The following is a 54,665-nucleotide window of genomic DNA, read 5'->3' on the forward strand; positions in this document are numbered from 1 at the left end:
AACTAGCAAGGGCCTGCCCTGCAAGACATCAGGAGAACAGATGGATATGCCAAGGATCTGTCCCGCGTCCTTTGGCATCCATGCTGCTGTCGCTCCTGTAGCGGGAATAGGAGGGACATGTTCTGGAGTGGCAATGCGTGTTTGAAAGATAGAAAAGGATAGATTTTTCATAATATCTTCAATAAAATAAGTATGATAATAAAAATAATATAGTTTTCCATAAATTTCATAATCTGGAACGATCCTGTAGCAGGGTGAGACATTCACTGCGCGACAGTGTCACTCCTCTCCTGTGAGCTAAGCCATGCCTGAGTGCCTCATCTGCAGTTTTTCGGGAACGATATCTTACGATGTTTGCGGCGATGTCCGCTGCAACGGACATACGGTAAGCGCCGGAGGCCAGCGCGGCACCTGCTGTACGACCAGGAGCCCCTTTGGTACGGCCAAACCAGCCGTACCAAACGGCCGTAGCCATCTCTGCGGCAAGGGGAAATACTGAAAGATTTCGCCCCTTCGGCCAGTCCGCGACTTGCAGGAGTGCCCGGCAGGAGAAGAGTGCCCGTAGCCGGAAGGGGCGACCATTCCTTACAGGCCGCATCATGGATGCGTGATAGTGGCCAATGTCCTGTCTTGGCGGTATCGGTATCTTTGTTCCCGGACAGGCGGCCCGGGCGGGATCCTTGTCCCTCCTGCCGCAGCCAGTCCCTTTTCTTTGAAGAGCGCCGTTCCGGGAGAGCTGTCTTCCTGCCGGAAAGGAGCAGCGTATCGCTTCGGCGCGGCGCAGCGTATCAAGGAGATCTATCATGCTGGGAGCCATCATCGGTGACATGGTGGGCAGTCCGTATGAATTCCATCCGTGGCAGGGGGCTGCGGAAGCCTTTCCCCTGTTTTCCCCCCGTTCCCGCTTCACGGACGACACGGTGATGACCGTGGCCGTGGCCCGGGGGCTGATGCAGGCCTACGGTCAGGAGCAGGCCTGCCGGGAGGCCTTCATAGACGCCATGCACGAATATGGTCGTGCCTACAGCCGGGCCGGCTACGGGCAACGCTTTTTTCGCTGGATCGTCACGGGCAGCCGCACGCCGTACAACAGTTTCGGCAACGGTTCGGCCATGCGCGTCTCGCCTGTGGGCTGGGCCTGTGACAGCCTGGAGGAAACGGAACGCTATGCGGCCCTGAGCGCCTCCGTGACGCATGACCATCCCGAGGGCATCAAGGGCGCTTGCGCTACGGCGGCAGCCATATTCCTGGCCCGGGACGGTGCCGGACGGGACTCCATCCGTGATTATATCTCCTTCCGTTATGGGTATGACCTGAGCCGATCCCTGGCCGAGATCAGGCCAGCCTATCGCCATAAGGAAAGCTGTCAGGAATCCGTCCCCGAAGCCATCATCGCCTTTCTGGAAAGCCGTTCTTTCGAGGAGGCCGTGCGCAATGCCGTCTGGCTGGGGGGCGACAGCGATACGCAGGCCGCCATCGCCGGGAGCATAGCCGAAGCCTTTTACGGTGGCGTGCCGCAGCCGATGCGTGATGCGGCTCTGGCCCTTCTCGATGACCGTCTGCGCGGTGATGTGACTGCCTGGTATGCCTGGCTGGCGGTGCACAGGGGCCTCCCGCTTGACAGGAAGGCCGTTCCTGTTCAGGAACAGGAGATATCCGTATCCGCAACAGGGAGAGACATCATGGAGACCATGCCGAAAGCCGGGATGATGGGGCTGTGGGAAACGACAGTGGAAGAAGGAATGCTGGCCGCGGCAGTGGGCAGCGGTGAAGTCCGGGTGCTGGCCACCCCTATGATGATCATGGGCATGGAGCGCGCCGCCATGGAAGCGATACGCCCCTGCCTGCCCGAAGGCATGACCAGCGTGGGCACTCGGGTGGACATCAGCCATATGGCGCCCACCCCCTGCGGCATGAAGGTGCGCTTTGAGGCGAAACTGACGGCGGTCTCGGCCAACGGACGAGGTCTGACCTTTACGGTGGCCGCCTATGACGAGGCAGGTCCCATCGGAGAGGGCAGCCACGAGCGTGTGGTGGTGGACAGGGAAAAATTCCAGAGCCGCGCCCAGGCAAAGGGCGGTCAGGAATAACAGACAGCCGGGCCGACAGAAGCGGTAGCGCAAAAACAAAGATGTACGGACAGGGAGGGGCAAAGGTTCCTCCCTGTTTTCATTTCTGGCGGAAAGTCCGTCTGCTTACGGGCTATTCCTCACGAAGAGGCATGGCTCCCGGCACTGGGGGAAGAGCCTCTTCCTGTCACGGACATAAGGAGGACCGGGGGATATGTTCCCCAGTACAGGCAGGATGCTGGTGCGGAGGCAAAGCCGAAGAACGAGAATGAGCTTGCCCGCAAGTCTGGGGAAGGGTAGGCTCAGCGTGTTCTTCCACGGAAGGAGACGCAGGATGGCACGGCTCAGGGGGCCCGGCAGCAAAGCCGGAGAAGGCCCCGGTCGCCTGTGGGACGTCAGGCCCGGCCTGCGACAATGGAGGGCATGGCTTGCCCTTTGTCGTGCCATCGCGTATTTGCCGGCAACCCCTCTCCGGCCCGGCTATGCATCCGGGCGGATGGAACGTGGTTGCATGGTGCCGCATGGCGAGCCCTCAAGGAGGAAGTTTTGTTTTTTGTCGGATCACTGACCTGCCTGAGCATCTTTCTGGCCTGGCGTCTGGCTGCGCCCTGGTGCGCGCCCTTTCTGGCCGTTTGTGTGACGGCCCTGCTGCAGGTCCTCGCGGCCATGGGGGGCGTGTACCATGAAGTCCGCCTTGCCGTGGCTGTCCTGTCTTTCCTCTCCCTGTTGCCGGTCTGTGCTTCCCTGTTCACCGCAGGGGCCCCCCGGCGTCATTATCTCCGTACGGCGGCGCCTTCCCTGCTGTTTGCGGGCCTGCTGCTCCTGTTCGCCTGGCATTATGCCGGGGCCAGGCTCGTCTATTGGGACGAATTCTTCTGGGGCGGCTTCGTCAAGCATTTGGTGGGGGAGAACGGTCTCTGGGCCTGGGGCTCCGTCCTGCCCCGGCATGATTCGGTGCTGCTCTATCCGCCCATGGTCACCATCCTGCAGGCCCTGCTCCAGCCCATGGGGATCTTTTCGGAGCCTGCCATAGCCGTGGGCGAAGCCGCTGTTCTGCTTTCCGCCACGGGTGTCGTCATCCATCTGACCCGGGAACGGGGCCTCTCGTTCTGGCCGGTCTGCTTTTGTGCCCTGCTGACGTTCGGTCTGCTGCGTTCTCTGGGAGCGCATGTGGACTATGGTTCCTATATCTTCGGTTATGGGGAAAGCCTGCAGACAGCACTCTATACGGCACTTGCCCTGCTGGTGGTCTTCTCCTGTCGGGAACGGCTGCTGCGTCTGCTCCTGCAGGGGGGCTGCGCTGTGCTCATCCTGTGCAAGCCTACCGGGATATTGCTTGTTCTGTGTGTGTTGGGAGCCTTTGCCCTGCGGCAGTTTTGGGGTGTGGCAAGGCAAAGGTTCCGGCATGTCATATGGTCGATCGTCGGCGTGGTCTGGCCGGCTGTCCTGTGCTGGGGGCTGTGGAAGATCTACCGAGCCATCTGCATCACGGGAGCGGCCGGGGCGGATTTTTCTGCCATGGCCAATAGCTGGGGGCTGGAGACCATCCTCGATGCCATTCCTGTGTATGCCTGGGCGTTCCTGATGCGGCCCCTCCTCAGTATCCCTGCCATAGGGCTGCTGACGTTCGCGACCGGTACGGCCGTGTTGCTGCTCCTGTCCTGTGGCGGGAGCTGGTACCTGCTGCGCAAGGATCCCCGGTTGCTGCCCCAGGGCAGGGGCTTTGCCGCGCTGCTTCTGGTGGCAGGCTTTTTAGCCTGGGTGGCGGCCCATGCGTATGCGACCATGGCCTATATGGATGCTCGGGAGCTGGCTTCCGCGGCCAGTTATGAACGCTACGCCGCCGTTGCCATGGGGCCCCTGCTGGTCGGGACGATCTTTCTTTTCCTGCTGCGTGCTGCAAAACAGGGGCATCTGTGGCAGGTCAGGCTCGTACGCTTTTTCAGTGTGGTACTCATGGTCGTGGCTGTGTGTTTTTCGCTGCAACGTCCTGCGGATATCCCCGGACATCTGGCAGAGATGGAGCAAGCCGCCCGAATTCTGCAGCAGTCTACGCCGGAAGGGAGTTCCTGGTGGCTCGTGGCCGGAAAGGCTTCCTACGAGTATGGCATGATCTGCCGTTATCTGGTAATGCCGGAACGCAGCGCTGACCGCGTGAGTGAAGTGCTGGAGTTCAATCCAGTAGATTCCCCGGAGGAACGGTTGCTCGGTGGTACGCTGCCTGCCGACCTGCGGGCCACGGCGCGACGGCAGAAGGTGGATTATCTGCTCCTGTGGCGTGTCCCCGCCGATTTCGTGGCGCGCTACGGCAAGGAGCTGGGGTTGTACGAAGGTGAGGCGTTCCCGCTCCTTCTGCGGCTTGATGCCTGGCGTGAAGGAGAACGGGAGTTGCCTGAAAAGATCGTGTTGCCGGCACAATCTGGCCGGTGATGAGGGGGATGCGGTGCGGCCGTATCCGATCAAGGGGAAAAACTATGGAAGATACCTGTGAACTGACTATCCTGATGCCCTGCCTGAACGAATCCGAGACGCTGGCCACCTGCATCATGAAGGCCAAGGCCTACCTGGAGCGTTCCGGCGTTGACGGTGAAGTGCTGGTAGCGGACAACGGCAGCACGGACGGATCCCAGGAGATCGCCCGCAGTCTGGGCGCCCGGGTCGTGGATGTGGCGCAAAAAGGCTACGGCGCGGCCCTGCTGGGCGGTATCGCTGCCGCGCGCGGCAAGTACACCATCATGGGCGATGCCGATGACAGCTACGACTTCTCCAGTCTGCAGGTCTTTGTGGACAAATTGCGCCAGGGCGTGGATCTGGTCATGGGCAACCGTTTCAAGGGCGGGATCGCTCCCGGGGCCATGCCGCCGCTCCATCGCTATCTGGGCAACCCGGTCCTGAGCTGGATCGGGCGCCTGTTCTTCCGCATCAGCATCGGTGACTTCCATTGCGGGTTGCGGGGCTTCAATACCGAGGCCATCCGTCGCTGCGGCCTGAAGACCACCGGCATGGAGTTCGCCTCCGAGATGGTGGTCAAGGCCTCTATGTACGGCCTCAGCATGGCCGAGGTCCCCACCACGCTGGACAAGGATGGCCGCAGCCGTCCGCCGCATCTGCGTACCTGGCGCGATGGCTGGCGCCACCTCTGCTTTTTGCTGACCTATGCGCCGCACTGGCTGTATATGTATCCGGCGCTGGCCCTGATGGGCGTGGGCCTGCTGGGCGTGCTGCTTTTGCTCTCCGGTCCCCTGTCCGTGGGCAGCGTGACCTTTGCCAACAAAAGCTTTGTGACCTTCGCCATGCTGCTCATGCTGGGCATGCAGGTCATGGGGCTGGGAGTCGTGGCGGCGGGGCTGGCCGGTACGCATCTGCCGGGCCGGGGCGTCAGCCTGCTGGCACGCCTGGCCTCCCGAGACAGACTGGCGTTCGTGGCCCTGGCCTTCCTGGTGCTGTTCGTGTGCAGCTACGGCTATTGCTTCTCGGCCTGGTCCGGTGCCGGTTACGGCAATATGGCATCGCCTTTTGTGGACAATCTGAGCATCCTCGCCATCGTTTTCGGCGCCATGGCTGTGTTTTCCTTCATGCTGGCCTTCATCATCGCCGTGTGCAAGGAATTTTCATCTAAATAGATTTTTGAATTATGATGACTAGAAAAATAATAAAATCTATTACTAAGGGACTGTTTGTATACTTACTGCTTATCTCTATTTGTTGTTCTTTATTGTTTTTGAGCTTTTCTTTGGATGGAGATATAGAGAGTAATGCTTCTATAGGGATATGTAAGATATCAAATGGAGAAATATATCCAAAAGTTCTTGAGCATTACTTGCCGATGCCATGGACATATTTTTTAAGTTCATGGGCCCATTACTTGCAGCAGGATAAATTTACTGACCGTGAAATGCTCAAAGCTGCCATAGCACCAGGAGATAATATTTTTGAGCGAGCTATGGTCCCGGAATACGGACGTTATTGGCATGGATATCTCGTCTTTTTACGTCCAGTTTTGATGTTTTTTCCTTATGAAGAAATAAAATATCTTGGATTGATTGTTCATATTCTGGGCATAAGTATAATTTATTTTTCTGTAAAGAGGATTTCGGATTTTTTAGCAAAAGGGTTAGTAGTTTCTTTTCTCCTGTATGGATGGCTTACTGCTTGGTTGTCTTTTCAATTTTATTCAGCATATTTTATTGTTTATGCTGCAGGAAGCTTAGTGACGAGGATAAAAAAGAGACATATCCTATATTTTTCTTTATAACTGGGATGGCTGTTGCATTTTTTGATTTACTGTCAGTACCATTGCTGACGTTGGGAATTCCATTGCTTATTATTTATGCAAAAGAAAAGAGAACTAATTTTACGAGTATTTTTTTGTATTGTATTTTATGGTTGATAGGCTATGGATTATTTTGGATGGCAAAGCCATTAATAGCAACATATATTCTTCAGCAGAATATTATTGCTGATTTCTATCATCAGGCAATGTATAGGATCGGAGGTTCTATTCCTCGTCCAACAGAAATGCCGATATGGCTTCAGGCCCTCACTATGAATGGTCGTGTATTGGTTGGTCTTATTCCAATCTTTCTTTTTTTCCGGAAAAAAATTTTTTGGAATATCAACAACGGGATGCCATTACTCTTTATAGGCGGGATGCCCATTTTATGGGTATGTATTTTAGCAAATCATTCTGCAATTCATTACTGGTTTACAGCACGGGTATTTATGATAAGTTGTTTTGCGTTGATTGTTTATATTTATAAAATAGATGATTACAAAAATAGTCATGAAAATATTTAATAATAAATTACAGACTTTTTTACTGTTTATTGGAGTAGCTGGCCTTTGGATGTCTTTATCGCCCGCCGTGGCCTCTCCCCTGGGGGCGGACAGCTTCTTCACGGTGGACATCCCCGAAGGCTGGACCATCGAGGCCCAGGACAAAGGCTCCGTGACCATGCTTTCCCCAGATGCCGGCATCATGGTGAGCCTGGTGACAGGTCTCAACGGGACGCGCAGTCGTGCCGACATCGTGGAGGAGTACCGCAAGATGCTGGACGCCCCGGATGTCCGCCCCCGGGCCGATGATGTCTACGAGATGCAGGGCCACGCGGGGAACATCCCCATGCGGGGCGTGCTGGCCCTGGGGGCTGACAGGCATGTGCTCGTCCTGCTGGCCGGAAAGGTGGAGGATGCCCAGGCCCAGGCCATCGTGGATTCGCTGGCCCTGAAAAAATAGCGTCAGGCTGTTCCGGCTCTGTAGCGGGCGGGACAAGAGCATAGTGCAAGACGTTTGCCCCGGAGAGGGTAGAAGAAAAGCGTTGAGGTAAAAAGACCGTCGTCCTTGGGGATGGCGGTCTTTTTTCGTGGCAGGGAGGAAGGCTTTGCACATGGCTGTCCCGGCAGATCCCGGTCCGTACTGGGAAAAGATAGTCGGGCCCGGGGACATGCCCGTGAGGCTGCCATCATGTTGCGGGTCGGACTGGGCTGATGCGCGCGGCAGGTATCGAGCAGGTCGGGAACGTGGTGCAGGGATAGAAGGTCACTCCGCAGGTACGGCTGTGGCCGGAAATGCCGCTGCCCTGCGGAAATGCGGCTCCCGGCCCCTTGTGGGGCGTGTGTAATGGGTATATGCTCCAAAGATTCCGCCTGCCTCTGGCGTGAGCAGGCGGCGCACCGTTTTTACAAGGGATGTTTTCCATGTCGAATCATAGCGAGTACCTGAACAAGGTGTTGTTGAGCCGGGTCTATGACGTGGCCGTCGAGACCCCGCTGGATGAGGCCGTGAGCCTTTCCCGCCGCCTGGGCAACCGCGTGTTGCTCAAGCGGGACGACCTGCAGCCTGTGTTTTCCTTCAAGCTGCGCGGCGCCTACAACAAGATGGCCCGTCTTTCCCCCGAAGAGCTGCGCCGCGGCGTCATCGCCGCCTCGGCCGGCAACCATGCCCAGGGCGTGGCCCTGGCCGCCCGTCGTCTGGGGTGCGAAGCCGTCATCGTCATGCCCGTGACCACGCCCGCCATCAAGGTGGATGCCGTGCGCCGTCTGGGCGGACAGGTGGTGCTGTTCGGTGAGTCCTTCAGCGATGCCTGGCGGCATACGCTGGATCTCATCAAGGAGACCGGCTACGTGTTCATCCCGCCTTTTGACGACCCCGATGTCATCGCCGGACAAGGCACCATCGGCATGGAGATCCTGCGTCAGCATCCCGACCCCATTCACGCCATTTTCGTGCCCATCGGCGGGGGCGGACTTGCCGCCGGCGTGGCCGCCTATGTGAAGAACCTGCGGCCCGAGATCCGCGTCATCGGCGTGGAGCCTGTGGACTCCGACGCCATGCGCCGTTCCATCATGGCCGGTCATCGTGTGGAGCTCAAGGACGTGGGCCTGTTCGCCGACGGTGTGGCCGTGAAGCTGGTGGGCGAGGAGACCTTCGCCCTCTGCCGTGACCTGCTGGACGACATCATCACCGTGGATACGGACGCCATCTGCGGCGCCATCAAGGACATTTTCGAGGATACCCGCGTGGTGGCCGAACCGGCCGGCGCGCTGGCCCTGGCCGGTCTGCGTGCCTACGCCCGCGCGGGCAACCTGCGCGACACCACCCTGGTGGCCGTGGTCAGCGGCGCCAACATGAACTTCGACCGCCTGAGCCATGTGGCCGAGCGGGCGCGCTTCGGCGCCAACCGCGAAGCCCTGCTGGGCGTGACCATCCCCGAAAAGGCGGGCAGCTTCCGTCAGCTGGTGCAGGCCATCAGCAGCCGCAACATCACCGAGCTGTGCACCCGCTTCGCCGATCCGGTCAACGCCCATGTGCTGGTGGGCATCGACATCAAGAACAGCGACGAGGTGGCCTCCGTGCTGGACGACCTGCGGGCCGCCGGTTTCAGCGCCTGCGACCTTACGGACAACGAACTGGCCAAGCTGCACCTGCGCCATATGGTGGGCGGCAATGCCCCCCAGGTGCACAACGAACGCCTGATCCGCTTCTTCTTCCCCGAGCGGCCCGGTGCCCTGCTCAATTTCATGGACGCCATGCGCGTGACCTACAACTTCACCCTGTTCCAGTACCGTTATCACGGGGCGGACTTCGGCCGCGTGCTGCTGGGGGTGGAAGTGCCCGAAGAGCGGCGCGAGGACTTCGAGGAATTCCTGACCCGCGTCGACCGCATGGGGTATCCGCATGTGGACGAGACCGACAACCCGGCCTACAAGATGTTCCTGGGCTGGCATCACGACGACTGATGCCGGTCTGCACGGGCAGACCGTGATGCTTTTCGGGAGGCCGCTCCTTCGGGGGCGGCCTCCTGTTGTTATGGGGCCGGGGAGTCTCGGCGGCAGTGATGGAAGAACGGGAGGGCCGGGACGGGGACGGAAGGAGCTGCTCCCCTCAGGCCGCCGGGTGTCCGCAGCACGCATGCCTCAGGCTGTGGAGGCCTTTTTCTGTTCGCCCAGGCAGCCGGGCCGTCGTCATTGACAAGCCGGGACAGTTGGCCGAACATGGACAAAACCGGTATCGTCAACTTTTTACCGTCTGGCAGGACGCTATGATTCGTATTCAGGAAATTCTCGACAAGGTGGCGGCCAACAACCATGATGCCAATCTGGAGCTGATCCAGAAGGCCTATGTGTTCGCCGCCACAGCTCACGCGGGGCAGACGCGCCTTTCGGGCGAGCCCTATCTGTCCCATCCGCTGGCCGTGGCCTATACTCTGGCCGACATGGGCTTTGACGAGCCCACGGTGGCGGCGGGCCTGCTGCACGATACGGTGGAAGACACCGGCACCACCATCGAAGAGATCGACGACAAGTTCGGCGAAGACGTGGCCGACATCGTGGACGGTGTCACCAAGATCAGCATGATCGTCTTCGAGAACAAGGAAGAGGCGCAGGCCGAGAACATCCGCAAGATGATCCTGGCCATGAGCCACGACATGCGCGTGCTGATGGTCAAACTGGCCGACCGTCTGCACAACATGAGCACCCTTGATTTCCAGAAGCCCCACAAGCAGCGCCGCATCGCCCAGGAGACCATGGACATCTACGCGCCCCTGGCCAACCGTCTGGGCCTGTATTTGCTCAAGCGCCAGCTGGAGGACCTGAGCTTCAAATATCTGCGGCCCGACATCTACAACCAGATCGACCACTGGCTGGACGCGCATCAGGTGGTGGAAAAGCAGATCATCGAAAAGGTGGTCTCCCTCATCCAGGACCTGCTGGCCTCCAACGGTCTGGAAGGCCAGGTCTACGGGCGCATCAAGCACAAGTACAGCATCTATAAAAAGATGCAGTCCCAGTCCCTGACCCTGGACGAGATGCACGACATCATGGCCTTCCGCGTGCTGGTCAAGGACATCCGCGACTGTTACGCCGTGCTCGGTCTGGTGCACTCGCAGTGGAAGCCGGTGCACGGGCGCTTCAAGGACTACATCTCCATGCCCAAGGCCAACGGTTACCAGAGCCTGCATACCACGGTCATCGGGCCCGAGGGCGAGCGCATCGAGATCCAGATCCGTACCGAAGAGATGCACCGGCAGGCCGAACACGGCGTGGCCGCGCACTGGCTGTACAAGGAAAAGGGCCGGGTCAACTCCAAGGACCTGGAACAGTTCTCCTGGCTGCGCGAGATCTTCGAGCGCCAGGGCGACGAAGCGGACTCGCGCGAGTTCATGCATTCGCTCAAGCTGGACCTGTTCAAGGACGAGGTCTACGTCTACACCCCTGCCGGTGATGTGAAGGAATTGCCCGAAGGCGCCACGCCGCTGGACTTCGCCTTCCACATCCACAGCAAGGTGGGCCATCATTGCGCCGGGGCCAAGATCAACGGCCGCCTGATGCCGCTGGGCACGCCGCTGAAGAACGGTGACATCGTGGAGATCATCACCGATCCTTCGCGCAACCCCAACCGCGACTGGCTCAAGATCGTCAAGACGGCCCGCGCCCGCAGCCGCATCCAGCGCTACCTGCGTACCGAGGAACGCGCCCATGCCCTGGCCCTGGGCCGCGACATGCTGGAAAAGGAAGGCCGCAAGGTCAACCTCAACGTGGCGCGCGCCCTGAAGGACGGTCAGCTGGCCATCGTGGCGCAGGAGATGAACTTCGAGAACGTGGACGAGCTGGTGGCTTCGGTGGGCTATGCGCACATCACGCCGCGCCGCGTGCTCAACAAGCTCTATGCCGTCCTGCATCCCGACAATGCCGCGGCCGCGGAACCGGCCACGCCCACCATCAAGGAAAGCAAGGAAGCCGCCAAGCGCAAGAGCGACGGCGTGGGCATCTCCGGCTGTGACGGCGTGCTCATGCGCTTTGCCAAGTGCTGCAATCCGGTGCCGGGGGACCCCATCATCGGTTACATCAGCCGCGGTATGGGCGTCACCGTCCATCGTGCGGACTGCCCCAACGTGGCCAATATGGAGCCGGAGCGCCTCATCTCCGTGCACTGGGACGGCGAGGTGGAAAAGCCCTACGAGGCCGGCATCTTCATCCTGGCCCAGAACCGCAGCGGCGTGCTGGCCGGCATCGCCCAGCTTTTGGCCCTGCAGGGCATCAACATTACGGCGCTTTCCTCGCGGGCGCTGGTGGACGGCCGGGCCGAACTGCGTCTGACCGTGGAAGTGTGCAACGCCACGCAACTCTATGATGTCATCGAGGCCATCCGTGGTCAGTCCGGCATCCTCGAAGTGGTGCGCGATACCGAAGAAGCCTAGGGGCCGTCAGCCCGGCTGCCGTGGAGTAGCCTTTCCCAGCAGGAAACATATGCAGGGGACACCGCAAGGTGTCCCCTTTTTCGTGGAGCAGCCCGCGACAGTTTTGGGCAACTATTTGCCAGGAACAGGTCTGTACCCGGCAGCCGGGGCGGCGTATGCCGGTAAGCACGGGACAAAGGTCCGTTTTCCGGCCGGGACCTGCGGTGGCAGGCTCTGCCGGGCCGTGCCGACGGGGAGCGGGGCGGCCTTTTCTTGGGCCCCTGTTCCCGGGGATGCGGCAGCGGGCCGTCCTTCTCATGCCGGGTATCCGGCACAACCGTTGGACATATCGTGGGGAAAAATATGGACAGGATGCAGAAAGCAGCAGCATACAGGAAGGAACTGGGAAAGACGGGGGCATCGCCGCTGGCCGGGACGGAGCCCGAACTGGCGGCCATCCGGGAGCGCCTGGAATATGGCGAGATCGCCGGGCAGGGCAGTCTGGATGCGCGTCAGCGCCGCCTCATCACGCTGGTCGTCCTGGCCGCCATCCAGACACCGGAAGGGATAGGGGAGGAGACCCGGGCCGCCCTGCATCAGGGCGTGCGCCCGGAAGAGATCCGCGAGGCCCTGTACCAGTGCGCGCCCTATATCGGCTTCCCGCGGACGGAAGCGGCCCTGCGCCATGCGGATGCCGCCCTGGAGGCCGCGGGGATAGCCCTGCCTCTGCCTGAAGGCGGCACGGTGACGGAAGAAGACCGCTTCGAAAAAGGCCTTGCCGTGCAGACCGGCATCTTCGGGGACGCCATCAGCAAGATGCACGCGTCGGCCCCTGAAGGGCAACGGGAGATCCTTGTCCGCCATCTTTCCGCGTTCTGCTTCGGTGACATCTACACGCGCACGGGGCTGGATCTGCCGCTGCGGGAGTTGCTGACCTTCTGTATCATCAGCGCGCTGGGAGGTTGCGAGGCCCAGGTCAAGGCCCATGTGCAGGGCAATGCCGCCGTGGGCAACGGCAAGCAGCTGCTGGTGGATGCCCTGCTGCAGATGCTGCCCTGCATCGGCTTCCCCCGCACGCTCAACGCCCTTGCCTGCGTCAACAGCGTGCTGCCGGAAGCCTAGGGAGCGCGGGCATATCAGCATCCCCGCGCGTCCCGGCGGTGTCTGTTGCCGGGATATGCGGAAGCTGCGGGATGCTCGTGCGCGCAGGAAGGATACGGCCTGAGCGGGGACGGACCGCCGCTTTGAAGGATGCCCCGGCCCGCAGATTGATGGCGCGGGTGTCCTAAAGGCCGCCCGCCCCGGCTTCGCCCAGGGGGGCAAGCGTGCGCTTCCGCTGGATGTCCCGGTGAGGCGGTTCGCCGAACATGCGTTTGTATTCCCTGCTGAACTGGGTCACGCTCTCATAGCCCACGGAAAGGGCCGCCGAGGCCGCGCGCATGTCTTCCATGAGCATCAGGCGCTGGGCCTCGTGGAGCCTGAGCTGCTTGAGGTATTGCAGGGGGCTCAGGCCGGTGACGGTCTTGAAATGGCGATGGAGCGTGGACAGGGACATGCCCACCTGCCGCGCCAGGCTTTCCATGCGTACCGGGGCTCCCAGGTCCCGGCGCAGGATGGAAACGGCCTGCAAGACCTGGCTGTTCTGGGATCCCTGGGCATAGAGCCCGCGCAGCACATGGCCCAGGGGGCCGATCAGCAGCAGATAGTGCAGCTCCTGCAGGATCATGGGTGCGCGGATGGCGATCTGCTCCGGCTTGTCCAGCAGCTCGGCCAGGCGCAGCACCGCTTCCAGAAATTCCGGTTCGGCATCCGCCACGGCGACGCCGGGGCCGTCTTCCTGCGGGGCTTTGCCCGCAGGCCGCATCCTGAGCATGAGGTCCGTCAGGATCTGCCTGTCCAGGTAGAAGAAGAGGGAGAGGAAGGGCTGCCCGGGGGCCGTATCGAAGAAGGAAGACGAGCTGGGCATGTCGATGCCGGAGACCAGGAACTGGCCCCGCCGGAAGACGAATTCCTGCGAGCCGATGAGCGAGCGTTTGCTCCCCTGGACGATGACGGACACCAGCGGTCTTTCGAAACAGCGGTCAGGTGCGGGCGGGTCCTCCCGCCGGACGAGCACCAGACCGTCGATGGGGCTGGGGCGGATCTCCGGTGCGGGAAGGTGCCGCATCAGGATGTCTTTCAGGGCGGCAAGGATATCTTCTTTGATGGACAGGGCTGAGGATGCCATGAGGACCTCCGGTTCGGGCTGCCTGTCCAGTGTAACGAAAAGACGGCGGGGAGAGAAGACGCCGCCAAGGGCGCCCGCGGGCAGGCGGCATGAACAGGCAAGAGCGCCGGAGGAAAGGCCGCCTGTCTCCCCAGAAGTGCCGTCCCCGAGCGGGAACCATACCCCTGGTGACAGGACGGGCGGCAGGGACGGCGGTACGGCGGACGATCCCCGGTCGGGAGAGTGTGGGGCTGTCCGCAAGTCCGGCGATACAGGCCGGGCATAACGATCAACAACAAGGAACGACCATGCAGGAAAAGAGGGGACCTTTCGCCCGGGGCGGTGCCAACACGGCCTATGCCCGGTATTTTGTCGGCAACAGTTATTTGAACATGCTTTCCACCGAAGGGGTCATCATCGGCAACGTGACCTTCGAACCGGGCTGCCGCAACAACTGGCATATCCATGAGGCCGTCAGCGGCGGCGGGCAGATATTGCTCTGCACCTCCGGGCGCGGCTGGTATCAGGAGTGGGGCAAGCCCGCACGCGAACTGCACGAGGGCGACGTGGTCCACATCCCCGCCGGGGTCAAGCACTGGCACGGCGCGGCCAGGGACAGCTGGTTCGTGCATCTGGCCGTGGAGGTCCCCGGTGAGGGCTGCCGCTCCCAGTGGCTGGAGCCTGTCAGCGAAGAGGAGTACGCCCGTCTGCCCTAGACAGGAGGGCCTTCCGGCTGCCGCCCATGGCGCCGCATGCCCCGTGGGCAGCAGACGGAAAAAGGAGGCCGCCGCTGTTCCTGCAAAAACAGCGGCGGCGGAGTGCGCGCGGGAAGGAGAAGCACGCGCGGGAGAGGGGCGGATGGCCCGCCCCGGGAGGGCTAGAAGGTGTAGGCGAAGATCAGCTGGGCTTTCCAGGCATCCTGCTTGGACCAGTTACGTTCGCTGACATAGCTCTTGTCCCAGGTATCTTTGTCCATCATGTTGATGATGTAGCCGAGCTCGAGGTTGGCTTCCAAGTTCTCGTAGATCTGCCAGGAGTTGACCAGGTTGAATTCCAGCAGGCCGTCGTTGGTGGTCAGGTAGGGGCCGTCCTGGGCGGCGGTGGTGTCGTCCCAGGCCACGGCGGAACCCATGTATTTGACCATGGAGGGGCTGTTGGTGCCGCCCCAGTAGGCCACGCGGAAGGTGTGCTTGAGGTCTTCCACAAAGCTCACGTCCGCGATCTGCAGGCCGATGCCCCAGGTGCCGGCGTAGGTCAGATTGTTGTCGTAGAAGTTGTAGCCGGTGCCCCAGGCCAGGTTGCCGTCGCCCATGAAGGACGTGAAGTTGCCCGCGCCGGCGATGGAGGGCAGGCGCTCGGAACCGTTCTTGACGTTGCCGTCGTCACCGGAGGCGTACCAGCCGAAGATGCCGGGGGTGCCCCAGTCCATCTTGTATTCCACCAGGGCCTTGACCAGCCAGCCTTCACGCTTGCTGTTGCCCAGGACCGATTCGACACCGCGTTTGAGCACGTCGTAACGGCCCATGGCTTCCACATAGCCGTAGTTGATGTCGAATTCGATGTTCAGAGGATCGAAGGCCGTGATGGCCACGGGCAGGCCGGCCCAGAACATGGAACCGTAGGCCTTGCCGGTGTGGCCGAGGCCGCCGGGGCCGAAGTTCATGCCGGGATAATAGCCGGGCAGGGTCACGCTCAGGGCGCCGTCGGCGGTCTCCACGCCACCTTCATTGAAACGGGCGTTCTTGCCCTGCATGCCGTACATGGCCCAGGGGGTCAGCTCCACGCCGTCGAACTTCAGGGGCAGCATGAGCGCGAAGAGGTCCATGTTGTCCAGATAGTTCTTGTGGCCGTTGCCGTAGGCTTCGCCGTCGGCATTGGTGCCGGTGTAGTTGTCGTTGAGCGGGCGCATCCAGAGGGCGGTCAGGCCCACGTTCTCGTTGAACTGGTAACTGGCGACCACGGCGGCGGCGTCACCGTCCATGATGGCCGAGCCGCCGGCCACGTTGGGCAGGGCCACGGCCTGCAGGCCCATGCGGAGCTTGAGGTCGGTATTGGGGACCATCCAGTCGATGTAGGCATTCTTGAGCTTCACCACGCTGGTGGAGTCGGCGCCCAGGGCACCGCCGCTTTCGGACTGGCCCCACATCTGGTCGCCGATCTCGAAGAACACCGTACCGGACAGGGATTCGGAGGCCACGGCATCCAGCTGCAGGCGGACGCGCTGGCCGGCACTGAAGGTATCCTCGTGGTGACGTTTTTTGTTGTCCACGTCCTTGATGAGGCTGCCGTCACCAAGGCCGAAGCCCACCAGCCATTCGCCGGAAGCCTTGAAATCGATGGCTTTGGCGCCGCTGGCGGCCCCCAGGAGCATGCCGGCGGCCAGCATGAGGGTAAAAATCTTTTTCATGACCTTCTTCCTTACTGTTTGAGGTTCACATCCATCAGGCGACGGCGGCGCCCCCCGACGCCATGGCCGCCCGGGCCGTATTCCGCGCCTTGGCGCGGGCCTTTTTGTCCTTGCAGCGGCAGTTGGGGCAGGTGCCCTTGCAAACATGCTTTGCCTTCTCAGGGACGATGAGGACCTTGTTGCCGCTCGCCGCCAGCTCGAAGCCGCGGGAGCCTTTGTAGTGGATGCGCTGCGGCGCGATGGAAGCCTGGGGCGCAGAGCGCAGGACGGCGGCCGCCGCAGGCTGGATGCAGGTCACGTGGCGCACGTCGATGAAGAATTTGTTGCAATCGTTACTGTGGCAGCGCATGAGGTTCAGGATGGCACGGGCCTGTTCCAGATCCAGATCCTCACCGGTGGCGATATGCAGGTTGTTGGCGCTGCGGCGGAAAGAGATCCGGGTCTGGGGAAGGTTTTCCAATCTCGGCATGGTGGCTCCTGTGGTAATGTGTTTTGTTGGGCACAAGATGCCATGATTGAAAATTGATGTCAATGGAATTGAAAGTTGTTTTCAATTATTTTTACCTTTTAAACATAAAGATCGAATCATATCAAAATAATGCAGGATACGTGCGGCATTTTCTCCAGCCACAAGGGCTTGCTGATCCATAAAGATGCCCTTGGCGGCCGGAGGGGAGGACACGGCGGAGGAGGCCGGCAAGGCGTAAAAAACGTGCTGCTTGGCTGCCTGTTGCCGTGGCCCTTCCATGCCGGCGCCGGACCGGGCCCCAGCGGGTCCCTGCCGTGCGGACGTCTCGAAAAATCTTTTACTTTGCGATACGATGCGTCCTCAGTAAGGCCCTTGGAGAAGATCATGACGACAGCCACAAGCCGATATTTTGCCCTGCTGGCCCTGACGGCCGCCCTGTGGGGCGCCCAGCCGCTGCTGGTCAAGATCACCATGCGGGAACTGAACCCGTCCACCATGACAGCGGTGCGTTATCTGCTCATGAGCATCACGTTTTTCGCGCTCATGCGCTGGCGGGGCCTGCCGCTCCTGCCGCCGCTGCGTCTGATGCCGGCCCTGCTGCTCATGGGCATCACCGGTGTGGCGCTCAACAATATAGCCCAGTTCACCGGCCTGCAGCTCTCCACGGTTAGCAACGCCACCCTCATCGCCACCACCACTCCGGCCGTGACGGCCCTGGTGGCCCTGATCTTCCTGCGCGAGCGCCTGCTGCCCATCGAACTGCTGGGGATCCTGCTCTCCGTGGCCGGGGCGCTGTTCCTCGTCAGCAAGGGACAGATCGACGTGCTGCTGCATATCTCCTTCAACAAGGGGGACCTGCTTTTCTTCACCGCCCAGCTGGGGTGGGCCGTCTATTCCCTGACGGGTTTCCGCGTCATGCGCCATCTTCCGCCCCTGACGACCACGGCCTGGGCCGGGCTGTTCGGGACGGCGGGCACCTTCATCTACGCCGCGCTGACCGGTCAGCTGGACGTGCACGGCGTGGGCGGCACGACCCTGGCCTGCATGGTCTATATCGTCTGGATAGGCGGTGTTTGCGCTATGATCTTCTGGAACATGGGGGTCAAGGTGGTGGGCGCGGGGCAGGCGGCCATTTTCCTCAACATCATGCCGCTGGTGGGCGTTGTTTTGGGCGTGACTTTGCTGGGCGAGGACTTTGCCTTCCGTGAGGCCTTCGGCGCCGTGGGCATCCTGGGCGGGGTGTATATCCTGACGCACAGCCGCCAGATCATGCGGCGCATGGACCAGCGCCTGATCCGGCGTGCCCGGGAACTGGCGGCCGCCCGGCGTCAGGCCGCGGAAAAGGAATCCCGCCGGGACTGAGCCGGTGGTATGGCATTTAGCAAGGGACGGCTGCGCCTATGAAAGATATCGAATGTGGCAAATACCGGCTCACGGACCTGGCTATGATCCTGCTGGCCGCGCTGTTCTGCTGGTGTGCCCTGCAGGGGACGCTGGAGCTCAATCCCCAGGGCATCGGCATGGACAGCGACCTGCAGAATTATGCCCAGATCATGGAGGCCGCCGAATACCCCGCGGCCTTTGCCCTTGACCCGGTGGCATCGTATTTTCCGCGGGATCCGGGCGTGCCCAACCTGCTGACGGACCTGGCGGGCCTGTTCCCGGGTGGAGACAACGCCGCGGTGGACATGCTGCGTGTGGGCTCGCTGGGCGTCTTTTTGCACTTCCTCGCCTATTACATCCTGGGGCGTTGCCTGTTCCGCAGTCCGTCTCTGGCGGTCCTGCTCTCGATCTTAATGGGCATCGCCGTGCACTGGGCGTTCGGCACCTTCTGGGGCAGCATGCGTTCGGATCCGGTGCCGCGCATCTTTTACGCCGATCTCTGGCCCTTCCTGTTGCTGCTGGCCTGTGCGGCGGTCAAACGCCCCTTGCTGCAGCCCGTGGTCATGCTGCTTTCAGGCTGTGCCATGCTGGTACATACGGTCAGTGCCCTCATGGGCGGGGCCATGTTCTTCATGGCTTTCTTTTTGCTCTGGCAGGGCAGGAGGCCATGGCGCCACGCGGGCCTGAGCCTGCTGAACCTGTTGAGCTTCGCGATCCCCGTTGCTATATACCTGAGGGTCTTCCTTGCGGATACTCCGGCGCCGCCTGTCGAATATGGCGGCCTTTTTGCCGAGGTGCGCGCCCTGCGTTACAGCAAGGACTGGCATGATGTCTGGCAGAGCCTTGCGGACATAGTGCGCTATTATATCTTCCCGGTCCCGCTCTTCCCTGCGGCGGCTGTGTCGGCGGTGGTGCTGTTCAAAAAGCGGCAGCAGCTGGCCGGGCCGGTGCGTACCCTGCTGCGCCTCATGCCCGGCATGGTGCTGGGCATCGCGGGCGGCTGTGTGCTTTGTGCCCTGGAGATGTGGCTGGCCCGCCATCTTGGGCGGCAGAACATGAGCCAGGAGATCCTGCGGGGCACACGCTTCCTGGTGCCGCTTTCCTGGCTGCTGCTGACCTGCCTTTTGTCCCTGTACTGGCAGGGCATCGCTCCCTTGCTGCGCCGGGGCTTCGTCGTCCTGCTGGCTGTTGTTTTGCTGTCGCTGGGGCAGGGCAAACAGGTGGTGGCGGCCCGGCATGCCCTGGCGGACATGACCGGCATGAGCTGGTTGGATACGGCGGAGGCCCGGCAGCTCAAGGTGCGCTCCCTGAGATTGCAGGACGCCCTGCGGGCCCTGCGTGCGCAGGCGGGACCGGAAGAGATCGTTTTCACTGACGGCGATTGTATGGCCGTACGTTTTGCGGCCCGCATGCCCCTGCTTCCCGTGCACAAGGACGGGAACGTCATCTATTATGCGGGCGATCCTGTCCTGGCCCGGCGCTGGCTGGCCATGCAGCAGTGCATGGCGGACGATGCCGGCGGCTACATGGACATCTGGCGCACGGAGCAGGCTGCGTTGCTGCTGACGCGCCATGTGGAGCACAAAGCACAGTTGCTGCGTTACGGCTCCCTGCTTTTTGAGAATGAAGACTGGCTGTTGCTGCGGCGTTCGCCGGTATCTGCGGACGGCGGTGCACAGGCCACGAGGAGTGGACATGCAGACTGAAAAAAAAAGCAACAGGATCGCGGTCCTGATCCCCTGCTATAACGAGGCGCTGACCATCGGGAACGTGGTCAGGGATTACCGGCAGGCCCTGCCGGATGCCGACATCTATGTGTACGACAACAATTCCACCGACGAAACAGCCCGTCTGGCCCGTGAGGCCGGTGCCATCGTGCGTCCCGAGCCCCGTCAGGGCAAGGGCAACGTGGTGCGGACCATGTTCCGTGACATCGAGGCGGACTGCTATCTGATGGTAGACGGGGACGATACCTATCCGGCTTCGCAGGCGGCGGCCCTGTGCGCGCCCGTGCTGGAAGGCCGCGCGGACATGGTCATCGGTGACCGCCTTTCCTCCACCTATTTCACGGAGAACAAACGCCCGTTCCACAACAGCGGCAACATGCTGGTGCGCCGTTGCATCAACATGTTCTGGAAGCGCGGTCGGCAGATCGAGGACGTCATGACGGGCATGCGGGCCATGTCGCCCCTGTTCGTCAAATCCTTCCCCATCCTTTCGCAGGGCTTCGAGATCGAGACGGAGATGACCATCTTTTCCTTGGCCAACAATTTCCGCATCGCGTCCATGCCCATCCAGTACCGTGACAGGCCGGAAGGCAGTTTTTCCAAGCTGAATACGTTCCGGGACGGCTTCCGCGTCCTGAAGACCATCGCCGTCCTGTTCAAGGATTACCGGCCGTTGCTGGTCTTCTGGTCGGTGGCCTGTCTGCTGGCCCTGCTTTCCCTGGGGCTGTTCCTGCCCGTGCTGGGGGAATACATGTCCAGCGGGCTCGTGCCCCGCTTCCCGTCCCTGATCGTGTCCGGCTTCTGCATGCTGGCGGCTTTGCTGAGCGTTGTTTCCGGTCTGATCCTGGACTGCCAGCGCAAGCGAGCCCGGCAGGCCTTCGAGATCCAGCTCAATATGTTGTCGCTGCTGTTGCGGCAGGGTAGCGATGCCCCCCGGCGGGAACAGGCCGGGACCGAATAGATATGGATGAAAAAAAGCCGGGCAGGAGCCCGGCTTTTTTGGTTGGTGCGGCAGCGCTGGAAAAGGCAAGGGAACGGCTGCAAGACAGGGCGCTCGTGCTAGCTCAGGGCCTTGCGCTTCATGATGTAGTTCCAGATCATGACCACGCCTGTGGCCACCACCTTGGCCAGCATGTAGTGCAGGGCCAGCTTGTCCACCAGCAGCCACATACAGACCTGGTTGATGCCCAGACCGGCCAGGCTCGACCCCACGAAGACCACCTGCCGGGCAAAGCTGCGTGCCGCCTGATGGAAGACGAAGAACACGCAGAGGTAATAATTGACGATGACGGCCACGATGAAGGCCCAGGCGGACGACCAGAGATAGTGGACGTCCAGCACGCTGGTCAGCAGGAACAGCAGGCCGTAGTCCACCAGAAAGGTCAGGCCGCCCACGATGCAGAAGCGGAAGAATTCCGCGCCACGGCTGGCAAGGGACATAAGGGCTCCTTTGGGATTGAGGGCTGCCCTGACTTATCCTGTTCCTCGCCGGGGCGCAAGCCGGACAGGCAGCGGGCGATCAGGGAGCAGGCTGGCCTAGGGTATCGGCGCCGCAGGGCACGGGCACGCAGCGGCTAGGCAGGGCACCGGCCTAAAACAGCCCGCTCAACGGTACTGCAAGCCGCACGATGACCGGAGTGGCGGGGAAGGGACGTCCCTGCCGGGATGTTCCTCCCTCCGGTGCTCCCGGCACCGGGGCCTCCCGGGTTGCGTGGCTTGGGGACGGCAGTGCCTCAGGGACGTGCGGGCTCTTCGTTCGCCCCCTCCGCTCCGGCAGGGCGGATCTGTCCCTTGTCCAGCAGGAAGAGGGGAGCATCTGGCTGTATCTCCCGCAGCAGGGCCGCCGTGTGGGGATGGCAGGTGAAGAAGAGCAGCTGCTGCCGGGGGCCGTACTTCCCCAGGCTGAGATCCCCCAGGATGCGGGCCGTGCGGCGTGCCCGGCCGGGATCGAAGTCCACCAGTACATCGTCCATGATGACGGGCAGGGGGCTGGCCTGCGCCGCGTGATCCTGGATGTAGGCCAGGCGCAGGGCCAGATAGAGCTGCTCCTGCGTGCCCCGGCTCAGCTGTTCCGGGCTGACGGGCTCGCCCTGCGGCGGCATGACCCGCAGGCTGGAATCGCCCACGACGGCGCCCACGTCCTGCCAGGCGCCTGCGGTGATGTCCCGGAAGATGGCCGCGGCACGGCGGATGACACGGGGCTGGCGCTCCTTCTCAAAAGCCAGCTTGGCCCTGTGGAGCAGGGCATGGGCCAGACGGAGGCGGCACCAGGCATGGGCCTGCCGCTGCAGTTCCTCCCGCTGGTCGGCTTCCTGCTGCAACAGCTCGGCCAGGGTCCCGTCCTGCTGCATGGCTTCCACGCGCACGCCCAGGGCAGCGACGTCTTCCGCCAGAGCATCTTCTTCCTGCCGCAGTGCCTCCAGCAAGCGCTGCTGTTCGTCGCGGGCCTGTTCTTCTTCCTCCCGGGCTTCTTCGCGGAAGGAAGACAAAAAGGCCTCCAGAGGCTGGGCCCCGGCCATCAGACGCAGGCTGTCCTCCAGCAGCTGGCGCCGCTGTTCCGTCTGGCGCCGTTCTTCCAGCAGGGCCGCAGTTTGCAAAAAGTCCCTGTCGTCCCGGGCCTCTCCCTGACGCAGCAGGGCGACCAGATCGGCCCGGATGCCATCGAGCTCGCTTTCCGCATGGCGGCAGGCAGTTTCCTGCTGGTCCAGCGATCGGCGCAGGCGGGCCTGCTCCGCGGCACGCTGACGGGCGTCCTCCGCAGCTTCGCACAGCATCTCCAGCTGCCGGAGCCAGTCGGCATCCTGCGGTAGGACGGGCCGCCCCAGCTCTTCCAGCAGGGCCGCCAGAGGGGCGCGCAGGGCCTCCACCTCGTCATGCAGGCGTTGCAGGCGCGAACCCTCCTGCTGCAGCTCTTCTTCAAGGCGCAGGCAGGATTCCATGCCATCCAGGGCGGCATGGACGGTCCCCGGCTCCAGGTCTTCCGGCAGGCCCAGAGAATGCAGGCTTGCGATCCAGGCGGTCCGGGCCGTCTCCAGTTGGCGGGCCGCTTCCTGCGTGTGGCAGCGGCTGTCCTCCAGCACCTTGCGGCAACGTTCCAGCAACCCGGCACTGGTCGCGACCTCGGCAGCGGCCTGCTGATGCCGGGCGCGGGCCTCTTCCGCCTCCCGGCAGAGGGCAAGTCCCCGGCGGACAGCCTCCGGCAAACCGGGACAGGCAGCATCGGAGGGGAGCAGGGCCAGCAGTTCCCGCACGTCCTGTTCCGTCTGCTGCAGCGAAGAGGCCGCATGTCCGGCATCGTCCTCGGCCGTGCGCAGGGCCTCCGCCAGTGTGGCGGCGGTGGCTGCCCGTTCGAAAAGGAGCCCTGCCGCTGCCGGGGCAAAAGCGGTGGCGGTGGCTGCGGGCAGTATGGCCTGCCAGCGTTTTTCCTCTTCCTGTACGGCGGCAAGGAGTTCCTGCTCCTGCGTGGCCAGTCGAGCCAGTGTTTGTCTGACGCTCCTCAGTTCCTGACGCAGCCTGTCGTGCTCCTGCAGGAGCTGATCCAGTTGGCGGCGCAAGCCCTGCTGCTTTTCCAGACGGGCTTCCAGCTCGTCGGCATCGGGGATGTCATTGGTCGTGCTGCGCGTCAAAGGCAGATGGGCAAGGCGGTGCTGCTGTGCCCGCAGGCGGCCGGAGCTTTCTTCCAGCAGCTGGCGGACGCGTTCAGCCTCTTCCCGTCGGCGATGTTCCGCCTTCCCGGCCCTGGGCATGCCGCCTGCCAGCAGGGCGAGCCCGCAGAGCGTTGCCAGCCTGCCTGCCCAGGGCGAGGAGGCCAGCTCGGGCCAGGGGATCAGGTCCGGGGCCCACTGTCCGGCCAGCAGGAGGGCCAGGCCGGGGAGCAGGAGCACGATACCCATGCAGATCAGGGGCAGGCTGCCGCCTGTCAGGGGGTGTGCCAGCTGTCGTGCCTGCTGTGTCAGGCTTTCCTGTCGGACAGTCTCGGCGGCGATCCCGGCCCGGAGCGTACGGCAATGCCGCACGGCAGCGGCAAAACGTTCCAGTGTTTCCTGCTCCGGGGCCGGATGGTGGTCGATGGCCTGGACAAGCGCCCTCTCGCGCTGTTGCAGCTTTTCTTGCTCCTGCCGTGTGTGGCCCTGCTGCTCCCGCAGGCTGCGCAGGCGTTCTTCCAGATGCCCAAGGCGGGAGGCAAGGGACAGCGCTTCGTCCCTGTGGCGGAGCAGGCGCTCCGGCCCGGCAAGGTCGTTTTCCTCCAGATGCAGGGGAGCGCAGGCACGGCAAAAGGCTTCCCGGGCCCGTTGCTGCCGCCGTTGCCAGCGGGGGAGATCGTCCTGTTTTTCCTGCCAGTTTTCCAGAAGGCGTTGCAGGTGGCGCTGCTGTCCGCTGTCCAGGGGCGGCCGGCGGTCGGGCAGGGCCTCCAGACGTTGCTGGTGTCCCTGATGGGTCTCCTCGGCCTGGGCCAGCGCGGCGGCGGCTTCGTCTTCCCGCTGGCGGGCCATCCGCAGGGCCGTCGTACAGGTCGCCAGCGCGGCGGCCTGCCGTTCCAGTTCCTCCCGGCCGAAGACCGAACGGTCCGTGGCCCGGATGCGGGCGCAATCCCAGTCAGGTCCCAGACGGGAGAGCTCTTCCTGCAGGCGGCGGGAGAGCTGTTCCTTGCGCAGACGCGCCAGCGGCAGGTCGGTCAGGGCCTGCCGGTAGGTGGAGCTTTGTTCCGTCAGGGCACGCAAGCGGGGCAGGGCCGCCGCAAGGGCCTGATCCGGACAGAGCTCCCGGAGCTGGTCGCGCGTCCGGGCGCATTGCTCGCGCAGGGCCTGTACGGCACGCCGGCGCTCCTCCTCCCGTTCCCGCAGGCGGGCCAGACGCTCACGCCCCTGCGGCGGAAAATCCTGCGGCAGGCCGGAAAGGCGCTCCAGCTGCATCCCCAGCAGATGCCATTCCCGCCACTGCTCCCAGACGGAAAGACGCCGTTCCGTCCGGCGCAGGCTGGTCTCCAGCTCCGTCTTGCGGTGGCGGAGGTTTTCCAGCTCCTGTCTGCGCTGCTGCCACTGGGCGCACAAGGCATCGTAGCGGCTGCTCTGGGCATCGGCCTGGCGGATACGGACCCGCAGCTCCTGCCAGACGCCCGTCTGGACGTTGAGGGGCAGCTTGCGGCCTTGCGGACGATAGACGGCATCGGCCTGCTGTTGCAGGGCGCGCAACACATCGGCCGGGGAACGCAGGCCCGTGCCGAAGCTGGCCCCGTAGAGGGCATGGCGTATGGCCTCGTCGTCCAGGCTCTCGAAACACTGCAATTCCCCCAGACTGAAACCGAAAACATTGCGATAGACCTGGCGGTCGATGCCCCGGAAGAGCTGCTCCAGCAGGTTTTCCGGCACAGGGGTCCCGTCAGGGCCGGTGAGCTGCAGGCGACCGCTGCCCGGGCCGGGGCGGCGATGCAGGTGCAGCAGGCCGTGGGGACCGTTTTCCAGCGTCAGACTGCCCCCGGCCTGGCCGCCGCGCAAAGGCTGGCCGGCCTGCCGTTCTTTGCGCCCGGAGGGGTAGCCGGTGAGCATGGCCCGCAGGAAGGCCAGACAGGTGGATTTGCCGGCCTCGTTGTCGCCCAGAAAGATGTTGATGCCCGGGCCGAGGTCCTCGGCGCCCGTCTGGGCAAGGATGCCGAAGCCGTCTGCGTGGAAGGACAGGAGGCGCATCACTTTTCCTCCAGCATGTCCAGACAAAGAGAACGGGCTTCGTCCAGCAGGCGCTGGAGCTCCTCCCCTTCCGGCATGGCCAGCATCCCGGCGGGGCAGTGCCGGAACAGGGGCGCCAGCTCTTCTTCGGCAAAGGCGGCCAGCGCGTCGGGCTGCCGTTCGAGGCCTTCCGCCAGACGCAGGGCCTCGCCCAGCAGATCCTGCCGTTGCAGGCAGGCGGCCATGTCCACAGCGGGGGCCGTCTCCACACTCAGATCCTTGATATGGACGGGCAGGGGCAAAGAGGCCTGGTGCAGGCGTTCCCGCAGATCGCGGCAGGTCTCCGGGCGGCGCAGCAGGCTGTCCAGCGGCGTACGTCCCTGCAGGCAGAGGCGCACGACCATGAGCGTGCAGGAGGCGTCAGCGGCCTCCGTGGCCGTGGTCAGGGCCTCCAGCAGCCTGTCTTCCACGGCATCGAGCTGTTCCACAGCGTCCAGACCGATGACCAGACGCTGCCATTGCACCGGCCCCAGCGGCAGGAATTCTTCCCGACAGGAAAAAGTGCCGTCACAGGCTTCCGCAGTGACCAGCAGGCAGCCGCGCGGGCCGCCCTCATTGATATGGAGCCCCTGGGTGTTGCCGGGATAGGCGATGAAAGGACTGCGCGCCAGGATGCGGTGTTCATGCACATGGCCCAGGGCCCAGGCATCCAGACCGGCGGCGCGCAGGTCGTCCAGCGAGCAGGGGGCGTACCTGTCCTGCGAGGGGCTGCCTTCCACGCTGCAATGCAGCACGCCCAGCTGGAAGCAGGCTGCGTCCGGCTGGCGGTGGAAAAGGAGGGCCAGATTGCGGGCCTCCCTGATACGGGCATGGCTGATGCCGTGGATCACGGCCAGAGGGGCCCCGTCCCTGCACAGCACATGCTGCTCGGGCTCCGGGCCGAAGATGGTCACGTTGTCGGGCCAGTCCACGGTCTTCAGCCGCGAGTCCAGCGGGTCATGGTTGCCGTGGGCCCAGAAGACGGGGATGCCGCAGGCCTGCAGGCGCAGGCAGCCGTCGCGCAGGGCCAGCTGGGCTTTGACGCTGTGCTCTTCCTGATTGTAGATGTCCCCGGCCAGGACGAGGAAGTCCGGCCGCAGGCGTTCGCACAGGTCGAACAGGCGTTGCAGGGCCGTGAAGGTGGCGTCGCGCAGCTGCGCTTGCAGGGCCTCCCCGGCATCGGTGCGGCTCAGGCCCAGAAAGGGGGTGTCTAGATGCAGGTCGGCGGCGTGGATGTATCGGAGGCTGTTCATGGCATGTCCTTGGCGTGGGCTCCTCCGGCAGAGATATGTTTTTTCCGGCAGCAGGACAAGTTGCGCGCGTGGAAACGTGTGCGGTTGACGCTGTCAAAGCCCGTTGGTATGACTAGCGTTTATACCACAGGGGGAAAGAATGGCGCGAATCCTTTACGGCATCCACGGGACAGGGCATGGCCATGCCATGCGCGGGCTGACCATCGCCCGCCGTCTGGGCGCACACGAATTTCTGTTCGTGGCCAATGACGATGCCCCCAAGATACTGGAACCCGAATTCCGGGTGCACCGCATCCCCAATCTGGGCACGGTGTTCCGCAACTATCAGGTGGATGTGGGCGCCACGGTGCGCAAGGCCATCCCGCTGCTCTGGCACCGCCGGCGCTATGTGGATGAGGTGCTGCGCCTTATCGACCAGTTCAAGCCCGACGTCTGCATGACGGACCTGGAATACTTCGTGCCGCGTGCGGCCGAAAAGGCAGGGCTGCACTGCCTGACCCTCGACCATCAGCACGTCATCACCTGCTGTCGCCATGGCTGGCTGCCGCCGCGCATGTGGTGGGATCACCTGCTGCAGGGCATCACGCCCCGCTATCTGTTCCGGCCCACGGAACAGAACTTGCTGGTCTCCTTCTACGCGCCGCCGGTGCAGCCCCGCTACCATGCCCGCGTAGTGCCGCCCATCCTGCGCGAGAGCGTGCTGCGTCTCAATCCCCGTGACGACGGCCATGTGGTGGTCTACCAAAGCAATTCCACGCACCGCAAACTGGTGGACTTTTTGCTGCAGGCCACGGACCGGCCCTGTTACGTCTTCGGCTATGACCGGACGGAAGGGCGCGAAGGCAACGTCATCTTCATGAAGAAGAGCGAAGAGGGCTTCCTCAAGCTGCTGGAAGGCTGTTCCTACGTCATCCAGGGCGGCGGCCACACCCTGATGACCGAAGCCCTGCACCTGGGCAAACCCATCCTGAGCCTGCCGCTCAAGGCCATGGTGGAACAGTGCTTCAATGCCCTGTACCTCGAACGTTTGAACTACGGCATGCAGGCCGACATGATGACCCTGGAGCCCGCCTTGCTGCGCCGCTTCGAGGAGCGCCTGCCCGAGTTCCGGGCCTCCATCGCGCGCGGGCATTTCTGCGGCAATGATCTGGTCTTCGGTCTGGTGGATACCTTCATCCGCACCGGCACCCTGCCCGTCTCGGGCACGCCGAAGGTGGTGGAGTAAAAGATAAAACGCCACATCGCGGCAGGGTTCGTCCCTGTTTCCATGATAGTAGAAAAGCCTCTTCCGTATATGCGGAAAGAGGCTTTTTTGCATGGAGAGCCCCACGCATGTGGGGAATACACGCTGCCACCGTACTATGCGCTGGCGTACATCGGCTCATCCCCACGCCTGTGGGGAATACGCTGCCTGCGAAGCCATGTACGAGAGCTACCGCGGTTCATCCCCACGCGTGTGGGGAATACCTTAAAAGCATCATGCCCAAAAAAGCGCACGACGGTTCATCCCCACGCGTGTGGGGAATACCATGTCTCCGCGCATGTGCTGTCCGAGAGTTCCGGTTCATCCCCACGCGTGTGGGGAATACGCTCGGAGACGAATTTTGCCATCACAGCCCCCCGGTTCATCCCCACGCGTGTGGGGAATACTCGTCGGCTTTATCCGCGGCTTTCCTCATACCCGGTTCATCCCCACGCGTGTGGGGAATACGCACTGCGAGCTCGCGTTCCATTCTGAGCAACAGGTTCATCCCCACGCGTGTGGGGAATACCTTAAAAGCATCATGCCCAAAAAAGCGCACGACGGTTCATCCCCACGCGTGTGGGGAATACCAGGGAATCAAGGCGGGCAGTTATGGTGCTGACGGTTCATCCCCACGCGTGTGGGGAATACATCGTGCCGCGAGCGGCCGGCAGTGTGCTTTCCGGTTCATCCCCACGCGTGTGGGGAATACGCAGGACATATGGCGGGGAAAAAGCGTCGTGACGGTTCATCCCCACGCGTGTGGGGAATACCTGCGATTTGTGGTGTCTTCCAGCTATACCGCCGGTTCATCCCCACGCGTGTGGGGAATACCTAGCGATGATACCTTTGATCTTTTCTGCATACGGTTCATCCCCACGCGTGTGGGGAATACTTGCCGATGCTATCCGTAATGCTGGTATTAAGCGGTTCATCCCCACGCGTGTGGGGAATACTGCCAAGGACTCCGGCAAGCTGGCCTTTCCCGCGGTTCATCCCCACGCGTGTGGGGAATACAACCGTATTATGACCCTCGAACAGGCAGAAAACGGTTCATCCCCACGCGTGTGGGGAATACTGTTGGCAGCCGTCGCGGAACTGGAGGTCCAGCGGTTCATCCCCACGCGTGTGGGGAATACTTGACCTCAACGCCGGAATTTGCCACAAAGGACGGTTCATCCCCACGCGTGTGGGGAATACGCGCACGAGGTCTTTGTCTACAGTGGCCGAACCGGTTCATCCCCACGCGTGTGGGGAATACGACGACGTAAGTATGCCGACCTCCAAAGCGTCCGGTTCATCCCCACGCGTGTGGGGAATACGCAAGCCTCATTTCCCCCTCCCCCCCTTCTCTCGGTTCATCCCCACGCGTGTGGGGAATACGGCGGCGGCCTGTTCGGCGGCTGGGGCGGCAACGGTTCATCCCCACGCGTGTGGGGAATACTCGCTGCCGGGCGCCAGATGGAAAAAGCGGAGCGGTTCATCCCCACGCGTGTGGGGAATACCCACAAGCGCAGTCATCCATGCCGCATAAAACCGGTTCATCCCCACGCGTGTGGGGAATACTTCGCCGTGACGCTAACAGGGTCACGTGCATTCGGTTCATCCCCACGCGTGTGGGGAATACGGCCTTTTCGTCAGGTAAGACGAGGATATTGTCGGTTCATCCCCACGCGTGTGGGGAATACAATCCGTTGGGCTCCGTGGGATGCGACGTGACCGGTTCATCCCCACGCGTGTGGGGAATACTCTTCAGGAAGATGCAAGAAATAACAGACTGTTGGCAGAGCTCCAGCGTGCTACCGAGCCATGCGTGCTGCAAGCCTGCTCCGATGACGATAAAAAGGGGAAGGAGCTTTGTAAAGCGGCTCCTTCCCCTCGTAAAACACTGCCCGGCAGGGCAGTCACGCTCTCTTGATGTTACATGCCCAGATAGGCGGAACGCACGTCCTCGCTCTTGAGCAGGTTCTCGGCGCTGTCGCTGGTGACGATGCGGCCGTTCTCCATCACATAGCCGCGGTGGGCGATGCGCAGGGCCTGGTTGGCGTTCTGCTCCACCAGGAAGACCGTGGTGCCGTTGGCGTTGACGCGCTGGATGATCTGGAAGATCTGCTGGATGATGATGGGCGCAAGACCCAGCGAGGGTTCGTCCAGCAGGAGCAGCTTGGGCCGGGCCATGAGGGCGCGGCTGATGGCCAGCATCTGCTGTTCGCCGCCGGACAGGGTGCCGCCGGTCTGCTTGCGGCGCTGGGCCAGGATGGGGAAGAGGTCGAACACATAGTCCATGTCTTCCTTGATGCCCTGCACGTCGTTACGCAGGAAGGCGCCCAGGTCGAGGTTCTCGCGCACGCTCAGGTCGGGGAAGATGAGGCGGCCTTCGGGCACCTGCGAGATGCCCAGGCGCACGATCTCGTGCGGAGGCAGCTCGTGGATGGGCTCGCCGTTCCAGAGGATCTCGCCCTTGCGCGGCCGGTTGATGCCGCAGATGGTCATGAGCGTGGTGGACTTGCCGGCGCCGTTGGCACCGATGAGGGTCACGATCTCGCCGTCATCCACGCGCAGGGAAACGTCGCGCAGGGCCTGGATGTTGCCGTAATAGGTATCAATGCCCTTGACTTCAAGCATCTTCGCTTTCTCCCAGATAGGCCTGAATGACGCGCGGGTTGCTGCGCACTTCCGCGGGAGTGCCGGCAGCGATGCGCGAACCGTATTCCATGACATAGATGCGGTCGGACAGGGACATGACCATGCCCATGTCGTGCTCGATGAGCAGGATGGAAAGATCCCGGTCCGCGCGGATCTGGAGCACCAGATCCTTGAGCTCGTTGGTCTCCTGCGGGTTCATGCCGGCGGCGGGTTCGTCCAGCAGCAGCATGCGGGGCTCGGTGGCCAGGGCGCGGGCGATCTCCAGACGGCGCTGGGCACCGTAGGCCAGGTTGCAGGCCTTTTCGTTCCACAGGTCCTGCAGGTGCACGGTCTCCAGCAGGCTGTAGGAGATGTCGATGGATTCCTGCTCTTCACGGCGGGTGGCGGGGTTGCGGGTCAGCGCGCCCCAGATGCCGGCCTTGGTGCGGCAGTGGCGGCCGATCATCACGTTTTCCAGCACGGTCATGTCACTGAACAGACGGATGTTCTGGAAGGTGCGGGCCATGCCCAGCGCCGTGATGAGGTGGGGCTTGCGCCCGTTGAGCAGATGCTTCTCGCCGTTGGCGCCGTACAGGTGCACGGTGCCTTCCGTGGGCTTGTAGATGCCGGTGACGCAGTTGAAGAAGGTGGTCTTGCCGGCGCCGTTGGGGCCGATGAGGGCCACGATCTCGCCTTCGTTGACGGTCAGGTCCAGCTCGTTGAGGGCGCGCAGACCGCCGAAGTCACGCGTCAGGCCCTTGACTTCAAGGACGGGTTTCATGCGCGTTCTCCTTTGTTGCCGCCCTGCAGGGCAGTGATGCGGTAGCGGCGGCGCTCACCGGTGACGAGGCCCTGGGGCCGGAAGATCATCATGATGACCATGATGGCGCCGAAGAGCAGCATGCGGTACTCGGAGAAGGCACGCAGGTATTCGGGAGCCAGGATGAGGATGGTGGCGGCAATGACCACGCCCACGATGGAGCCCATGCCGCCCAGCACCACCATGGACAGGATCATGGCCGATTCCATAAAGGTGAAGCTGGCGGGGTTGATGAAGGTGGTCTTGGCCGCGAAGATGACGCCGGCGAAACCGGCCCAGCAGGAGCTCAGGGCAAAGGCCGAGAGCTTGACGCGGGCCAGGTCGATGCCCATGGCCTCACAGGCGATCTCGTCTTCGCGCAGGGCCTGCAGGGCAAGGCCCACACGGGAGTTCTTGAGGCGGCTGATGACGATGATGGTCAGGATCACGGCCAGCAGCACCAGATAATAGATGAAGATGGTGTTGGCGGCGATCTCCAGCTCCTGGCCGAAGAAGGAGGGGCCGGGGATGTTCTTGATACCGCCGGAACCGCCGGTGAGGCTGGTCCAGTTGAGCAGCACCAGGCGCACGATCTCGCCGAAGCCCAGGGTCACGATGGCCAGATAGTCACCGCGCAGGCGCAGCACGGGGAAGCCCAGGGCCAGACCGAACACGATGGCCATGAAGCCGCCCACGGGCAGGCAGGCCCAGAAGCCCAGGCCGAACGCCTGGTTGAGCAGGGCGTAGGAATAGGCGCCCACGGCGTAGAAGGCCACGTAGCCCAGCACCAGCTGGCCGGCGATGCCCACGGCGATGTTCAGGCCCAGGGCCAGGATGACGTAGAGCATGGCCGAGATCATGATGTTGGTCTGGTAGAAGGAGCTCACCAGAGGCATGGCGATCATGACGGCCAGCAGCAGGCCGAGGCTGGTCAGGCGGGTGGTGGTATTGCGGCTGGGCAGGGTGACCAGGCTGTGCAGGCCCTTGCCCAGGCCTTCAGGCAGGCGGATCAGCGGGATGCCGCGGGCCTTGCGGCTGAAACACCAGTTCCAGAGCATGGAAAGGAAGAAGATGGCCACGCCCAGCAGGATGACCCTGTCGAACTGCCATTCCACGGTCTGGTCGACGCTGTTGAGTTTGATGCCCATGACCGGGAAGGTCAGGAGCATGAACCAACAGGCAGCCAAAAGGGCTTTTGTAAGATATTGCATCATGATTGGCTACACCTTCTGCACTTTCGCTTTGCCGAGGATGCCGTCGGGACGGAAGATGAGGATGAGGATGAGCAGGGCAAAGGCCAGGGCATCCTCATAGTTGCCCGACAGGTAGCCGGTGGTCATGCTCTCGGCGATACCCAGCACGAGACCGCCCACCATGGCACCGGGGATGGAACCGATGCCGCCGAGCACCGCGGCCGTGAAGGCCTTGAGGCCGGCCAGGAAGCCGATGCCGAAGTTGACCTGTCCCATGTGGGAGGCGATGAGCACGCCGCCCAGGGCCGCCAGGGCCGAGCCGACGATGAAGGTGAGCGAGATGATGCGGTCGGCGTTGATGCCCAGCAGCAGGGCCATCTTGCGGTTCTGCGCGGTGGCGCGCATGGCCTTGCCCATGCGGGTATAGCGGATGAACAGGCTCAGGGAGACCATGGCCAGCGTGCTGGTGACGAGGATCAGGAAATCACTGGGGCCCATGATGTTGCCCAGGTAATCCAGAAATTCCATATCCGGCAGCAGGCGGGGGAAGGGGACATAGTCAGAGGTCTGCGCCAGCAGCACATAGTTCTGTAGGAAGATGGACATGCCGATGGCCGAGATGAGGGGCGACAGACGCGGGGCGCCGCGCAGGGGTTTGTAGGCCACCTTTTCCAGAGTATAGCCGTAGGCCGCGCTCCAGACCACGGCCGCGAGGGCCGCAACGATGAGGATGCCTCCGGCGGGGAAACCGACGATGCCTAGCACACCGGCCACCAGCAGGGCCGTGAAGGCGCCCAGCATGTAGATCTCGCCGTGTGCGAAGTTGATCAGTTCGATGATGCCGTACACCAGCGTATAGCCCAGGGCGATGAGGGCATAGATGCTGCCGCGTGTGAGGCCGCCGAAGAAAAGTTCGATAAAGTACTGGAAGTCCATGCCGTTACAGGGGCTGCGGTTTACCCGGGCGCAAGCGGGCAAGAGGGCGCGGAGGCCATGCCTCCGCGCCCGTGCGCCATAGTATCCTATTAATGCAGAGTGATGCTGTGGTCGCTTTCGACGAACTTGCCGTCCTTCACCACGTAGACGGACAGGCCCAGACCGGTGGCGTCACCGGCCTTGTTGAAGGACATCTTGCCCAGAGGGGTGTCCACTTCGGTGCTCTTCAGAGCGGCCATGATCTTGTCGGTCTCGGTGCTGCCGGCCACTTCGATGGCCTTGATGAGGGCCTGGGTGGCGGCATAGGCGTTGTAGTAACCAAAGCCGGGCTCGCTGCCGAACTGCTTGACGTGGGCTTCGCGGGCGTGCTTGTACATGGCCAGGGTACTGGTATCCTTGGGATAGGAGGCCATGACGCCTTCGCTGTCCTTGCCGGTCATCTTGAGGAAGGTCTCGTCCTTCACGCCGTCAGGACCGATGAGGGGGGTCTTGACGCGGTCGCGGCGCATCTGCTGCACCAGCTTGGAGGCGGTGTTCTGGTAGCCGCCGAAGACCAGGACGTCGGCCTTGGCGCGACGCAGCTTGCGCACCACGGCGGAGAAGTCCACGGCGTCGGGGGTCACGGCTTCGAACAGGACGGTCTCGACGCCGGCCTTTTCGAGGATGCCGCGGTTCTGCTGGGCAAAGCCCTTGCCGTATTCGCCGTTGTCATGCAGGTAGGCGACCTTCTTGGCCTTCAGCACTTCGATGATGTAGCTGCTGGTCAGCTGGGCCTGGGCATTGTCGTTGGCCACGGTGCGCAGGAACAGGGGGTGCTTGCCTTCCAGGGTCAGGGCAGGCGTGGTGGCCGTGGGAGAGATGCTGATGATGTTGGCGCTTTCATACATGGGCAGGGAGGCGTTGGTGGCGCCGGAGCAGATGGGGCCCATGATGGCCACGACCTTGTCGGAGATCAGCTTGGTCGCGGCGTTGGTGGCCAGTTCGGGCTTGCACTGGTCGTCCTGGGCCACCAGTTCGATCTTTTTGCCCAGCACGCCGCCCTTGGCGTTGGCTTCTTCAATGACGATCTTGGCGGCATTGAGGCTGGGGACGCCGTACGAGGCCAGGTCGCCGGAATGGGCGCCCTGCACGCCGATTTTGATGGTGTCGGCGGCCATGGCAGGAGCCGCAACGGCAACGCTGCACAGCGCGGCCATGAGCCAGGTCATGCACTTTTTCATTTTCTCCCTCCTTGAGAGACTCCATGCACTGCCGGGCGTCGCACAACAGCAAAGCGACGTCTACCTTGCGGCAGTATAAGCCCTTTCTATTGCATCTTTATCTGATTCCTGTCAATGCGGTTTGCCGGATGGACACACAAATCCATCCCCTCCGCACGGCCACATATCTACTGTGATTTCTTGTGGCTGGAACGCAAGTGCAGGCGCATGGGCGCATGCGTGATGCCGAAGATGCGGCGCAGGGCGCGTTCCAGATAGCGGGCATAGCTTTCCGGCACGCGGTCGGCGTCACTGACGAAAAAGACGAAGGTCGGCGGCTGGGACTCGGCCTGGGTCAGATAGAAGAACTTGGCGCGCACGCGCTTGACCACCGGGGGCTGGTGGCGGGTCAGCACTTCTTCCATGGCCCGGTTGAGCTGGCCGGTGGGCACGCGGATGGCGCACTCCTCATGGATCTTGCGGGCCATGGGCAGGATCTTGTTCAGGCCCGTGCCCTTGAGGGCCGAGACCGTGAGGATGGGCACGTGCTTGCAGAAGGCCAGCATCTCGCTCACGTTCTGCAGCAGCTGCTTGAGCTGGCCGGCGGGCACCAGGTCGCACTTGTTGACCAGCACCATGAAGGGGATCTTGCGGGTATCCAGCAGGTCCATGAGGCGCTTGTCCTGCTGGCTCACGCCCTCGGTGGCGTCCAGGGTCAGCAGGGTCACGTCGGCCTTGGTGGTGGATTTGAGGGCCGCGTTGACGGAATACTTTTCCACGATGTCCGTGATCTTGGTACGGCGGCGCACCCCGGCGGTATCCACGAAAACGTAATCCTGGCCGTCGCGTTCGAAACGCACGTCCACGCTGTCACGGGTGGTGCCGGCCACGTCGGAGACGATCATGCGCTCTTCACCGGCCAGGGCGTTGATCATGGAGGACTTGCCCGCGTTGGGGCGGCCCAGCATGGCCAGACGCAGGGCCGGGGGCTCGTGTTCGGCCTCGTAATCATCGGGCAGCAGGTCGGCCAGTTCTTCGGTGAGGGCGCGGATGTTGTGCCCGTGCTCGGCCGAGACCGGCAGCAGGGGGAAGCCCAGGCTGTGGAACTCGGCCAGCAGCTCGTCTTCCTTTTCCAGACCGTCCACCTTGTTGACCACGCAAAGGGTGGGCAGGCCCATGCGGCGGATGTGGGCCGCCAGATATTCGTCCAGGGGCAGCAGGCCGTCACGGCCGTCCACCACGAAGGCCACGGCACAGGCGTCCTTCATGGCCGCTTCGGCCTGACGCAGGATGTCGGACTCGAAGCCGCGGATGCCTTCGGGGCCTTCGGTGACCATGGCATGGGCATCCAGGGTGATGCCGCCGGTATCCACGATGCCGAAATCAGGATGGCCCTTGCGGCGGACCACGCCTTCCATGCGGTCACGGGTCACGCCGGGACGGTCATGGGTGATGGCGCGGTTGCTGCGGATCAGGCGGTTGAACAGAGTGGACTTGCCCACGTTGGGACGTCCCACCAGAACGATGCAGGGTAATGAGGACATGGGTCTCCCTTCGGCCATGACAGGCCGTTGTTGCGGAAATGTGGCCGTACGGGGCGGCGGGCATGGCGCACGGAGAAACAGGATGGAAAAAAGGCCCCTCAAAGCGGGGTGAGCGCCACACGCTGCGCTTGTGTAGCATCCTTGAGGCCGTTTGAAAAGAAAAAAATGCCTTGCGGGCGAATTTGTTGGGACCATCCGGAAAGAGATGGGCAACATGGTAAAATAAAAGACTTTTTTCTAGGACAGTGGAAAGAGGACGAACGCGGCCCGGTCGGTCGCAAAAAAACAGTCCCTGCCGGTCCGAAGGGCCTGCAGGGACTATGTGGGTGTGGCTGATCGCTAGGGCCGCCGGAGCGGCCGTGGCCCGGAGAGGGGGCCTTTGGGAAAAATGCGGTGCGGGAGGCCTCAATCGTTGCCCTCGCTCCGGCTCTCGCTGACGGGCAGGGGCAGCAGCAGACGGAACAGGGCCCCGCCTTCGGGACGGTTGGCCGCCGTGATCTGTCCGCCGCGACCGTGGGCAAGGCCCGTGGCCACGGAAAGGCCCAGGCCCGCGGCCCGGCCCGCCTGGCGGTGGGTGGTGAAGAAGGGCTCGAAAATATGGGGCATGATGTCGTCGGCGATGCCGGTGCCGCTGTCGGCCACCGAAAGCTCGTACCAGGTGGTGCCGTCGTCATCGGCGGGCAGCAGCCGGGCGCCGATGTCCAGCGTGCCGCCCTCAGGCATGGCGTCCAGGGCGTTCTCCACCAGATGCAGGCAGATCTGTTCCAGCTCCAGCGCGGAGCCCAGGGGGCGGGGCGCATCCTCGCCCCATTCCGGTGGGAAGTGCAGCCGGCAGGTCACCTTGAGGCTGTCCATGCGGCCCTGCAGCAGGGTCAGGACACGGGAGACCACGGCCTGCACGTCCATGGGCGCGCTGCGGGGATCCAGGCCCACACCGGCCATGAGCAACTTGCGGGTGATCTCGCGCACGCGCATGCTCTGGGTCACGATGGCCTTGAGGGACTCGCGCAGGTCCTCGATGTCGGGCAGGGCCTCGGCCTCGGGGCTGTCCAGGCTGTCGCCCATGAGGCCCGCGGCCTGGACGATGATGTTCAGGGGGTTGTTGACTTCGTGGGCCACGCCTTCGGCGATGCGGCCCAGACTGCGCAGGCGGGCCTCTTCGGCCAGGCGCCGGGCCTGACGCCGGGATTCGGCCCGCTCCCGGGCCTTGCGGCATTCTTCCAGCACCGCGTCCAGCGAGACGGGCTTGGCCAGCCAGTTGAGCGCGCCGCGCCGCATGGCCTTGACCGCCTGGCTCATCTCCGTGGCGCCGGAGAGCATGACCACATCGGGGCGGGGTTCATGTTCCTGCAAAAGCTTGAGCAGGGAGACGCCGTCCATGCCCGGCAGGCAGACATCCAGGAAGACCAGATCCCATTCCTGCCGGGAGAGCATGCCCAGGGCCGTTTCCGCATCGCCGGCCACGGCAGCCTCGATACCGCGCAGCTCCAGGCGCTGTGCCAGCGGTTCGGCAAATGCCTGTTCGTCGTCGACGATGAGTACACGCATGACGTCTTTCCCCCTTGCGACAATGCGTCAACATGATGCACGCCCGGAGCGTGCGGGATCTTTCCTGTCCGGCGGCAGCCCCGCCGGACAGGGGCAATGGCGGCCTAAAGCTTGTGCTCGGCCAGGAGGTCTTTTTCGTTGAGGACATCCTGGGCGGCATCAAAGTCGCCGCCTTCGGCCAGGCTGACAGCCACCATGGCGTTTTCCACCTTGTCGCGGTAGGCCATGCGGATGCTGTTCAGCAGCTCGTCGATGTCCATGGGTTTCTTGAGGAAGTTGTAGGCGCCCATGCGGTAGGCCGTCTGTTCTTCGGCATCACCGCCGTGACCGGTCAGGATGATGACCTGCACCTGGGGGTTGCTTTTCTTGACGCTGCGCAGCACTTCGAAACCGTCCATGCCGGGCATGCGCAGGTCCAGGACGATGACGTCGGTGGGCTCTTCAACGGCTTTGAGGGCCTGCGGGCCGTCATAGGCCACGCGCGCTGAAAAACCGCGCATGGCAAGGCGCTCGGCAAGCGTGTCCACAAACTGTTTTTCGTCGTCTACCAGCAGAATCTTGATCTCTTCCTTGCTCATGCCATTCTCCTTCACCCGGTGATGCCGGGAAAAATGTCGTTCTAGTCTTCACTCCCGCAGGCGGAAATGGAGAGGAAAAAGCGTTGTGCCGGATCGCGCCAGGGCATCAGCAGGGCCTGCCAGCCGGGCCGGGGCCGGGCGTTGAGCAGGGGGCTGCCCGTGAGGGCCGCCAGGGCCATGTCGCGATTGGCGCCGTCGCAGACTTCGATGATGATGCCTTCCACCTTGTTCTGGCGACCGGCGGAAAAGCGGAGCTTCACCTGCCCGCCCACGGAGGCGCACAGGTCGAAGATGTCCAGCAGGGCACGCAGCACCGCCAGGGCGGGCACGGCGGACCACACGGGTTCTTCGCTGTCGGCACATTCCAGCACCATCTGCACCGCGCGGGCCCGACGGGCCGCCATGAGGCAGAAGGTACTGGCCACACGCGCCAGGTCGCAGGGCGCGTTCTCGTTCTCGCTGTGGCTGACCTGGGCCAGGTACTCCATGCACTCGGCCAGGGCCGCGCCCCGCAGGATCTGCTGCTGGGCTTCCTTCAGGGCCTTGATGACGCGCGGGTCGGCGGACTTGTCCGCTCCGGCGGCCAGCTGCACCATGTCCTGCGCCAGACCGGCGGATTCGCGGATCACGGCCAGCACATTGCGCATGTCGTGGGTGGCCGAGGCCAGCAGACGTCCCATGCATTGCGAATCGGTCATGCTACGCCCCCCTGGCCGGATCGGTGCTTTTGCCGCCGGAACGGGCCGCGGCTTCCAGCGTTTCCAGGAACATGCCCAGGCTCAGCGGCTTGGTCAGGCAGGCGAAGGCACTGGCCACGGGGCTGTCGCCGGAATCGTCCACGGAGTCATGCCCCGTGAGCACGATGACCGGCAGGCCGGGGTATTTCTGGCGCACCTGCTGCAGGACGGCGTCCCCGGTCATGCCGGGCATGAGCAGGTCCACCACCATCACGTCGGGCAGGGCCTCCGCGGCCGCCATCTCGTCCAGGGTGGTCAGGGCCGTCTTGCCGTCCAGGGCCACCCGTACCTCGATACCGCGCAGATCCAGACGCTCGGCCAGGGTCTCCACGAATTCCTTCTCGTCATCGGCCAACAATACACGCAGTGCCATCTCAAGCCTCCACAGGACGTTCCGGCGGTGTAAGCGGCAGCGTGATGCTGACCGTCGTGCCCTTGCCTTCGGTGCTGTCCACGGTGATCTCGCCGCCGAGACGGCGCACGATACCGTAGGTGATAAACATGCCCAGACCGTTGCCCTTCTCCTTCTTGGTGGAATAGAAGGGCTCGAAGATGTGCTTGATCACTTCCGGGCTCATCCCCTTGCCGTTGTCGGTGACGCGCACCAGCAGGCCGCCGTCGGCCGTCTGGCTGCAGGCGATGTCCACCTTGCCGCCGTCGGGCACCGCATCCAGGGCGTTGCCCATGATGTTGAGGAAGACCTGCTGCAGCTGGCCGCGGTCGGACACGATGTCCGGCAGACCTTCGGCAAAGTCCGTGCCGATGGTCACGCCGCGGTTCTTGGCGCCGCGTTCCAGAAAGCCCATGGTCTCGGTCAGCACTTCGGGCACGCTCAGTTCCTGGCGGTTGGCCTCCATGCGCCGGGCAAAGCCCAGCAGACGGTGGGTGATGCCGCGGGCGCGTTCCACGGTGCTCTCGATGGCCTCCAGCAGGCTGATGAGCCGTTCCTTGCGCTCGAAGTTGCCGCTCATGTGCAGCAGGTCGAGGCCAAGGCCCGCCTTTTCGTTGATGACGGCCAGGGGGTTGTTGACCTCGTGGGCCACCCCGGCTGCCAGCCGGCCGATGGAGGAGAGCTTCTGGTTGTGTTCCATCTGGGCGAAGACCGCCACGCGGCGTTCGTCGCTGGCCTGCAGGCGCCCCACCAGGTGCTTCATCAGCAGGTGCGAGACCAGCACGATGATGGCGATGCCGCCGCAGAAGACCAGCAGCAGTTCGCTGCGCAGGGCCGTCCAGGGTTTGTAGATGTCCAGGGTGGGCTTGACGGCCAGGAGCATGAAGTCCGTGCCCGCCAGGCTGGTATAGGCCACCATGAGATCCTGGCCGCTGTCGTCCTTCCAGGGCCGCACCGTGGTCTCGAAGGACTGGGGCGGCAGGGTCAGGGGCAGCTTGTCCAGCACCTTGCCGTAGAAACGGGAGTTGGTCTGGAGCACGCCCCGGCTGTCACAGAGGAAGGCGTCGGTATCCTGCATCAGGCCCACGGCCGCCACCAGGCGTTCCAGCCGGGAGGTGTCGATGGTCACGCGCAGGGTCCATTCCCGGCCGCTCTCTTCCATGCGGTGCACGGCGATGACCATGTGCGGGAAGCCGCGCAGTCCCAGGAAGACGTCGCTGATGTAGCGGCCCTTGACCTGGGCCTCGCTGAGCCAGGGCTGTCCGGCGTAGTCGGCGTCCTTGAGCTTGTAGGGGCCCACATAGGCCACCTGCCGTCCGTTCACATCCACCAGGCCCATGTCCACGAAGCCCTGGAACTCGCTCTTGAGCGCCAGGAAGACGCGGTTGAGGGTCTGCTCGTTGGTCAGGTCGTCAAAGCTGTAGGCATGGGCGATCAGACTGACGGTGGAGGCCCGTTCGCCGAGGAAAAGCTCCATCGAGGCCTGCGATTTGCGCACCATGGCGTAGAGCGGGTTCTCCATCTCCCGTTCCAGGGTGCTCATGTACTGGGCGTGGTTGATGCCGGTGAGGATCAGCAGCGGCGTCACCGACACCGTGACCATCAGGATGGTCATGATGCGCCGCAGTGAGCGGTAACGCGCTGGTGATACGGCGTCCGGCACTTCCAGCAGATGCCCGAAATACGCTTTGATTGCAGAAAACATGCGACCTCCCGCGCAGGAACGGCGCGGCCTGTGATCCGTCGGCCTAATGCCCGCCGCCCACCAGGATGCCGGAGGCGGCCAGCACAAGCACCAGCACTTCGAGGATGGCGATGACGCACAGCAGCCACTGCTTGCGACGCGCCAGGGAAAGCGCCAGCTGGGCGAAGCAGACGATGGTCAGGCCCGCCAGGATGATGATGCCCACAAAGTTGCAGATGTCGCCCTTGCCGATGAGGGCCAGCCAGCCCCAGCCCTGCGGGATGCTGCCGGCGGCACGGTAATCGGCGGCGCTGCCGGTCCACAGGCGCGGCAGGTCGTCCAGGGGGATCTGCGGGGTGAGGATGCCCGTCACGTACAGGATGTAGGTGATGAGCATGATCACGAAACCGATGAGGGAACCATAGAACAGAGTATCGGCATAGCGCAATTGCGCGGGCGAAGCCTGGATGTCATTCTTGTTCATTTTTCTGTCTCCTTCATGCCCGGTGGCTTACCAGCCCAGGCCCTTCAGCAGCGCCTTGGCGCCAGAGAAAAACAGCACGGCGATGACCATGATACGGATGAACTTGGGCTTGGCCTTGGCCAGCAGGCGCACACCCACCACGGAACCGAGCATCAGGCCCACGATGGACGGGATGGCCATCAGCGGGATCACGCAGCCCTGGTTCAGGTAGACCCAGGCGGCGGAAGTATCGGTGATGGAGAGCAGGAACTTGGAGGTACCCACGCTGACCTTCAGCGGCACGCCCATGAGCAGGTTGAGCACGGGCACGTTGGCCCAGCCGGCGCCCAGGCCGAACATGCCGGCCATGATGCCGATGACGATGAACAGCAGCAGACCGGCCAGGGTGCGATGGGTCTTCCAGTCCACCACTTCTCCGGTGCTGGGTTCGAGGAACACGCCGTTCATGCCCAGGGCCAGGCCCACGGCGTCCTGCTTGTTGACCACGGGACGCACGGAGTTCTTGGAGAAGAAGAGCAGCACGGCGATGCCCAGGATGGTCACGCCAAGGCAGGTCTGGATGATGTCGGTGGGCAGGGCCAGACCCAGCATGGCGCCCACGATGGAGCAGGCCGAGGCGATGAGGGCCACGGGCAGGGCCAGACGCAGGTTGGCGAAGTTACGGCGCAGCAGACCGGGACCGGCAGCCAGGGCACCGGCCAGGGCCACCAGCAGGCCCGCGCCGCGGACGAAGTCCAGATGGAAGGGGAAGAAACCCGAGACCAGCGGCACGAAGAGCACGCCGCCGCCCACACCGGCCATGACGGCGATGATGCCGAGGATGAAGCAGAAGAAGAGCAGCGCCACAGGCCAGAACCACCAGGGATGGTTGTCCACGACCTGGGCGGTCTGCACGTCGCCCGTGGTGGCGGCTACCGGCGAAGGCGTCACGGCCGTATCCTGGGCATCGGCCACGGTGACGACGCTCGTCTGGGCGGCAGGAGCCGTAGCGGCGGCATCGGCCGCCATGCTGATGGCCGGACAGGCCAGGACGAAGGTCAGGAAAAACAGAACGAGCCACTGCCCGGCAGCGGCTTTGACGGCACGGGCCGTCGTTGCAAGTGCGTTGCGCGCCATGTGATCCCCCTTTACTGTCTGGTGGGGCGATGCCCCACATGCATTCCTTTTGATGGCCTTACCCTACGCGCACGGAGGGGCGGCCGGTATCAGGAGAATCCTGAAATTGGCTCCATCAGCGGCCCGTGGCCGGAAGATACGGTGCAGATGACTGCTTTTATTCGTTATTTTCTTCACAAAAACGCTCCCCATCCCCGTATACGGCCAGGAAAACCTCTCAGGAGGAAGAGCGGACATGGGGAAATCTCCCCATAGAGGCGGGGCAGGGCCGCTTTTTCCCGAGGCCTGCTCCGGGATCCCCGGAGAGGGACACGGGCCGCAGGGGACACGGGGCCCTGAAGGACATGGCGGACAGGGAAAAGAGGGCCCGGAGGCTGGAATGCGGCCACAGATGGGGACGATCTCCCGAAATGCAGGCGGCAGGCCTGCGGAGGACACAGGCATGTGCCGCCCCAAGCTGTCCCTGCAAAACAAGGACAGCTTGCCGGCAGCGGACAGGGCGTGCGGTCTGCGCTGTTCCGGGCCGCGGGCAGCAGGGCCGGGCAGGGGAGAGGCCGTCAGGGCTGGGAGCGCAGAAAGCCGGCGGCAATTGCCTTGTCCTGGGGCACTGCACGGCGCACCTGAGGAGGCTTTGCCGGACGCAGGACGTAAGAAAGCCCCCGCAGGGCAGGGGCTTTCCGGTCAGAAGGCGGGCAGCGGCAGGATATGACGGATGCCGCTGTGTGATGGAGCAGGCAGGAGGAGGGGGGATCTCCTGCTTCGGAGTCTATCCTTCGGAGGCCGGTTCCTTCTTGAGGGAACGCAGGTAGGCCAGTGTCTCGGTCTTGACCACCGGGGTCAGCATGATGAGGCCTATGAGGTTGGGGAAGGCCATGAGGGCGTTGAAGATGTCGGACAGGGTCCAGACCAGATCCAGCTTCATGGAGGCCCCCAGGCCCACGGAGATGATGAAGGCCCAGCGGTAGGGGATGATGGCCTTGTTGCCCAGCAGGTATTCGATGGCCTTCTCGCCGTAGTAGCTCCAGCCGAGGATGGTGGAGTAGGCGAAGAGGATGATACCGATGGTCACGATAAGGCCGCCCAGTTCGCCGGGCAGGCCCGTCTCGAAGGCATAGGAGGTGAGGGGGGCGCCGTTCTTGCCGGACGTCCAGACGCCGGTGACGAGGATGACCAGACCGGTCATGGAACAGACCACCAGGGTGTCGATGAAGGTCTGGGTCATGGAGATGAGCGCCTGCACCACGGGCTGGCTGGTGCGGGCGGCCGCGGCGGCGATGGGGGCGGAACCCAGGCCGGACTCGTTGGAGAACAGGCCGCGGGCCACGCCCAGACGGATGGCCATCATCACCGTGGCACCGGCAAAGCCGCCGGTGGCCGCCACAGGCTGGAAGGCGCTGGACACGACCATGGCCAGGACGCCGGGGATCTCGGTAATGTGCATGAGGATGACCGCCAGCGCGCCCAGCACGTAGAGGGCGATCATAACGGGCACCAGCAGGGCGGTCACGCGGCCGATGCTGCGCACACCGCCGATGATGACGGCGGCGGTCAGGCCCATGAGCACGATACCGGTGATGCCGGGAGCGATGGAAAAGCTGTGGTTGAGGGCGTCAGCCACGGAATTGGACTGCACCATGCTGCCGATGCCGAAGGTGGCGATGGCCGCGAAGAAGGCGAACAGGGTCGCCAGCCATTTCCAGCCCAGCCCGCGCGAGATGTAGTACATGGGGCCGCCGCTGAAGGTGCCGTTCTCGTTCTGCACGCGATATTTCACGGCCAGCACGGCCTCGGCGTACTTGGTGGCCATGCCCACGAGGCCGGTCATCCACATCCAGAACAGGGCACCGGGACCACCGATGTAGATGGCCGTGGCCACACCGGCGATATTGCCGGTGCCCACGGTGGCCGAAAGGGCCACCATCAGAGCCTCGAAGTTGGAGATGTCGCCCTGGGCCTTCCTGTCGGGGGTCTTGCGGACGATGAGGGTGAATGCGTGGATCAGATGACTGAACTGCAGGGCTCGCAGGGAAAAGGTCAGCCACAGGCCCGTGCCGACCAGAAGGATCATCAATGGCCATCCCCAGACATACCCAGAAACCATGTTCAAGAAATCCAGCATGTTCCCTCCCGGAAAAGAGGCCGCAGCCGCGTGCCTCCCGGCGTCTTCGCATTAAACTGAATACGCCGTTGTTTACAAATATTAAACCATGCTATAAAATTTTTTTGCGACTGCAAAGGGGTTTCAGCCGCAAAAGCTCACATCTTTCACATTTCATCCGATGCCGCTCTTGCGGGGATGCTCCGGGGAGCGGACACAGGGGGAACCATGATCCGTTCACTTCTGTCCTGCCTGCTGATGCTGCAGGTGCTGCTTTTTTCCCTTCAGGTCGCCACGGTACAGGCCCGCGCGGATGCCGCCACGGAATACCAGATCCAGACCTTCCCGCTGGAACGCAACGGCATCGCCCTGCACCTGCAGCGTCTGGCCGTGGCCGGGACGCAGCCCCAGCGCCAGATCCTGCTGGTGCACGGCCTGACCTATTCTTCGCATGAATTCGACGTGAACTATGCCGACTACAGCCTGGCCCGCTACCTTGCCGCGCGCGGCTTCGCCGTCTGGACCTTCGACGTGGCCGGCTACGGCGATTCCCAGGAAGTGGAAGACGGCTTCATGCCCAATTCCGACTACGCCGCCGAGGATGCCGCTGCGGCCGCGGCCGAGATCCTCAAGGTCTCCGGCCAGAAGAAGCTGGATGTGCTGGGCTGGAGCTGGGGCACCGTCACCAGCAGCCGTTTCGTGGCCCGCCATCCCGAGATGGTGAAGAAGCTGGTGCTGTATGCGCCCATCATGGTGGGCCTGGGCGCCGCTGAAGTGAAGGTCCCCTTCAATCACAATACCTGGCTGCATGCCGCCGGCGACTTCCAGACCACCAAGGACGGCGCCATCGACTACAGCATCGTGGATCCGCAGGTGGTGGCCGTGTTCCAGTCCAACTGCTGGCGTTATGACAAGGACTCCAGCCCCAACGGCGGCCGCCGCGACCTGCTGGTCTCCGCGGAGACGCCCCTCATCGATCCCGCTTCCATCCAGGTGCCCACCCTGGTCATCGGCGGGGACAAGGACCCGTACCTGAACCTCGACAGCATGCGCGCTGCCATGGACAAGCTGCCTTCCGGCTCCAAGCTGGAGATCATGCCCGGCGCCGCCCATGCCATGATGATGGAAAAGCCCTATTACAAGGAATTCCGCCAGAAGGTGGTGGAGTTCCTGGAACATTAGCCCGGACCGCGTCAGGCCGGGCATCCCGGCTTGACGGCAACGTCCCGTCATGACATACCGCCCCGTTCATCAGCGCATGCCGACAAACGGGGCGGTATCGTTTTAAGAAGGGGGGAGGCACGCCAGAGGGGGCGGTACGCCGGGAGCATGGTCGTCCGTCATGCGGACGCGCCGCCGGTCTTCAGGCTGTCGCGAGGATCTTTTCAGGATGTTTGGGAGGGAGGGCGCACCTTCCATTCCCTGCTATTGGACCGTTACGCTTCCATCTCCACAGGCAGGCCGAGCATGGCGCGGCGCAGCATGTCCAGGGCGTGGCTGGCGGCGCGCTGGCGGGTCCAGGCCCGGCCCATGTAGCGGCCGTGGGGACGCATGACGCGCAGCCAGGTCTGCCGGCCGTTGCTGAGGGCGATGTAGACCAGGCCCACGGGCTTGGTGGCCGTGGCACCGCCGGGGCCCGCGATGCCGGAGATGCCGACGCCCCAGGTGCTGCCGTAGCGGGTGCAGGCCTGTTCGGCCATGCAGCGGGCCACTTCGGGGCTGACGGCGCCCACGCTGGCCAGCAGCTCTTCGGGGACGCCCAGCAGGCGGGTCTTGGCCTCATTGGCATAGGTCACGATGCCCTGATGGAAGACCGACGAGGCACCGGCCACGTCGGTGATGCGCTTGGCCAGCAGGCCGCCCGTGCAGGATTCGGCCGTGGTCAGGGTCTCGCCGCGTTGCAGCAGCAGGGGCACGACGACGCTTTCCAGATTCTCCACGTCCACACCGTAGACGTGATCGCCCAGACGACGGCGGACGGCATCGCGCACGGGGACCACCAGCCGTGCGGCTTCTTCGGCAGTAGCGGCCTTGGCCGTGATGCGCACGAACATCTCGCCGTCGGTGGCGTAGGTGGCCACCGTGGGGTTGGCGGCATCGGTCATGTCGCGCAGCCGCAGTTCGGCATCGCCTTCGCCCAGGGCAAAGGTGCGCACCATGCTGGAATGGATGCAGGCCCCGGTCTTTCGGGCAAGCCAGGGCACGACCCCGTCATGCAGCATGGGCAGGAGTTCGGACGGCGGGCCGGGCAGCAGGATGACCAGCTTGCCGCCTTCCGCAGGCGCGGCGCAGCCCGGGGCCGTGCCCACACTGTTGGCAAAGGCGTGGCTGCCGTGCGGCAACCAGGCCTGCTTGTACTGGTTCTCGCCCACGGGCCGGTCCCCGAAGTATTCCCGCAGCCTGCGCAGGCTGTCTTCATCTTCTTCCAGCGGCAGGCCCAGGACGCGGGCCACGGTCTCCTTGGTCAGATCGTCGTTGGTGGGACCAAGGCCGCCGGTAGTGATGATCAGGTCGCTGCGTTGCAGGGCGGCACGCAGGCATTCTTCCAGGCGGGCGGCGTTGTCGCCCACCACGCAGGCATGGTGCAGGTCGATGCCCAGGGTGGAAAGGGCGCGGGCCACATGGGCAGCGTCCGTATTGATGGTGTGGCCGAGCAAAAGCTCGGTGCCCACGGAAATGATCTCGGCGTTCATGCGATGTTCCTTGTCTGTGGGGATACGTCGGGGGCGGCTCAGGCGGTGAAGACGCCGGCCAGCCAGCGGCGGAAGAAATCCTGTCCGGCGGCAGCGGCACGGCCGCCCAGGTCGCGGGCATCCTGACGGATGGCCGCCACGTCCAGACGGGCGGCAGCCAGTTCGCAGGCATGGCCCATGAGCCAGTGTTCCATGCGGGAAGCATCGGCCTCGGCATGGAATTGCAGGGCCAGCTGGCCGGGTTCTGCCTGGAAAGCCTGATGGGGCGTGATGTCCGTGGAGGCCAGCAGGGTGGCGGCGGGCGGCAGGTCGAAGGTATCGCCGTGCCAGTGCAGCACGGGGGCCCCGCGCAGGGCCGCCAGGGGCGAGGCTTCGCCGGCGTCGGTCAGGTGCAGGCAGCCCCAGCCGATCTCCTTGGCCTTGCCCGGATATACCGCCGCGCCCAGGGCCTGTGCCATGAGCTGGGCCCCCAGGCAGATGCCCAGCAGGGGCCGCCCTTCGCCCAGGCGGCTGCGGACGAGTTCCAGTTCGCGGACAAGGAAGGGATAGGCCGCTCCGTCGTGGACGCCCATGGGGCCGCCCAGTACGATGCACAGATCGGCATCGCGCCAGTCCCGTGCATCCGGGAGACCATCCGCCACATGGCAGGTCTGTATCGTCCATCCCGCTTCACGGAGGACGGGCGCCAATGTCCCAAGATCTTCAAAAGCCAGATGTTGCAGTACGCAGCAGCGCATGGGGGACCTCCTGTGGGGAGCGCGTCCGGTGCCGTGGGAGGCACGGGCGTTCCCGCTGCTCCCTGTCATACACGGGGAATGGCGGGAGGGAAAGGCTTGCTCCCGCCATGCGCTTTTGATAAGAAATCATATATGATACCCGGATGGACCCTATGAGTGATGTACCTTTGCCAGCTGCCTGGTATGAATCCCGTGTCATGGATGCTGCGGATCCTCTTTGGCAGTGGGACGTCCACAACGACCGCATCGTCCTGAACCCGGAGTCCGCCGGCCTGCTGCACGGCAGGACGGAGAAGGCTTACCGGGGAAGATGCGGGGCCTTCTGTGACGGCCTTGCCGCTGACCGGCAGGAAAGCGTCCGGCAGCTTTTCAGCAGCCTGCGCCGCTCTTCTTCCGATAGCGCCATGGAGATCCTGCAGACCGTGGGCGAGGACATCATCTGCTGCCGTGCCATCGTGCTGGAGCGGTTTTCCTGCGGTACGCCCCGCCTGATGGTGGGGGCGCTGACCCGGCTGGACGGCAGGGGATGGCTGCATGAGACCGCCGGGGAAGGCCGCTGGATCTATGACTGTGCCCGGGAAGAGTACACGCTGGACAGGAACTGTGCCCGGCTGCTCCGCCTTCCCGACAGCGGCGTCCTGCGTCTGCCCCGCCAGGCCATCCGGGACATGCTGGGGCCCGATGCGGCACGCTTTTTTTCCAGCCGTTTTTCCCGGCTCATGAACGCCCGTGACCATGACGGCAGCTTCGTGGAGCGCGTGCTGCTGCATCTGCCGGACGGCAGCCGCAAGAATTTCCTGGTCTCCGGCACCCTCGTGGGCCATGACGGTTCCGGGCAGCCCCTCTTCGTGACGGGGAACCTCGTGCAGCGGGGCGGGGAAGAACCGCTGGAGGCCCTTTCCAGCAAAAGCTGCGAAATCTCCCTCATGGCCCTGTTCGGCAGCGGGGACGGCCTGTGGGACTGGAACATGGAGACCAACGCCATCTATTACAGTCCCCGGTACATCGCCATGCTGGGCTATGACCAGCGCAGGTTCGGCAATACCTTCGAAAGCTGGCGGGACAAGCTGCATCCCGATGAACGCCCGGCGGTCCTGAAGCGGCAGATGGACGTCATCATGTCGCCCCGTTACGGAGACAGTTACGAGCAGTCCTTTCGCATGCTCAAGGCGGACGGCACCTATTGCTGGATCCTGAGCCGAGCCCGTGTCCTGCGGCGTAACGCCCATGGCCGCGCCACGCGTCTCATCGGGCTGCACACGGACATCACCACCACCCAGGGGGAACGTGACCGCCTGGCCGAGATGATTGAGTATGATCCCCTGACGGACGTCCACAGCCTGGTCTATTTCCATAACGAGCTGGACCGGCTGGACATGCAGCCGGGCAAGGTGGTCAGCATCATCAGCTGCGACGTCAACGGGCTGAAGCTGATCAACGACTATCTGGGACATGACACCGGCAACAGCATGTTGCAGACGGCCGCCCGTCTGTTGCGGAGCTCGCTGCGCTCCACGGACTGCGTGGCCCGGCTGGGCGGTGACGAGTTCGCCGTGCTGCTGCCCCGGTGCAACCTGCGCGATGCCGCACGGGTCCTGGAAAAGATCAGGGAAGTTTTCCGGCATTACAACGAACATTCCGGCAATGTGCCGGTCATCATGTCCTTTGGCCTTTCCGGATCGGAAGAGGCGGCCTCCCTGCGGGAGGTCCTTGCCCTGGCCGACCGCCGGATGCTCCACGAAAAGCACGGCAGCCGGCTGGTTTCCGGCCATGCCATCAAGGCCTGGATAGAAAAACGCAAGGATTGCGTGGTATCCCTGGAGGAGAGCCGATATGATGGGTGAAGCGCCCGACCCCAATACAGTCATCGTGGATCCCCGCGAAGGCGGGCAGAAGCTGTTGCAGTTCCTGCAACGGCGTCTGGACCTGCCGCCGTCACTGCTGCATCGCTGGATCCGCACGGGTCAGGTCCGCATCAATGGTGGCCGGGCAAAACCGTTCGGCCTGGTGGCCGCGGGCGACAGCGTGCGCCTGCCCCCCTTTGCCCTGGGCATGAGCCGCAGGAGCAAGGCCACGGGGGGCCAGGCCTCCCCGGAACAGGGGCATGAGCCGCGTCCGCGGGCGCAGGCCCTGCCTCCGGCCCCCCGCCCCCTGCAGAAGGACGGGGACCTCTGGGTCTTCTGCAAACCGGCCGGTCTGCCCACGCATCCCGGCACCGGCCATGAGGACAGCCTGTCCAGCCGTCTGGCGGCCGGAGCGGGGGATGCCCCGTTCAAGCCCACGCCCGTCCATCGGCTGGACAAGGATACCTCGGGCATCCTGCTGGTGGCCGCCAGCTTTGCCGTCCTGCGCGAGATGACCACGGCCCTGCGTGAGCGGCGGATGAAAAAAGAATACCTGGCCTGGGTGGAAGGGCTCTGGCCCCATAGCGGGGTGCGCCTGTTCCGGCACTGGCTGCGCAAGGAGGCCGGGACCGGGAATGGACGGGAGCAGATGCATGTCCGGCAGACCGGCGCGCCGGACAAGGGCGAGACGGAAGCCCTGCTGCTGGTGCGGCCCGTGCGTGTGGAGGATCGGCGCAGCCTGCTGCTGGTGCGGCTGCTGACCGGCCGGACCCATCAGATCAGGGCGCAGCTTTCGTCCCTGGGGCATCCCATCGAGGGCGACGTCAAATACGGGGCCCGTGGGCGTGCCTCCGGGACCCCCATGTACCTGCATGCCATGCGGGTCATCCTGCCGGACGGACGGCGCTTCGCCTGTCTGCCCGACTGGCCCGCCGACAGGCTGCCGCGGGCCGTGCCGGACGAGATCGACGAGGCGACGGCCCGGCAGGGGAACTGAATCCTGATATGTCCATGACGAAAGGGGACGGCAGATGCCGTCCCCTTTTGCGTTTCAGTGTGGTGCGTTACCGGAAGGCAGCTCCCTTGCGGGCAGGGACCGCACGGACAAAAGGGATCTTCTTCCGGGGCGCGCTAGTGGGGCAGGGGCACGTTGGTCTGGAAGCCGGTGGACAGGCACTTGGCAACATGGGCGCCGCTGCCGTCGTAGACATCGACTTCGTAGGTGAGCACGTGGGCGCCGTTGCGCACCAGGCGGGCCTCGGCCTTGAGGGGGCTGACCATACCGGGGCGCAGATACTCGATGGTGGTGGACAGGCTGACCACGCCGTGGTCGTTGCCGGCATTGGCCGCACAGCCGAAGGCCACGTCGGCCAGGGAGAAGATGGCACCGCCGTGGGCCACGCCCATGCCGTTCTTGTGGTTCTCGGTGATGGGCATGGTCACGCGGGCGTACTCGCGGCTGACTTCTTCGATGCACATATCAAGATGACGCACGAGCTTGTCGTGCTTGCGGACATAACATTCCATGTGGACTCCTTGTCCCGCCGGGCGGGGATAAAAAAGGCCGGAAGAACTTCCGGCCCTTGTGACTAGTAATAGTTCTTCTTTGCGTATACTACGCTACTTGTTGGATGCCGTCCAGCTTCCAGGTGCCGCCGTCGAGCTCGCGGACGAAATGCCAGATCTCGCGCACATTGGAAGGCGTGGGCTGATCGGGGCGCTCGCGCATGAGGACGTCGAAGTAGACCTGGGCGCGTTGTTCCTTGTCTTCGTTGACCACGCTCAGAAGCTGGGCGTTGACCAGCAGGATCTCGGTCTTGCTGGGCTCGGTCTCTTCGGCCAGCTGCTGGCGCACGGCATCCATGACGGCCGGGCTGGCGAACTGGGCGATATCGTTGAGGTCACGGTTGTCCCAGGCGGCCTGGAGGCGATTGTAAGCCATCTTGGCGCCGCGCAGGAATTCTTCGGCATCGAAGTCGGCGGGCATGGGGATGACCACTTCGGGCTGGCTGTTGTAGGTGTTGTCCTGGCTGCTCAGGGTGTCCCAGCCGGCGGCAGCGGTATCATTGCGCTGCAAGGGGGGCTCCATGCCGCCCATGGGAGCATTGCCGGCACCGGCGGGAGCGGGCTGGGCCTTGCTGCGGGAGCGGGCGAAGAGCTTCAGGCCCACGAAGAGCAGGATGCCGAGCAGCAGGATATCCATGATGCCGCCACCGGAGAAGCCGCCGCCGAAGAGCAGGGAGCCGATGAGCGAACCGGCCAGAAGGCCGCCGAGCAGACCGCCCATACCGCCGAGGAAACCCTTGCGCTGGGGCTGCTGGGCCTGGGCCGCCTGCTGGCGCTGCTGCGTGGACTGGCGCTGCATGGCGCTGGGGGCCTGGGCGGGCTGGGACATGGAAGGACGGCTGCCGAAGGAACGCCCGCCGCCCAGACGGGCGGCATCGGCCGTGTCGGGCAAGGCATACATACAGGCGCCTCCCAGCATGATGAGCATGGTCAGGATAGCTTTGATCTTCATTGATATCTCCGTAAGGGTGAAAGATGCGTTCAGGCTTCTTTTCTCAATACCATGTACTATAGCTGGCTTGGGCAAAAAGGCAAGGCCCGCAAGGCTCTCCCGAGGGGACGACCAAAACTGCCCGATGATAATCGTGGGAAATACCTGCTAAAAAAAGTGTGTTTTCCGGCTTATTTGTTCTTGTCGGGCTGGTCCGCCGCATCCACGTACAGCCAGAGGACGCTCCCCAGGATCAGGGGGGTGGGCTGGCCGTCGGGTCCCTTGAGGGGCTGGCCGGGCACTTCCACCACGCAGCACCACCAGCCGGGCGCCCCGGGGATGAAGGTGAACTGGCCGTTGGCGTCGGTACGGGCTTCCAGATCGTGCTGCCAGGGCAGAGGACCGGTCTTTTTTTCCGTACGGATGCGGTCCATGTACACACGGGCGTTGACCAGGGGACCGTCAGGCCCCAGGGCCTTGCCCGTGAAGCTGCTCCCCGCTGTCAGGCCGAAGGGCCGGGTCAGGGGCAGGATCTCCAGGCGCAGACCGGCAGGGCGTTCCCAGCCCTCTTCCACGCCGCAGACCGGCAGGATGCTTTTGACGTACTGCTGTTCGAAACATTGCCGTTCCGCATTGAGGCGCGGGCGGGTCTCGGTGATGAACTGGTAAAGGCCGGGCTGGTCGATGGCCACATTGGCGCCCCAGGCCTTGGTATCCAGGTACAGGCTCTCTTCCATGTCGCCCAGCAGGTCACGCCGTTCGGGTTGGGGCGTCCCGTTGACGAAGCGCGTCCCGGCATCGTGCCGCAGCACGGCGAAGAGCTGCGGCATGTCCATGGGCTGGGCGGCATGCTCTCTGGGGCGCATCAGGCTGATGAGCATGTCCACCTCCGCATTGAGCGGCGGCGGGGCGGGCTGGGCGGCTGCCTGGGTCTTGTCCTCCTCAGCGGGGGTAGCTTCGGCAGGGGCATCCTTGCCTTTGTCGGCGTTGTTCCGGGCCTCTTTGGCGGCAGGAGCTTTGGTCGTTTGCGCTTCCGCGTCTTTTTTCTCGACAGGAGCGTCGATGACGGTACGGCTGGGGATGAGCAGGGTGACTTCGGCGCGGGCCGGGGCAGGAACAGTCAGGGAGACGGCCAGGGACAGCATACAGCCCAGCAGGGCGGCACGTGGCAGTGACATGCTTCGATCCTTATTTTATGGGTAATATAGGGCAGATGTAGCAATTTTCCCCATTTTTGTCATGCGCCATTTCCGGGGGCGGTTCAGGGCCGGGGCGTACGTGCCAGGGCCAGGACATCCACACGCGCGGCCCCGGCGCGGAGCAGTTCCGCTCCGGCGGCCCGCAGGGTGCTGCCCGTGGTGATGATGTCGTCCACCAGCCACAGGTGCAGACCGCGGACGTCGGCGGCCCGGAAGCTCCCGGCGGCGTTGCGTCGTCTTTGGGCCGCAGAGAGCCCTGTCTGGTGGGGGATGTCCGTCGGGCGCCACAGCAGGTCGGGGCGGACGGGAAGGGAGAGCGACAGCCCCAGCGCCACGGCCAGCTCGTGCGCCTGGTTGTAGCCGCGTCGGCGCAGGTGGTCCCTGTGCTGGGGGATGCCCAGGATAGCGTCGGGCAGGGGCAGGCAGGAGGCGGCATCCAGCAGCATCCCGGCCATCAGGAAGGCCAGGGCCGGTTTGCCGCCGTGTTTGAAGCGCAGGATGAGCTGGCGCAGGGCCCCGCGGTACTGGCCGTGCAGCGCCAGCCCCTGCCAGGGCGGCGGGGACGCCAGACACTCCCCGCACAGCAGCGGCTGCCCGGCGGCAGGCCAGGGCAGGGGCAGCCCG

Annotated in this window: 44 protein-coding genes and 1 CRISPR repeat array; of the genes, 17 read left to right on the forward strand and 27 right to left on the reverse strand. The window is 63.6% G+C overall.

Annotation, left to right across the window (positions count from 1 at the left end; all coding sequences use genetic code 11):
• Positions 1-267 (reverse strand): hypothetical protein (locus tag DESPIG_RS14195; protein ID WP_211204902.1); only part of this gene is annotated, 267 nt, incomplete at its 3' end.
• Positions 268-803: 536 nt separating this feature from the next.
• On the opposite strand from DESPIG_RS14195, the gene DESPIG_RS14275 reads away from it, so the two are divergent.
• The 9 genes from DESPIG_RS14275 to DESPIG_RS00035 all read left to right on the forward strand — a co-directional run bounded on the left by DESPIG_RS14275 (position 804) and on the right by DESPIG_RS00035 (position 12,871).
• Positions 804-2,090 carry a thioesterase, FlK family gene (locus DESPIG_RS14275; protein ID WP_006003444.1) on the forward strand — a complete coding sequence of 429 codons (1,287 nt, stop codon included), beginning with the start codon at positions 804-806 and terminating at the stop codon, positions 2,088-2,090.
• Between the two features lie 525 nt (positions 2,091-2,615).
• Positions 2,616-4,499, forward strand: coding sequence for a hypothetical protein (locus DESPIG_RS00010; RefSeq protein WP_040368899.1), 1,884 nt, complete (start codon positions 2,616-2,618; stop codon positions 4,497-4,499).
• Between the two features lie 44 nt (positions 4,500-4,543).
• The gene (locus tag DESPIG_RS00015; RefSeq protein WP_006003450.1) at positions 4,544-5,692 is read left to right on the forward strand and encodes a glycosyltransferase family 2 protein; all 1,149 of its coding nucleotides are present in this window, start codon (positions 4,544-4,546) and stop codon (positions 5,690-5,692) included.
• Positions 5,693-5,703: 11 nt separating this feature from the next.
• Positions 5,704-6,324 carry a hypothetical protein gene (locus DESPIG_RS13460; protein WP_147589195.1) on the forward strand — a complete coding sequence of 207 codons (621 nt, stop codon included), beginning with the start codon at positions 5,704-5,706 and terminating at the stop codon, positions 6,322-6,324.
• A 5-nt stretch (positions 6,325-6,329) separates the two neighbouring features.
• A complete protein-coding gene (locus tag DESPIG_RS13465; protein WP_147589197.1) occupies positions 6,330-6,866 on the forward strand; it encodes a hypothetical protein in 537 nt (178 codons plus the stop codon).
• Positions 6,867-6,915: 49 nt separating this feature from the next.
• On the forward strand, positions 6,916-7,305 hold the full coding sequence (locus DESPIG_RS00020; RefSeq protein ID WP_211204903.1) for a hypothetical protein: 390 nt from the start codon (positions 6,916-6,918) through the stop codon (positions 7,303-7,305).
• Between the two features lie 461 nt (positions 7,306-7,766).
• The gene (ilvA, locus tag DESPIG_RS00025) at positions 7,767-9,308 is read left to right on the forward strand and encodes a threonine ammonia-lyase, biosynthetic (RefSeq protein ID WP_040368944.1); all 1,542 of its coding nucleotides are present in this window, start codon (positions 7,767-7,769) and stop codon (positions 9,306-9,308) included.
• Between the two features lie 302 nt (positions 9,309-9,610).
• Complete coding sequence (locus DESPIG_RS00030) at positions 9,611-11,770, forward strand: RelA/SpoT family protein (protein ID WP_006003463.1); 2,160 nt, start codon at positions 9,611-9,613, stop codon at positions 11,768-11,770.
• Between the two features lie 342 nt (positions 11,771-12,112).
• Positions 12,113-12,871, forward strand: a complete 759-nt coding sequence (locus DESPIG_RS00035; RefSeq protein WP_006003466.1) for a carboxymuconolactone decarboxylase family protein — start codon at positions 12,113-12,115, stop codon at positions 12,869-12,871.
• A 163-nt stretch (positions 12,872-13,034) separates the two neighbouring features.
• Here DESPIG_RS00035 and DESPIG_RS00040 read toward each other — a convergent pair whose 3' ends face one another.
• On the reverse strand, positions 13,035-13,976 hold the full coding sequence (locus tag DESPIG_RS00040) for an AraC family transcriptional regulator (protein ID WP_006003469.1): 942 nt from the start codon (positions 13,974-13,976) through the stop codon (positions 13,035-13,037).
• Between the two features lie 287 nt (positions 13,977-14,263).
• Here DESPIG_RS00040 and DESPIG_RS00045 point away from each other — a divergent pair, with 287 nt between their 5' ends.
• Positions 14,264-14,671, forward strand: a complete 408-nt coding sequence (locus tag DESPIG_RS00045; RefSeq protein ID WP_006003472.1) for a cupin domain-containing protein — start codon at positions 14,264-14,266, stop codon at positions 14,669-14,671.
• Between the two features lie 161 nt (positions 14,672-14,832).
• Here the strand turns inward: DESPIG_RS00045 and DESPIG_RS00050 are convergent, their stop codons facing one another.
• Positions 14,833-16,362 carry an outer membrane homotrimeric porin gene (locus DESPIG_RS00050; protein WP_006003475.1) on the reverse strand — a complete coding sequence of 510 codons (1,530 nt, stop codon included), beginning with the start codon at positions 16,360-16,362 and terminating at the stop codon, positions 14,833-14,835.
• A gap of 34 nt (positions 16,363-16,396) precedes the next feature.
• A complete protein-coding gene (locus tag DESPIG_RS00055; protein ID WP_006003476.1) occupies positions 16,397-16,831 on the reverse strand; it encodes a hypothetical protein in 435 nt (144 codons plus the stop codon).
• Positions 16,832-17,215: 384 nt separating this feature from the next.
• Between DESPIG_RS00055 and DESPIG_RS00060 the strand changes: the two genes are divergently transcribed.
• Genes DESPIG_RS00060 through DESPIG_RS00070 form a run of 3 tightly spaced genes read left to right on the forward strand, consistent with a single transcriptional unit; the run spans position 17,216 to position 20,902 of the window.
• The gene (locus DESPIG_RS00060) at positions 17,216-18,193 is read left to right on the forward strand and encodes a DMT family transporter (protein WP_040368900.1); all 978 of its coding nucleotides are present in this window, start codon (positions 17,216-17,218) and stop codon (positions 18,191-18,193) included.
• Positions 18,194-18,231: 38 nt separating this feature from the next.
• Complete coding sequence (locus tag DESPIG_RS00065) at positions 18,232-19,920, forward strand: hypothetical protein (protein WP_006003482.1); 1,689 nt, start codon at positions 18,232-18,234, stop codon at positions 19,918-19,920.
• Positions 19,910-20,902 (forward strand): glycosyltransferase family 2 protein, encoded by a 993-nt coding sequence (locus tag DESPIG_RS00070; RefSeq protein ID WP_006003484.1) that lies wholly within the window; start codon positions 19,910-19,912, stop codon positions 20,900-20,902. Before DESPIG_RS00065 ends, DESPIG_RS00070 begins: the two co-directional genes overlap by 11 nt.
• A 98-nt stretch (positions 20,903-21,000) precedes the next feature.
• Here the strand turns inward: DESPIG_RS00070 and DESPIG_RS00075 are convergent, their stop codons facing one another.
• The 3 genes from DESPIG_RS00075 to DESPIG_RS00085 all read right to left on the reverse strand — a co-directional run bounded on the left by DESPIG_RS00075 (position 21,001) and on the right by DESPIG_RS00085 (position 26,896).
• Positions 21,001-21,381, reverse strand: coding sequence for a GtrA family protein (locus DESPIG_RS00075; RefSeq protein ID WP_006003486.1), 381 nt, complete (start codon positions 21,379-21,381; stop codon positions 21,001-21,003).
• Positions 21,382-21,674: 293 nt separating this feature from the next.
• The gene (locus DESPIG_RS14440) at positions 21,675-25,625 is read right to left on the reverse strand and encodes an AAA family ATPase (protein WP_006003488.1); all 3,951 of its coding nucleotides are present in this window, start codon (positions 25,623-25,625) and stop codon (positions 21,675-21,677) included.
• The gene (locus DESPIG_RS00085) at positions 25,625-26,896 is read right to left on the reverse strand and encodes a metallophosphoesterase family protein (protein ID WP_006003491.1); all 1,272 of its coding nucleotides are present in this window, start codon (positions 26,894-26,896) and stop codon (positions 25,625-25,627) included. Before DESPIG_RS00085 ends, DESPIG_RS14440 begins: the two co-directional genes overlap by 1 nt.
• A gap of 139 nt (positions 26,897-27,035) precedes the next feature.
• On the opposite strand from DESPIG_RS00085, the gene DESPIG_RS00090 reads away from it, so the two are divergent.
• Positions 27,036-28,121: a glycosyltransferase family protein gene (locus tag DESPIG_RS00090; protein ID WP_006003493.1), complete on the forward strand. Its 1,086-nt coding sequence runs from the start codon at positions 27,036-27,038 to the stop codon at positions 28,119-28,121.
• A 152-nt stretch (positions 28,122-28,273) separates the two neighbouring features.
• Positions 28,274-29,888: a CRISPR direct-repeat array (repeat unit 29 nt; unit sequence CGGTTCATCCCCACGCGTGTGGGGAATAC).
• Positions 29,889-30,059: 171 nt separating this feature from the next.
• On the opposite strand, the gene DESPIG_RS00095 is transcribed toward DESPIG_RS00090, so the two are convergent.
• The 14 genes from DESPIG_RS00095 to DESPIG_RS00160 all read right to left on the reverse strand — a co-directional run bounded on the left by DESPIG_RS00095 (position 30,060) and on the right by DESPIG_RS00160 (position 45,092).
• Positions 30,060-30,764, reverse strand: coding sequence for an ABC transporter ATP-binding protein (locus DESPIG_RS00095; protein ID WP_006003506.1), 705 nt, complete (start codon positions 30,762-30,764; stop codon positions 30,060-30,062).
• Positions 30,757-31,545, reverse strand: a complete 789-nt coding sequence (locus tag DESPIG_RS00100) for an ABC transporter ATP-binding protein (RefSeq protein WP_006003508.1) — start codon at positions 31,543-31,545, stop codon at positions 30,757-30,759. Before DESPIG_RS00100 ends, DESPIG_RS00095 begins: the two co-directional genes overlap by 8 nt.
• On the reverse strand, positions 31,542-32,774 hold the full coding sequence (locus DESPIG_RS00105) for an ABC transporter permease subunit (RefSeq protein WP_040368947.1): 1,233 nt from the start codon (positions 32,772-32,774) through the stop codon (positions 31,542-31,544). The genes DESPIG_RS00100 and DESPIG_RS00105 overlap by 4 nt, the downstream gene beginning before the upstream one ends.
• 9 nt (positions 32,775-32,783) lie before the next feature.
• Positions 32,784-33,692: an ABC transporter permease subunit gene (locus DESPIG_RS00110; protein ID WP_006003511.1), complete on the reverse strand. Its 909-nt coding sequence runs from the start codon at positions 33,690-33,692 to the stop codon at positions 32,784-32,786.
• An 89-nt stretch (positions 33,693-33,781) separates the two neighbouring features.
• Positions 33,782-34,912 (reverse strand): branched-chain amino acid ABC transporter substrate-binding protein, encoded by a 1,131-nt coding sequence (locus DESPIG_RS00115; protein WP_040368901.1) that lies wholly within the window; start codon positions 34,910-34,912, stop codon positions 33,782-33,784.
• Between the two features lie 167 nt (positions 34,913-35,079).
• Entirely contained in the window at positions 35,080-36,435 is a 1,356-nt protein-coding gene (gene der / locus DESPIG_RS00120; RefSeq protein WP_040368902.1) for a ribosome biogenesis GTPase Der, read from the reverse strand.
• 405 nt (positions 36,436-36,840) lie between these two features.
• Positions 36,841-37,983: a sensor histidine kinase gene (locus tag DESPIG_RS00125; RefSeq protein WP_006003524.1), complete on the reverse strand. Its 1,143-nt coding sequence runs from the start codon at positions 37,981-37,983 to the stop codon at positions 36,841-36,843.
• Positions 37,984-38,087: 104 nt separating this feature from the next.
• Positions 38,088-38,561: a response regulator gene (locus tag DESPIG_RS00130; protein WP_006003526.1), complete on the reverse strand. Its 474-nt coding sequence runs from the start codon at positions 38,559-38,561 to the stop codon at positions 38,088-38,090.
• A 41-nt stretch (positions 38,562-38,602) separates the two neighbouring features.
• The gene (locus DESPIG_RS00135; protein ID WP_006003528.1) at positions 38,603-39,259 is read right to left on the reverse strand and encodes a sensor histidine kinase; all 657 of its coding nucleotides are present in this window, start codon (positions 39,257-39,259) and stop codon (positions 38,603-38,605) included.
• Position 39,260: 1 nt separating this feature from the next.
• Positions 39,261-39,671, reverse strand: coding sequence for a response regulator (locus DESPIG_RS00140; RefSeq protein WP_006003530.1), 411 nt, complete (start codon positions 39,669-39,671; stop codon positions 39,261-39,263).
• 1 nt (position 39,672) lies between these two features.
• Positions 39,673-41,394, reverse strand: coding sequence for a sensor histidine kinase (locus DESPIG_RS14445; protein WP_006003531.1), 1,722 nt, complete (start codon positions 41,392-41,394; stop codon positions 39,673-39,675).
• A 43-nt stretch (positions 41,395-41,437) separates the two neighbouring features.
• Positions 41,438-41,857 (reverse strand): hypothetical protein, encoded by a 420-nt coding sequence (locus DESPIG_RS00150; RefSeq protein ID WP_006003533.1) that lies wholly within the window; start codon positions 41,855-41,857, stop codon positions 41,438-41,440.
• 27 nt (positions 41,858-41,884) lie between these two features.
• On the reverse strand, positions 41,885-42,973 hold the full coding sequence (locus DESPIG_RS00155; RefSeq protein WP_006003535.1) for a sulfite exporter TauE/SafE family protein: 1,089 nt from the start codon (positions 42,971-42,973) through the stop codon (positions 41,885-41,887).
• A 766-nt stretch (positions 42,974-43,739) separates the two neighbouring features.
• On the reverse strand, positions 43,740-45,092 hold the full coding sequence (locus tag DESPIG_RS00160; RefSeq protein WP_006003543.1) for an alanine/glycine:cation symporter family protein: 1,353 nt from the start codon (positions 45,090-45,092) through the stop codon (positions 43,740-43,742).
• Between the two features lie 207 nt (positions 45,093-45,299).
• Here DESPIG_RS00160 and DESPIG_RS00165 point away from each other — a divergent pair, with 207 nt between their 5' ends.
• Entirely contained in the window at positions 45,300-46,253 is a 954-nt protein-coding gene (locus tag DESPIG_RS00165) for an alpha/beta fold hydrolase (protein WP_169304802.1), read from the forward strand.
• 254 nt (positions 46,254-46,507) lie between these two features.
• On the opposite strand, the gene DESPIG_RS00170 is transcribed toward DESPIG_RS00165, so the two are convergent.
• Positions 46,508-47,764 carry a competence/damage-inducible protein A gene (locus DESPIG_RS00170; RefSeq protein WP_006003550.1) on the reverse strand — a complete coding sequence of 419 codons (1,257 nt, stop codon included), beginning with the start codon at positions 47,762-47,764 and terminating at the stop codon, positions 46,508-46,510.
• 38 nt (positions 47,765-47,802) lie between these two features.
• Positions 47,803-48,501 (reverse strand): glutamine amidotransferase, encoded by a 699-nt coding sequence (locus tag DESPIG_RS00175; protein WP_006003552.1) that lies wholly within the window; start codon positions 48,499-48,501, stop codon positions 47,803-47,805.
• Positions 48,502-48,653: 152 nt separating this feature from the next.
• On the opposite strand from DESPIG_RS00175, the gene DESPIG_RS00180 reads away from it, so the two are divergent.
• Together DESPIG_RS00180 and DESPIG_RS00185 are read left to right on the forward strand one after the other, a co-directional pair.
• Positions 48,654-50,345, forward strand: coding sequence for a sensor domain-containing diguanylate cyclase (locus DESPIG_RS00180; RefSeq protein ID WP_169304803.1), 1,692 nt, complete (start codon positions 48,654-48,656; stop codon positions 50,343-50,345).
• Positions 50,335-51,342, forward strand: coding sequence for an RluA family pseudouridine synthase (locus DESPIG_RS00185; RefSeq protein WP_006003558.1), 1,008 nt, complete (start codon positions 50,335-50,337; stop codon positions 51,340-51,342). The genes DESPIG_RS00180 and DESPIG_RS00185 overlap by 11 nt, the downstream gene beginning before the upstream one ends.
• A gap of 134 nt (positions 51,343-51,476) precedes the next feature.
• Here the strand turns inward: DESPIG_RS00185 and DESPIG_RS00190 are convergent, their stop codons facing one another.
• The 4 genes from DESPIG_RS00190 to DESPIG_RS00205 form a co-directional block, all read right to left on the reverse strand.
• A complete protein-coding gene (locus tag DESPIG_RS00190; protein WP_006003560.1) occupies positions 51,477-51,872 on the reverse strand; it encodes a PaaI family thioesterase in 396 nt (131 codons plus the stop codon).
• Positions 51,873-51,960: 88 nt separating this feature from the next.
• Positions 51,961-52,863 carry a Tim44 domain-containing protein gene (locus tag DESPIG_RS00195; protein ID WP_006003562.1) on the reverse strand — a complete coding sequence of 301 codons (903 nt, stop codon included), beginning with the start codon at positions 52,861-52,863 and terminating at the stop codon, positions 51,961-51,963.
• A gap of 170 nt (positions 52,864-53,033) precedes the next feature.
• The gene (locus tag DESPIG_RS00200; protein ID WP_040368903.1) at positions 53,034-54,020 is read right to left on the reverse strand and encodes a DUF4198 domain-containing protein; all 987 of its coding nucleotides are present in this window, start codon (positions 54,018-54,020) and stop codon (positions 53,034-53,036) included.
• 83 nt (positions 54,021-54,103) lie between these two features.
• Positions 54,104-54,665, reverse strand: a 562-nt coding sequence (locus tag DESPIG_RS00205; RefSeq protein ID WP_006003566.1) for a ComF family protein, incomplete at its 5' end; no start/stop codon positions are given.

The sequence above is a fragment of the Desulfovibrio piger ATCC 29098 genome (assembly GCF_000156375.1).
GTDB classification, from domain to species: domain Bacteria; phylum Desulfobacterota; class Desulfovibrionia; order Desulfovibrionales; family Desulfovibrionaceae; genus Desulfovibrio; species Desulfovibrio piger.

Bases quoted from the DNA above. Each gene is read 5' to 3' on its own strand.
- DESPIG_RS14275 (WP_006003444.1), top strand. From the start codon at position 804: ATGCTGGGAGCCATCATCGGTGACATGGTGGGCAGTCCGTATGAATTC.
- DESPIG_RS00015 (WP_006003450.1), top strand. From the start codon at position 4,544: ATGGAAGATACCTGTGAACTGACTATCCTGATGCCCTGCCTGAACGAA.
- DESPIG_RS13460 (WP_147589195.1), top strand. From the start codon at position 5,704: ATGATGACTAGAAAAATAATAAAATCTATTACTAAGGGACTGTTTGTA.
- DESPIG_RS13465 (WP_147589197.1), top strand. From the start codon at position 6,330: ATGGCTGTTGCATTTTTTGATTTACTGTCAGTACCATTGCTGACGTTG.
- DESPIG_RS00020 (WP_211204903.1), top strand. From the start codon at position 6,916: ATGTCTTTATCGCCCGCCGTGGCCTCTCCCCTGGGGGCGGACAGCTTC.
- ilvA (WP_040368944.1), top strand. From the start codon at position 7,767: ATGTCGAATCATAGCGAGTACCTGAACAAGGTGTTGTTGAGCCGGGTC.
- DESPIG_RS00030 (WP_006003463.1), top strand. From the start codon at position 9,611: ATGATTCGTATTCAGGAAATTCTCGACAAGGTGGCGGCCAACAACCAT.
- DESPIG_RS00035 (WP_006003466.1), top strand. From the start codon at position 12,113: ATGGACAGGATGCAGAAAGCAGCAGCATACAGGAAGGAACTGGGAAAG.
- DESPIG_RS00040 (WP_006003469.1), bottom strand. From the start codon at position 13,976: ATGGCATCCTCAGCCCTGTCCATCAAAGAAGATATCCTTGCCGCCCTG.
- DESPIG_RS00045 (WP_006003472.1), top strand. From the start codon at position 14,264: ATGCAGGAAAAGAGGGGACCTTTCGCCCGGGGCGGTGCCAACACGGCC.
- DESPIG_RS00050 (WP_006003475.1), bottom strand. From the start codon at position 16,362: ATGAAAAAGATTTTTACCCTCATGCTGGCCGCCGGCATGCTCCTGGGG.
- DESPIG_RS00055 (WP_006003476.1), bottom strand. From the start codon at position 16,831: ATGCCGAGATTGGAAAACCTTCCCCAGACCCGGATCTCTTTCCGCCGC.
- DESPIG_RS00060 (WP_040368900.1), top strand. From the start codon at position 17,216: ATGACGACAGCCACAAGCCGATATTTTGCCCTGCTGGCCCTGACGGCC.
- DESPIG_RS00065 (WP_006003482.1), top strand. From the start codon at position 18,232: ATGAAAGATATCGAATGTGGCAAATACCGGCTCACGGACCTGGCTATG.
- DESPIG_RS00070 (WP_006003484.1), top strand. From the start codon at position 19,910: ATGCAGACTGAAAAAAAAAGCAACAGGATCGCGGTCCTGATCCCCTGC.
- DESPIG_RS00075 (WP_006003486.1), bottom strand. From the start codon at position 21,381: ATGTCCCTTGCCAGCCGTGGCGCGGAATTCTTCCGCTTCTGCATCGTG.
- DESPIG_RS14440 (WP_006003488.1), bottom strand. From the start codon at position 25,625: ATGCGCCTCCTGTCCTTCCACGCAGACGGCTTCGGCATCCTTGCCCAG.
- DESPIG_RS00085 (WP_006003491.1), bottom strand. From the start codon at position 26,896: ATGAACAGCCTCCGATACATCCACGCCGCCGACCTGCATCTAGACACC.
- DESPIG_RS00090 (WP_006003493.1), top strand. From the start codon at position 27,036: ATGGCGCGAATCCTTTACGGCATCCACGGGACAGGGCATGGCCATGCC.
- DESPIG_RS00095 (WP_006003506.1), bottom strand. From the start codon at position 30,764: ATGCTTGAAGTCAAGGGCATTGATACCTATTACGGCAACATCCAGGCC.
- DESPIG_RS00100 (WP_006003508.1), bottom strand. From the start codon at position 31,545: ATGAAACCCGTCCTTGAAGTCAAGGGCCTGACGCGTGACTTCGGCGGT.
- DESPIG_RS00105 (WP_040368947.1), bottom strand. From the start codon at position 32,774: ATGCAATATCTTACAAAAGCCCTTTTGGCTGCCTGTTGGTTCATGCTC.
- DESPIG_RS00110 (WP_006003511.1), bottom strand. From the start codon at position 33,692: ATGGACTTCCAGTACTTTATCGAACTTTTCTTCGGCGGCCTCACACGC.
- DESPIG_RS00115 (WP_040368901.1), bottom strand. From the start codon at position 34,912: ATGAAAAAGTGCATGACCTGGCTCATGGCCGCGCTGTGCAGCGTTGCC.
- der (WP_040368902.1), bottom strand. From the start codon at position 36,435: ATGTCCTCATTACCCTGCATCGTTCTGGTGGGACGTCCCAACGTGGGC.
- DESPIG_RS00125 (WP_006003524.1), bottom strand. From the start codon at position 37,983: ATGCGTGTACTCATCGTCGACGACGAACAGGCATTTGCCGAACCGCTG.
- DESPIG_RS00130 (WP_006003526.1), bottom strand. From the start codon at position 38,561: ATGAGCAAGGAAGAGATCAAGATTCTGCTGGTAGACGACGAAAAACAG.
- DESPIG_RS00135 (WP_006003528.1), bottom strand. From the start codon at position 39,259: ATGACCGATTCGCAATGCATGGGACGTCTGCTGGCCTCGGCCACCCAC.
- DESPIG_RS00140 (WP_006003530.1), bottom strand. From the start codon at position 39,671: ATGGCACTGCGTGTATTGTTGGCCGATGACGAGAAGGAATTCGTGGAG.
- DESPIG_RS14445 (WP_006003531.1), bottom strand. From the start codon at position 41,394: ATGTTTTCTGCAATCAAAGCGTATTTCGGGCATCTGCTGGAAGTGCCG.
- DESPIG_RS00150 (WP_006003533.1), bottom strand. From the start codon at position 41,857: ATGAACAAGAATGACATCCAGGCTTCGCCCGCGCAATTGCGCTATGCC.
- DESPIG_RS00155 (WP_006003535.1), bottom strand. From the start codon at position 42,973: ATGGCGCGCAACGCACTTGCAACGACGGCCCGTGCCGTCAAAGCCGCT.
- DESPIG_RS00160 (WP_006003543.1), bottom strand. From the start codon at position 45,092: ATGCTGGATTTCTTGAACATGGTTTCTGGGTATGTCTGGGGATGGCCA.
- DESPIG_RS00165 (WP_169304802.1), top strand. From the start codon at position 45,300: ATGATCCGTTCACTTCTGTCCTGCCTGCTGATGCTGCAGGTGCTGCTT.
- DESPIG_RS00170 (WP_006003550.1), bottom strand. From the start codon at position 47,764: ATGAACGCCGAGATCATTTCCGTGGGCACCGAGCTTTTGCTCGGCCAC.
- DESPIG_RS00175 (WP_006003552.1), bottom strand. From the start codon at position 48,501: ATGCGCTGCTGCGTACTGCAACATCTGGCTTTTGAAGATCTTGGGACA.
- DESPIG_RS00180 (WP_169304803.1), top strand. From the start codon at position 48,654: ATGAGTGATGTACCTTTGCCAGCTGCCTGGTATGAATCCCGTGTCATG.
- DESPIG_RS00185 (WP_006003558.1), top strand. From the start codon at position 50,335: ATGATGGGTGAAGCGCCCGACCCCAATACAGTCATCGTGGATCCCCGC.
- DESPIG_RS00190 (WP_006003560.1), bottom strand. From the start codon at position 51,872: ATGGAATGTTATGTCCGCAAGCACGACAAGCTCGTGCGTCATCTTGAT.
- DESPIG_RS00195 (WP_006003562.1), bottom strand. From the start codon at position 52,863: ATGAAGATCAAAGCTATCCTGACCATGCTCATCATGCTGGGAGGCGCC.
- DESPIG_RS00200 (WP_040368903.1), bottom strand. From the start codon at position 54,020: ATGTCACTGCCACGTGCCGCCCTGCTGGGCTGTATGCTGTCCCTGGCC.